General features: G+C 28.6%; 51 protein-coding genes and 2 riboswitches (2 of these 53 cut by a window edge). Of the genes, 10 read left to right on the forward strand and 41 right to left on the reverse strand.

The annotated features are described in order from the left end of the window. The 5 genes from larB to CRIB_RS12780 form a co-directional block, all read right to left on the reverse strand. Positions 1–197 carry the start of a nickel pincer cofactor biosynthesis protein LarB gene (gene larB / locus CRIB_RS10880; protein ID WP_180702386.1) on the reverse strand. The gene continues 547 nt to the left of window position 1, outside the view, so only the first 197 of its 744 coding nucleotides appear in the window; the start codon lies at positions 195–197; its stop codon lies beyond the left edge, outside the window. Between the two features lie 259 nt (positions 198–456). Next, a complete protein-coding gene (locus CRIB_RS10885; RefSeq protein ID WP_180702387.1) occupies positions 457–1,926 on the reverse strand; it encodes an MFS transporter in 1,470 nt (489 codons plus the stop codon). A gap of 250 nt (positions 1,927–2,176) precedes the next feature. Next, on the reverse strand, positions 2,177–3,067 hold the full coding sequence (locus CRIB_RS10890; RefSeq protein WP_180702388.1) for a sugar phosphate isomerase/epimerase family protein: 891 nt from the start codon (positions 3,065–3,067) through the stop codon (positions 2,177–2,179). Then, positions 3,049–4,071: a Gfo/Idh/MocA family protein gene (locus CRIB_RS10895; RefSeq protein WP_180702389.1), complete on the reverse strand. Its 1,023-nt coding sequence runs from the start codon at positions 4,069–4,071 to the stop codon at positions 3,049–3,051. The genes CRIB_RS10890 and CRIB_RS10895 overlap by 19 nt, the downstream gene beginning before the upstream one ends. A gap of 29 nt (positions 4,072–4,100) precedes the next feature. Then, positions 4,101–6,173 (reverse strand): Gfo/Idh/MocA family protein, encoded by a 2,073-nt coding sequence (locus tag CRIB_RS12780; RefSeq protein ID WP_330404871.1) that lies wholly within the window; start codon positions 6,171–6,173, stop codon positions 4,101–4,103. 183 nt (positions 6,174–6,356) lie between these two features. Here CRIB_RS12780 and CRIB_RS10910 point away from each other — a divergent pair, with 183 nt between their 5' ends. Beyond that, complete coding sequence (locus CRIB_RS10910; RefSeq protein ID WP_180701595.1) at positions 6,357–7,298, forward strand: IS982 family transposase; 942 nt, start codon at positions 6,357–6,359, stop codon at positions 7,296–7,298. A gap of 636 nt (positions 7,299–7,934) precedes the next feature. Here CRIB_RS10910 and CRIB_RS10915 read toward each other — a convergent pair. Then, positions 7,935–8,198, reverse strand: a complete 264-nt coding sequence (locus tag CRIB_RS10915; RefSeq protein ID WP_243633526.1) for a hypothetical protein — start codon at positions 8,196–8,198, stop codon at positions 7,935–7,937. Between the two features lie 66 nt (positions 8,199–8,264). Here CRIB_RS10915 and CRIB_RS10920 point away from each other — a divergent pair, with 66 nt between their 5' ends. Both CRIB_RS10920 and CRIB_RS10925 read left to right on the forward strand, forming a co-directional pair. Then, positions 8,265–8,648: an IS630 transposase-related protein gene (locus CRIB_RS10920; protein ID WP_207204143.1), complete on the forward strand. Its 384-nt coding sequence runs from the start codon at positions 8,265–8,267 to the stop codon at positions 8,646–8,648. A gap of 17 nt (positions 8,649–8,665) precedes the next feature. Continuing rightward, positions 8,666–9,151, forward strand: a complete 486-nt coding sequence (locus CRIB_RS10925) for an IS630 family transposase (protein WP_243633592.1) — start codon at positions 8,666–8,668, stop codon at positions 9,149–9,151. A 108-nt stretch (positions 9,152–9,259) separates the two neighbouring features. On the opposite strand, the gene groL is transcribed toward CRIB_RS10925, so the two are convergent. The 4 genes from groL to CRIB_RS10945 form a co-directional block, all read right to left on the reverse strand. Next, positions 9,260–10,885 (reverse strand): chaperonin GroEL, encoded by a 1,626-nt coding sequence (gene groL / locus CRIB_RS10930; RefSeq protein ID WP_180702390.1) that lies wholly within the window; start codon positions 10,883–10,885, stop codon positions 9,260–9,262. A 19-nt stretch (positions 10,886–10,904) separates the two neighbouring features. Then, the gene (gene groES, locus CRIB_RS10935; protein WP_180702391.1) at positions 10,905–11,189 is read right to left on the reverse strand and encodes a co-chaperone GroES; all 285 of its coding nucleotides are present in this window, start codon (positions 11,187–11,189) and stop codon (positions 10,905–10,907) included. Positions 11,190–11,443: 254 nt separating this feature from the next. After that, entirely contained in the window at positions 11,444–12,937 is a 1,494-nt protein-coding gene (cls, locus tag CRIB_RS10940; protein WP_180702392.1) for a cardiolipin synthase, read from the reverse strand. A 14-nt stretch (positions 12,938–12,951) separates the two neighbouring features. After that, the gene (locus CRIB_RS10945) at positions 12,952–13,827 is read right to left on the reverse strand and encodes a DNA-3-methyladenine glycosylase family protein (protein WP_180702393.1); all 876 of its coding nucleotides are present in this window, start codon (positions 13,825–13,827) and stop codon (positions 12,952–12,954) included. Between the two features lie 178 nt (positions 13,828–14,005). Here CRIB_RS10945 and CRIB_RS10950 point away from each other — a divergent pair, with 178 nt between their 5' ends. Next, positions 14,006–14,674, forward strand: a complete 669-nt coding sequence (locus tag CRIB_RS10950) for a deoxynucleoside kinase (protein WP_180702394.1) — start codon at positions 14,006–14,008, stop codon at positions 14,672–14,674. Continuing rightward, the gene (locus CRIB_RS10955; protein WP_180702395.1) at positions 14,662–15,315 is read left to right on the forward strand and encodes a deoxynucleoside kinase; all 654 of its coding nucleotides are present in this window, start codon (positions 14,662–14,664) and stop codon (positions 15,313–15,315) included. Before CRIB_RS10950 ends, CRIB_RS10955 begins: the two co-directional genes overlap by 13 nt. A gap of 85 nt (positions 15,316–15,400) precedes the next feature. Here the strand turns inward: CRIB_RS10955 and CRIB_RS10960 are convergent, their stop codons facing one another. Further along, the gene (locus CRIB_RS10960; protein ID WP_180702396.1) at positions 15,401–16,426 is read right to left on the reverse strand and encodes a YeiH family protein; all 1,026 of its coding nucleotides are present in this window, start codon (positions 16,424–16,426) and stop codon (positions 15,401–15,403) included. A gap of 210 nt (positions 16,427–16,636) precedes the next feature. On the opposite strand from CRIB_RS10960, the gene CRIB_RS10965 reads away from it, so the two are divergent. Further along, complete coding sequence (locus CRIB_RS10965; RefSeq protein ID WP_180702397.1) at positions 16,637–17,530, forward strand: LysR family transcriptional regulator; 894 nt, start codon at positions 16,637–16,639, stop codon at positions 17,528–17,530. A gap of 103 nt (positions 17,531–17,633) precedes the next feature. Here the strand turns inward: CRIB_RS10965 and pyrE are convergent, their stop codons facing one another. The 6 genes from pyrE to CRIB_RS10995 all read right to left on the reverse strand — a co-directional run bounded on the left by pyrE (position 17,634) and on the right by CRIB_RS10995 (position 24,145). Further along, complete coding sequence (pyrE, locus tag CRIB_RS10970) at positions 17,634–18,218, reverse strand: orotate phosphoribosyltransferase (RefSeq protein ID WP_180702398.1); 585 nt, start codon at positions 18,216–18,218, stop codon at positions 17,634–17,636. Positions 18,219–18,259: 41 nt separating this feature from the next. After that, entirely contained in the window at positions 18,260–19,162 is a 903-nt protein-coding gene (locus tag CRIB_RS10975; RefSeq protein WP_180702399.1) for a dihydroorotate dehydrogenase, read from the reverse strand. Then, entirely contained in the window at positions 19,155–19,847 is a 693-nt protein-coding gene (locus CRIB_RS10980; protein WP_180702400.1) for a dihydroorotate dehydrogenase electron transfer subunit, read from the reverse strand. Before CRIB_RS10980 ends, CRIB_RS10975 begins: the two co-directional genes overlap by 8 nt. Before the next feature lie 38 nt (positions 19,848–19,885). Continuing rightward, positions 19,886–20,851 carry an aspartate carbamoyltransferase gene (gene pyrB, locus CRIB_RS10985; RefSeq protein WP_180702401.1) on the reverse strand — a complete coding sequence of 322 codons (966 nt, stop codon included), beginning with the start codon at positions 20,849–20,851 and terminating at the stop codon, positions 19,886–19,888. A gap of 483 nt (positions 20,852–21,334) precedes the next feature. Then, positions 21,335–22,426, reverse strand: a complete 1,092-nt coding sequence (locus CRIB_RS10990; protein ID WP_180702402.1) for a C40 family peptidase — start codon at positions 22,424–22,426, stop codon at positions 21,335–21,337. 627 nt (positions 22,427–23,053) lie between these two features. Then, a complete protein-coding gene (locus CRIB_RS10995; RefSeq protein WP_180702403.1) occupies positions 23,054–24,145 on the reverse strand; it encodes a CapA family protein in 1,092 nt (363 codons plus the stop codon). Positions 24,146–24,314: 169 nt separating this feature from the next. On the opposite strand from CRIB_RS10995, the gene CRIB_RS11000 reads away from it, so the two are divergent. Then, positions 24,315–24,485, forward strand: a complete 171-nt coding sequence (locus CRIB_RS11000) for a DUF362 domain-containing protein (RefSeq protein WP_180702404.1) — start codon at positions 24,315–24,317, stop codon at positions 24,483–24,485. A gap of 52 nt (positions 24,486–24,537) precedes the next feature. Here the strand turns inward: CRIB_RS11000 and CRIB_RS11005 are convergent, their stop codons facing one another. Next, entirely contained in the window at positions 24,538–25,167 is a 630-nt protein-coding gene (locus CRIB_RS11005) for a redox-sensing transcriptional repressor Rex (protein ID WP_180702405.1), read from the reverse strand. A gap of 124 nt (positions 25,168–25,291) precedes the next feature. Between CRIB_RS11005 and CRIB_RS11010 the strand changes: the two genes are divergently transcribed. Together CRIB_RS11010 and CRIB_RS11015 are read left to right on the forward strand one after the other, a co-directional pair. Further along, the gene (locus CRIB_RS11010; protein ID WP_180702406.1) at positions 25,292–27,205 is read left to right on the forward strand and encodes an ABC-F family ATP-binding cassette domain-containing protein; all 1,914 of its coding nucleotides are present in this window, start codon (positions 25,292–25,294) and stop codon (positions 27,203–27,205) included. A 135-nt stretch (positions 27,206–27,340) separates the two neighbouring features. Next, positions 27,341–28,717 (forward strand): MATE family efflux transporter, encoded by a 1,377-nt coding sequence (locus CRIB_RS11015; RefSeq protein WP_180702407.1) that lies wholly within the window; start codon positions 27,341–27,343, stop codon positions 28,715–28,717. 88 nt (positions 28,718–28,805) lie between these two features. On the opposite strand, the gene tsaD is transcribed toward CRIB_RS11015, so the two are convergent. The 13 genes from tsaD to metK all read right to left on the reverse strand — a co-directional run bounded on the left by tsaD (position 28,806) and on the right by metK (position 46,013). Then, positions 28,806–29,822, reverse strand: coding sequence for a tRNA (adenosine(37)-N6)-threonylcarbamoyltransferase complex transferase subunit TsaD (tsaD, locus tag CRIB_RS11020; RefSeq protein ID WP_180702408.1), 1,017 nt, complete (start codon positions 29,820–29,822; stop codon positions 28,806–28,808). 2 nt (positions 29,823–29,824) lie between these two features. Next, positions 29,825–30,280, reverse strand: coding sequence for a ribosomal protein S18-alanine N-acetyltransferase (gene rimI / locus CRIB_RS11025; RefSeq protein WP_243633527.1), 456 nt, complete (start codon positions 30,278–30,280; stop codon positions 29,825–29,827). Next, positions 30,270–30,986: a tRNA (adenosine(37)-N6)-threonylcarbamoyltransferase complex dimerization subunit type 1 TsaB gene (tsaB, locus tag CRIB_RS11030; RefSeq protein WP_180702409.1), complete on the reverse strand. Its 717-nt coding sequence runs from the start codon at positions 30,984–30,986 to the stop codon at positions 30,270–30,272. Before tsaB ends, rimI begins: the two co-directional genes overlap by 11 nt. After that, entirely contained in the window at positions 30,986–31,438 is a 453-nt protein-coding gene (tsaE, locus tag CRIB_RS11035) for a tRNA (adenosine(37)-N6)-threonylcarbamoyltransferase complex ATPase subunit type 1 TsaE (RefSeq protein WP_180702410.1), read from the reverse strand. The genes tsaB and tsaE overlap by 1 nt, the downstream gene beginning before the upstream one ends. Positions 31,439–32,042: 604 nt before the next feature. After that, positions 32,043–32,660: an ECF transporter S component gene (locus CRIB_RS11040; RefSeq protein ID WP_180702411.1), complete on the reverse strand. Its 618-nt coding sequence runs from the start codon at positions 32,658–32,660 to the stop codon at positions 32,043–32,045. 133 nt (positions 32,661–32,793) lie between these two features. Beyond that, positions 32,794–32,912: riboswitch (FMN riboswitch) on the reverse strand. Positions 32,913–33,091: 179 nt separating this feature from the next. Continuing rightward, entirely contained in the window at positions 33,092–34,249 is a 1,158-nt protein-coding gene (locus CRIB_RS11045) for an amidohydrolase (protein WP_180702412.1), read from the reverse strand. Positions 34,250–34,269: 20 nt separating this feature from the next. Further along, positions 34,270–36,411 carry a Tex family protein gene (locus CRIB_RS11050; RefSeq protein ID WP_180702413.1) on the reverse strand — a complete coding sequence of 714 codons (2,142 nt, stop codon included), beginning with the start codon at positions 36,409–36,411 and terminating at the stop codon, positions 34,270–34,272. Positions 36,412–36,485: 74 nt separating this feature from the next. Further along, positions 36,486–37,599, reverse strand: a protein-coding gene (prfB, locus tag CRIB_RS11055) for a peptide chain release factor 2 (RefSeq protein WP_180702414.1) whose coding sequence is annotated in 2 segments (ribosomal slippage) — positions 36,486–37,535 and positions 37,537–37,599 — 1,113 coding nt in all. Because the reading frame shifts where the segments join, the coding sequence is not laid out codon by codon here. Positions 37,600–37,614: 15 nt separating this feature from the next. Further along, positions 37,615–40,284 carry a preprotein translocase subunit SecA gene (secA, locus tag CRIB_RS11060; RefSeq protein WP_180702415.1) on the reverse strand — a complete coding sequence of 890 codons (2,670 nt, stop codon included), beginning with the start codon at positions 40,282–40,284 and terminating at the stop codon, positions 37,615–37,617. 136 nt (positions 40,285–40,420) lie between these two features. After that, positions 40,421–40,969, reverse strand: coding sequence for a ribosome hibernation-promoting factor, HPF/YfiA family (gene hpf, locus CRIB_RS11065; RefSeq protein ID WP_180702416.1), 549 nt, complete (start codon positions 40,967–40,969; stop codon positions 40,421–40,423). Between the two features lie 727 nt (positions 40,970–41,696). Next, a complete protein-coding gene (locus CRIB_RS11070) occupies positions 41,697–42,461 on the reverse strand; it encodes a ComF family protein (protein ID WP_180702417.1) in 765 nt (254 codons plus the stop codon). Positions 42,462–42,463: 2 nt separating this feature from the next. Next, positions 42,464–44,686: an SF1B family DNA helicase RecD2 gene (recD2, locus tag CRIB_RS11075; protein ID WP_180702418.1), complete on the reverse strand. Its 2,223-nt coding sequence runs from the start codon at positions 44,684–44,686 to the stop codon at positions 42,464–42,466. 124 nt (positions 44,687–44,810) lie between these two features. Next, positions 44,811–46,013: a methionine adenosyltransferase gene (gene metK, locus CRIB_RS11080; protein ID WP_180702419.1), complete on the reverse strand. Its 1,203-nt coding sequence runs from the start codon at positions 46,011–46,013 to the stop codon at positions 44,811–44,813. Between the two features lie 132 nt (positions 46,014–46,145). Then, positions 46,146–46,250: riboswitch (SAM riboswitch) on the reverse strand. 254 nt (positions 46,251–46,504) lie between these two features. Here metK and yyaC point away from each other — a divergent pair. Then, entirely contained in the window at positions 46,505–47,014 is a 510-nt protein-coding gene (gene yyaC, locus CRIB_RS11085; protein WP_180702420.1) for a spore protease YyaC, read from the forward strand. Between the two features lie 73 nt (positions 47,015–47,087). Here the strand turns inward: yyaC and mreB are convergent, their stop codons facing one another. The 10 genes from mreB to cdaA form a co-directional block, all read right to left on the reverse strand. Further along, complete coding sequence (gene mreB, locus CRIB_RS11090; RefSeq protein ID WP_180702421.1) at positions 47,088–48,107, reverse strand: rod shape-determining protein; 1,020 nt, start codon at positions 48,105–48,107, stop codon at positions 47,088–47,090. A 97-nt stretch (positions 48,108–48,204) separates the two neighbouring features. Continuing rightward, entirely contained in the window at positions 48,205–48,471 is a 267-nt protein-coding gene (spoIIID, locus tag CRIB_RS11095; RefSeq protein ID WP_180702422.1) for a sporulation transcriptional regulator SpoIIID, read from the reverse strand. 140 nt (positions 48,472–48,611) lie between these two features. Continuing rightward, a complete protein-coding gene (locus CRIB_RS11100) occupies positions 48,612–49,289 on the reverse strand; it encodes a M23 family metallopeptidase (protein WP_180702423.1) in 678 nt (225 codons plus the stop codon). Between the two features lie 92 nt (positions 49,290–49,381). After that, the gene (spoIID, locus tag CRIB_RS11105) at positions 49,382–50,407 is read right to left on the reverse strand and encodes a stage II sporulation protein D (RefSeq protein ID WP_180702424.1); all 1,026 of its coding nucleotides are present in this window, start codon (positions 50,405–50,407) and stop codon (positions 49,382–49,384) included. 81 nt (positions 50,408–50,488) lie between these two features. Beyond that, positions 50,489–51,742 carry a UDP-N-acetylglucosamine 1-carboxyvinyltransferase gene (murA, locus tag CRIB_RS11110; protein ID WP_180702425.1) on the reverse strand — a complete coding sequence of 418 codons (1,254 nt, stop codon included), beginning with the start codon at positions 51,740–51,742 and terminating at the stop codon, positions 50,489–50,491. A 19-nt stretch (positions 51,743–51,761) separates the two neighbouring features. After that, positions 51,762–52,496, reverse strand: a complete 735-nt coding sequence (locus tag CRIB_RS11115; RefSeq protein ID WP_180702426.1) for a YwmB family TATA-box binding protein — start codon at positions 52,494–52,496, stop codon at positions 51,762–51,764. Between the two features lie 86 nt (positions 52,497–52,582). Continuing rightward, positions 52,583–54,412, reverse strand: coding sequence for a glutamine--fructose-6-phosphate transaminase (isomerizing) (gene glmS, locus CRIB_RS11120; protein ID WP_180702427.1), 1,830 nt, complete (start codon positions 54,410–54,412; stop codon positions 52,583–52,585). 269 nt (positions 54,413–54,681) lie between these two features. Continuing rightward, positions 54,682–56,028 (reverse strand): phosphoglucosamine mutase, encoded by a 1,347-nt coding sequence (glmM, locus tag CRIB_RS11125; RefSeq protein WP_180702428.1) that lies wholly within the window; start codon positions 56,026–56,028, stop codon positions 54,682–54,684. Positions 56,029–56,364: 336 nt separating this feature from the next. After that, entirely contained in the window at positions 56,365–57,558 is a 1,194-nt protein-coding gene (locus tag CRIB_RS11130) for a CdaR family protein (protein WP_180702429.1), read from the reverse strand. Continuing rightward, positions 57,555–57,671 carry the end of a diadenylate cyclase CdaA gene (gene cdaA, locus CRIB_RS11135; protein ID WP_180702430.1) on the reverse strand. Its footprint extends 726 nt past the window's final position, so the window shows 117 of its 843 coding nt (coding positions 727–843); its start codon lies beyond the right edge, outside the window; its stop codon occupies positions 57,555–57,557. Before cdaA ends, CRIB_RS11130 begins: the two co-directional genes overlap by 4 nt.

Consider the following 57,671-nt stretch of genomic DNA (forward strand, 5'->3'; position numbering starts at 1 on the left):
CCTATGATTCCTAATATATGTTCATCACTCTTACCTTCACAATAGATAACTTCTGGGTATCCATTTCTTATTTGTCTATGATGATCTATATTGGCATATCCAATATCTTCATATGGTAAGTTCTTAAGTGAATCTAAAGCATCATCTATATTAGTAGATCCACATTTAACATTTTCTAATAACTTCCTTAAGTCCATATACAATCCTCTCTTGTTTATATACTTCAATACATATTAATCATAATATATCTATTTAGCTCCAATAATTAATTTCAGATTTAAAAATATAATATATTAAAATTATAGCACTACTAGTAACTAAACGGTTTATAAGTTGAATTTTAATAAAATTTTATAGATGAATAATAAAAAAGAATAACTCCGTTTATCAGAGTTACTCTTTTTTATCCAATGACAATTTATTGACATTCTATATATGATTATACAAATATATTTTTTATGCGTTCTTAAGTTCTTGTATATGAGCTTGAACTTCTTCCATTTTAACTTTATCAAGTGGGTAAAATTTCATCGCTATTAAAGATGCTATCCATCCTAACATTGGCATTCCTATAAATAAAAACATTGTCATCCAGAATATTTGCGGATTAGCAGTATCAGTTACATCTGGCATTCTATCAGCAAATCCTATTGATGCAACACCAAATGCTACTATTGTTGTTGCAAAAGATGATATTAACTTATCTATAAATGAGAATAATGTTCCCATCATACCTGGTACAAAACGCCCACTTAAATAAGTTTCATAATCAGCACAATCTGATATCATCGGTATAACAAATGCTCCAGAAACAGATACTGATCCTCTTGCTAGTATGTATACTCCTATAAATGCTATTGTCATAAAACCAACATTTTTTAAACTTATTTGTGTTGGATCTCCAAATACTAATAATGCAAATAATGCAGTAAAAGAAATAATTGAAGCCCATGTTCCTAAAACTAAAGCTTTCTTTTGCCCTAGTTTTTGTGCATATTTTGTACCAAACATAGTTATTAATATATTTGGTATCAATACTATAGTACCTATAGTGCCTGCTAAAGAATAATCTCCCATTAATATACCAAATAACATTACTGTAACCGCTGCATTAGATGCAACATTTGAGGCTATTTTATCAGTACTTGCTGCTACTACAAGCATTTGTAAAGCTCTATTTCCTTTTAATACTGGCCAATAATCTTTGAATCCAACCTTTTTTGTTTTGCTGCCTAAACCAAAAAATTCACTTCTATCCTTAGTCCATATACCAACTATTGCTAATGACGTTAATATAGCTGAAACTATTATAGTAAATGTTATTAATTCATGATATAAACCGATTTCACCAAATCCACCATACTTAGGAACTAAGTAACTTGACATATATATTTGCATTCCATTGAAAAGTATTGCATTATATATCGCATCAAATAAACCAAATTTAGGTCTTTTAGAAGGGTTATTTGTCATACACGCTTGACCAGCCTTTGTACAAGCTGTTTGACAAGTATATCCAATTATATAAACTGCATAACATCCTATAAAGTATATTAATCTAATATTTTCAGGAACCTTATGTACAGTTGTATATATTATAAAAGTCATTATTCCTAATATAATATTACCTACAACTATAAATGGTCTAAACTTACCAAACTTACCATCTGTCTTATCTATTAAAAATCCAACTATTGGATCTGTAATCCCATCAAATATACGCATTGCTGTTAGTATAAAACCAACCACTGTAACTAATAACCCAGCTATACCACTTGCATACATTGATATATACCCCATAGCAAACATATACAGATTTGTAGCTATATTATTTAAAGCAAATAATCCTAATCTCCATGTTGGACAGTCATTATATATATCTAAATTGTCAGAAAACTTCTTTACTTTAGCTAAATTCCCTTCCATAGTTTATCCCCCTAATTTTTAATAACGTTTTCCCGGATTTCAAAATACTAATTTTTGTTTTAGTATTTACTAATTTGTATAATTTACTTATTTATTCTTTACTTTATAATTTAATAAATTATTTATATTAGTCCAAATCAACTTAAATATTTTTAACAATCACCAGTACAAAATTTATATATATTTTTAATTTAGCATTGTTAAAGCATATAAGTTTTAACAATGCTAAATAAGGTTATAATTTTCTATATTACATACTTAAATCACAACATATACTGTTATGATTAAATCTATCTTCATAACCTAAATTTCTTAAGTTTCTTGCACTTATTTCTAAGCTTTCATATGGATCTCTACCATATGTATTATCTTGCTCTATAAATATATGCTCTACTCCTGTTTCTCCAGCTAAATCTATTATCGCTTTCATGTCTAAGTTTCCTTCACCTATCTCAGCAAATTCAACTACATCAGCCATACTTCTCATTATACCTTCTACTCCACCAGATAAATCAAGAGTTTGACTTATTCTGTAGTCTTTTATGTGTATTATCTTAGTTCTTCCTTCTAATTTCTTTATCCATTCCAAAGGATTTACTCCTCCTCTTTGTAACCAGTGTACATCAAGTTCAAATCCTAAGTATTCTGGATCACTTTCTTCAACCATTATATCCATTAAGTATTTACCATCATATTTAGAAAATTCCATGTGATGGTTGTGATAATATAGTGATAAACCTTCTTCTTTTAATCTTCTTCCCATTTCATTTAATTCTTTAGTATATTCTATTATTTTTTCTTTTGATCCTAAACAATCAAATGATATCATACCTATTCTTATATATTTACAATTTAAAGCCTTAGTATCTGCTACTATTTTATCAAAATCATCTCTTAAGTTTTCCATTTTTATTCCTGGCATCATTGATTTTATAGATGCACTTGTAGCACAAACTTTCATATCAAATTCTTCTAAAGAACTTTTTATTTCAGCTACGTTTTCAGGTGACATTTCAACTTGTGATAATTCTACTGTAGAAAATCCTAATTCTTTAACTTTTTTAAATGTTTCTCTTATTCCATCTTTCGCTATTTTATCTTTTAGCATCATCATTTGAACGCCTATTGTAGGTTTTTGCATAATATATCCCCCCAAAGTATTGTTTTTCTTGATTCAGAAGACTCTCTTATTAAATCTATAATTTTTATAGATGGTATAGCATCTTTTATATGAATATAATCCTTAGAGTTATTCATTAAACAGTCATAGTATTTATTTATTAATTTACCATGACTAGCCCCATAATAATGCTTTAAACCACTAAGTCTTTCATCTTCCGCTATTTCAATTAGATCTCCGTCTATATGTCTATATAATTTACTGTCTTTAATACTAAATATTCCATTTTCTAATACAACTTCTATTTCTACACTAGAATTAGTTGCATTAGCTATTGTTGCAAAGAAAATTCCCCTTGCTCCATTTTCAAAATTTATAATTGCATTTACTGTATCTTCAACTTCTATGTCATAGTCTAAGAAATTATCTATATTTCCCTTTATAGATTCTATCTTCCCACCTAATAATTGCATTAAATCTAATGTATGTACTGCCTGGTTAATCATAACTCCACCACCAGCTAGTTCCATTTTGCCTCTCCATGGCTTTACTGTGTAATAGTCATTAGGTCTATTCCATGCAACTAAACCTTTCACTCCTATTACCTTTCCATAAACACCAGAATTAATTATTTCTTTAAGTTTTTCAACAGTATTGTTATATCTATTTTGTAAACATATACATATATTTTTATCTGTGCTATCACTTAACTCTATAAATTTTTCAGTTTCCTCTGTATTTAAGCAAAGTGGTTTTTCTAGGAGTACATTTACTCCTAGATTAGCCACTTCTTTAGTTACAGGGTAGTGAAGGTAATGTGGTAAACATATATGCACACAGTCTAAATTTTCTTTTTGAATCATTTCTATATAATCAGTATAGAAATTCACATTTTCAATTAAGCTACTCTTAGTTTCATCTATATCACATACTGCTACTAATTCTGCCTTCTCACTTAACTTGATAGAATGAAGATGAATCATAGAAACATCTCCTAGACCTATGATACCCACTCTTAGAGCCATACATTCCCCTTCTTTCTGCTTTATATCTCTTATACAAAAACTTCTTCTTTATTTTTAGCTTCTTCTTCTATTCTCTTATTTAGTTCTGATAAATATAAATCTTCATTGAATGGTAATTCAACATCTTTGCCTAACCAGCTAGATAAGTGCATTGCATTTGATAACATTACACCTTTTATACCTTCTGTTCCAGGAGCTAATAATGGAGTTCCTTCTAATATAGCTTCTGTAAAGTTTATCATAACGTTAATATGTTGAGTTCCCCATTGATCCGGTATTTCAAATTCTTCAACATCAAATATATCTGACATACCTTCGCCTCTAAATAAGTTAGCAACATCAGCAAATGTTAATCTCTTGTTTAATTCATTTTCACTTTCTTTCATTCTCTTAACTGTTACCTTCTTACTTCCTTCAACTAATATCTTTCCTTTATCACCGTGTATTTCAAATCTATCAGTTCCTAATATATCATGTGTACAAGTTATAAATGTTCCTGTAGCTCCATTTGGATATTCAACAAATGCAGTAACATCATCTTCAACTGCTATATTTCTGTGAGAACCAAATTGTAAGTTTGCTCTTACTTTAGATGGCATCCCACATATCCATTGCCATAAGTCTAATTGGTGAGGTGCTTGATTTGCTAAAACTCCTCCACCTTCTCCAGACCAAGTTGCTCTCCAGCTACTCATATCATAGTATGCTTGTGGTCTCCACCAAGTAGTTATTATCCAGTTAGTTCTTCTTATTTCCCCTATTTCTCCGTTTGATACTATTTCTTTTATTTTTTGATATAGCGGATTTGTTCTTTGGTTGAACATCATACCAAATGTTAAGTGTGGCTTAGATTCTGCTAATTCATTCATTTCTCTAACTTTTTTAGTGTAAACACCAGCTGGTTTTTCAACTAATGTATGTAAATCTCTATTTAATGCTTCTATAGCTATTACAGGGTGATCATAGTGAGGTGTTGCTATTAATACTGCATCTATTTCTTTACTATCTAACATATCTATGTAGTTATCAAAGAATTTAACATCTTTAGGTAATTTTTCTAAAGCCCATTCTTTTTTTTCTGGATTAACATCACATACAGCTGTAAGTCTAGCATTTTTAACTTTTCCTTCTGCTAACCAAGTTGCATGAGATCCTCCCATTTGCCCTATACCAACTATCCCAAATCTAACTTCTTTCATTTCTCTTCCCCCTATTGTTTTTAATCTAAAATCTATACTCTTTAGTATATCTACTAAAGATTTATACTGAAGTGCATATGCACTTTTACCATCTAACCCCTTGTCTGTCTTTATAATGTCATGAACATCTTCTAATTCTAAATCTTTTAATGAATCAAATATTACTAAATGTGGTTCCATAGTTAAGAAACCTTCGTATCCATTTCTTATAGCATCTGTTAAGATTTCCTCTATTTTACCTTCACCTGTACCACATACAACATTTTCTTTATCAGCTTGATTAGCATCTTTTATATGGTAGTATTCTATATAATCTTTTAAAAGTTTATAACACTCTTTAGTATCTTCTTTACATTGAACAAAGTTTGCAAAATCAAATATACCCTTAAAATTATCTGAATCAACTTCTTTAAATATAGTTAAACATCTACTAGCTATATCACCATATATATCTTTTTCATTTTCATGAAGAAGAATTACATTATATTTTTCTGCTATGCTAGCAAATATTTTTAATTTTTTTATTACTTCATCTCTATAATCTTCAGGATTTTTATCCTTTGGAATATAAAAACTAAACATTCTTATGTATTTACAATCTAATATATTAGCCATTTTGCAAAGCTTTTCTAATAAATCAACTTGCTTTTCAAAACCTTCATTATCATCTACAAATACTTTTCCTATAGGAGAACCTATAGAAGAAACTTTTATGTTATATTCAACCAACTTAGGTTTTATATACTCATTAAGTTCATCTATAGAGTATTCACTAAAATTCTTCTCATTTACCCCCCTTATAGATATATAATTCATTCCTAGATTTTTAACAGTTTCTAGTTGAGTAGTAAAATCACTACTTATTTCATCTGAGAAACCTGATATATGTATATTTTGTAACATACATTCCCCCCTATACTTTTGTTATTTTTTTAACTTTAATTAGTTTTATTATCTAACATAAAACTTAATTAAATATGTATTTTGTATAATTAACTCGTTGTGCTAGTTAAATTTTTCAATAATAAAACTCCAACAAATATAGTATCCTAAGATTATCTCTACTATTCTAAAGGAGGATTATATATGCTAGAGTTTAATAATTATTATATCCAAGATCAAAAAAATTTAACTGATTTATTTACAAATATATTTGTAATTATAGATGATATATATAATGAGATTATACCTATAACTGTAAGTAATAGACGTAATATAAAAGATAGCAAACTTTCTGATAGTGAGATAATCACTATTAGCATAGTTGGTGAACTTTTAACTATTGATTCTGAAAAAGCATTCTTTAGTTTGCTTAAAAGGGAATATAAAAATCTATTTCCAAAGATAGGAGATAGAACGAGATTCAACAGAACTAAAAGAAACTTATATTGGGTAATATCTAAAATAAGAGAGCATATTTCTTTATTTATGCAATCTTATTCTAACAATATAAGAATTGTAGATAGTATGCCTATTCCAGTATGTGAATTTGGTAGAGCACATTTTAGTAAATGCTTTAAAGGCGAAGCCTCTTATGGTAGATGTCCTTCAAAAAAACAAACTTATTTTGGATTTAAATTTCATGCTCTTACTACAATAGATGGATTTTTATCTGATTATATTATAACTCCAGCTAATGTAGATGATAGAAATGCAGTATGGGATTTATGTGATAAATATAAATCTATTTCTATTATTGGTGATAAAGGGTATGTAAATAAAAGGCTAACGCCTGAACTGAAAGTTGAAAAGGATATAAATCTATTATTTTTAAAGCGCGGAAATAGTAAAGATAATTATCCCAAAGATATAAGACAATTGATATTTAAAGCTAGAAGAAGGATAGAAACTAGTTTTTCTCAGTTGGCAGAACAATTAAATTTGAATAAAGTAAAAAGTAAATCAATGTTAGGATTTATAACTAGAACTTCAATAAAAGTTTTAGCTCATAATATATCATTTCTAATAAACAAATTAATGGGAAATGAAGATTCTATATCTAAAATAAAAAGATTAGTATTTGGATAAAAATTACAAATACTAATCTTTCATAGGATATTCTTTTTTGCACAATTTAAATTCCTTTATTTGGAAAAATAATTAACTAGCACAACAGATTAATTATTAAAAATATATATTATACTTATCTCAGGAATTCGTTTTCCCTTATATCATTATAGTATCAGAGGTATTTTTAACTTGCAATAAATACTCTTCTACATTATCTTACATACCCTAATTGCTATTATAGATTTTTTAACAATTTTAGAAATCATATTTTCATTTTTACTATGTTTTTTCTTATTACCTCTATAATAGACTCTTTTATTCTTACATCATACACGGTATATCATGATTATATTCTTATAAATATATCTTACTTATCCATATTTTAATAACAACTTTAATATAACTATATAGATTTATATCTATAAAAAATTCTCTTCGCTTGAGTGACGTGTCGGCGAAACACTTCATGTCGCCAACGACTTCGTTCGTTGCTTGAGCCACTGCGTGGGCGAAGTATTTCAAAATATTTTTTACGCTCAAAACCAATTTATTGATATTACTTACATTCAGAATTTATCCACATTTTTTTAAGTATTATAATATCCTTAAGCATAAAAAAGATGGTTCTACTGTTTGTATAACCATCTTCATTATTTATTCTTCGTGCTTCATCTGATGTTTTAATTCTTTTTCTAATTTCTTTTCTTCATGTCTTTCATGTCTTTCTTCTTTTTTCTCTTCATGATCTACTTTGCGACCTTGTTTAACTTTTTCATGTTCTTCATGCTTCATTTGGTGTTTTAACTCTCTAGCAAACTTCTTTTCTTCATGTTTTTCATGTCTTAACTCTTTATGTTGCTCATGACGAGCTTCCATGCCTTCTATATCTTTTTTCATTTCTTCAATAAATTTGCTCATTTATATACCTCCTAAAATGACCTTAATAAGATTCCTATTATAGTAACCTAACTTTTAAATAATAGTATGCAATATATCAAAAAAGTTAATAAAACTAATATGAGTTATGATATAAAATTTAAACAACGAGTAATTGAATATAGAGAAGAAGGACACACTTTCAAGGAAACTTGTAAAGTATTTAAAATATCTGAAACAACACTAATAAGATGGATAAACAAAAAAAAGGAAGGGAAATTAGGCGAAGTAAAAATAAGAGTTAGAAAACCAAAAAAGATTTGTCCAGAACAATTAGTTAAATATATAGAACAGTATCCAGATGCATACTTATATGAGATAGCAGAAGAATTCAATTGTAGTGATGTGGCTATATTTAAAGCACTTAAGAAACTAAATATAACACGAAAAAAAAGACAACTTTATACAAGGAGCAATGCAAAGAAAAAATAAAAAAATATTTAAATGAAATAAAATATTTTAAAGAAGAAGATATAGTATACATTGATGAAACAGGGATACAAGGATATATTTATAGAGAATATGCTAGAGCCGTAAGAGGTAAAAAGGTTTATGACAAAATACCTGGCAAAAAGTATAAAAGAATAAATATAGTAGCAGGAAAATGTGTAGATAAGATAATCTCTCCTTTAGTATACGATAAAATAATGGATAGTGAGTTTTTTGAAAAATGGTTCAAAGAAATGTTTTTAAAAGAAGTAGAAGAAAACAAAGTTATTGTAATGGATAATGCAACATTTCATTGTAAAAGTAGACTATATGAATTATGCAAGAATGCTAACAAAAATCTAAAATTAATATTTTTACCACCATATTCTCCAGATTTAAATCCAATAGAAAAGTACTGGGCAGTATTAAAAAAGAAGTTGAAAAAAATAGTTAAAAATAACATAAGTTTAGAAGAAACTATTTACCAACTTTTTAAAGTTAATTGACTATAATATATTTTACAAATTTTATTTTAGTATTCTCATTTTAAATTTAATAATAAAATATTAACTTATATATACAAAAAAAGAGTAGCAAAATTGCTACTCTTTTTATTACATCATTCCTGGCATTCCTCCGCCCATTCCTGGCATAGCAGGTTCAGATTCTGGTAAATCTGCAACTGCCGCCTCAGTAGTTAAGAATACTCCAGCTATAGATGCTGCATTTTGTAAAGCACTTCTAGTAACCTTAGTTGGGTCAACTATACCAACTTCTATCATGTTAACATATCTTTCATTTAATGCATCAAATCCTACCTCAGGTTCTGCATTAATTACTCTTTCTGTTATAACAGCACCCTCAAGACCTGCATTTATAGCTATTTGTCTTAATGGTTCTTCTAATGCTTTTCTTATTATCTTAGCACCTATTTGTACTTCACCTTCTAGTTCTAATACTAACTTATCTAAAGCTGGTATTACACTAACTAATGCAGTACCACCACCAGCAACTATACCTTCTTCAACAGCTGCTCTTGTTGCATTAAGTGCATCTTCTATTCTTAATTTTCTTTCTTTCATTTCAACTTCCGTAGCAGCTCCTACTTTTATAACAGCTACTCCACCAGCTAATTTAGCTAATCTTTCCATTAGTTTTTCTTTATCAAACTCTGAAGTAGTTTCTTCTACTTGATGCTTTATTTGATTAACTCTATTTTCTATAGCAACTTTATCTCCAAATCCATCTACTATTGTAGTAGCTTCTTTAGTTACTTTTACAGAACCTGCTCTACCTAACATAGTTACATCTGCTTCTTTTAGGTCATATCCTAATTCTTCAGATATTACAACTCCTCCAGTAAGTGTTGCTATATCTTCAAGCATTGCTTTTCTTCTATCTCCAAATCCTGGAGCTTTAACTGCAACAACTTCAAATGTTCCTCTTAATTTGTTAACTACTAATGTAGATAATGCTTCTCCATCTACATCTTCAGCTACTATTAATAATTTCTTACCTTGTTGAACTATTTGCTCTAATATAGGTAATATATCTTGTATGTTAGATATTTTTCTATCCGTTATTAATATATATGGATCATTTAATATTGCTTCCATCTTATCTACATCTGTAACCATGTATGCTGAAACGAACCCTCTGTCAAATTGCATCCCTTCAACAGCATCTAATTCAGTATTCATAGTTTTAGATTCTTCAACAGTTATAACACCATCTTTTCCTACTATTTCCATAGCTTCTGCTATTAATGCTCCTACTTCTTCATCCCCTGCAGATATAGAAGCAACTTGAGATATAGATTCCTTAGTTTCTATAGTTCTAGATTGAGATTTTAATTCTTCTACTGCAACTTCAACAGCTTTTTGTATACCTTTTCTTATTAAAACTGGATTAGCTCCTGCTGTTACATTTTTTAACCCTTCTCTTATTATAGCTTGAGCTAAAACTGTAGCAGTTGTAGTACCATCACCAGCTACATCATTAGTTTTAGTAGCAACTTCCTTAACTAATTGAGCTCCCATATTTTCAAATCTATCTTCTAACTCTATTTCTTTAGCTATTGTTACACCATCATTAGTTATAAGAGGTGCTCCAAATTTTTTATCTAATATAACATTTCTTCCTTTTGGTCCTAAAGTAACTTTTACTGTATCTGCTAATTTATTTACACCTGTTTCTAACGCTTTTCTAGTATCTTGAGCAAATTTAATTTCTTTAGCCATTATTAACCCCTCCTATAAATTATTCAACTACTGCTAATATATCACTTTGTCTTAGTATTGTGTATTCATTTCCTTCTATCTTAACCTCAGTACCTGCATACTTTTGGAATATAACTTTATCTCCTACTTTTAATTCCATAGTTATCTCTTTTCCGTCTACTATACCACCTGGGCCCACTTCTATAACTTCAGCCATTTGTGGTTGCTCCTTAGCTGTCCCTGGTAAAACTATACCACTTGCAGTTTTCTCTTCAGCCTCTATTTTTTTTATAACTACTCTATCAGCTAATGGTCTTATCTTCATATTTTTACCTCCTAGTAAATATTCATATGTAAAAATAAAAATTCGCTTTGCTCATTTCGCCAACGATATATCCTTGCTACCGCTATAGATACATCCGTTGCTCAAAATAATTGTTGAATTTCAAAATATATATTTTATAATACATTTGAATATAAAAATATACTATAATGAATTTATCACTCTCTAACCAAGAGTGCTAACAATTATTATAGTATATTAATTATATCCATTTTTCAATAGTTTTTAAAAATTTTTTATAATATAGGTGAAAATAGTCTCGCTATTGATTCTTTCACCTTTTTAACCATACTTCTATTATTAAAATCTTCTATTTTTAACTCCTCACTATTTTTCATATCTTCTAAAAAATCCTTAGTCATAATATCTATTACTTCTTTATCATATATAAATGCATTTATTTCAAAGTTTAGCATAAAACTTCTTAAATCCATATTAGCTGATCCAGTTGAAGTTATTTTATCATCTATAATTATAACTTTAGAGTGTATAAAACCTTTTGTATACAAATAAACCTTACCTCCAGATTTCAGTATATCACTAAAATATGAATAAGATGCTGTATTTACTATTTTATGATCAGCTATTTTCGGGAATATAATTCTAACATCTACTCCACTTAAAGCTGCACTATTTAAAGCTTTTAGCAAGCTTTCATCTGGTATAAAATATGGTGTTTCTATATATATGCTTTTTTTAGCCTGACATATAGCTGAAAAATAAGCATAATGTATAGCCTCCCAATCACTATCAGGCCCACTTGCTACAACTTGAACCATACTATTTCCGCAGTGACCTATTTTAGGGAAAAATCTTTTAGTTAAGAGAATCTCTTTTGTTGTATAATACCAATCTGTTAAAAAAATCATTTGAAGCATATATACTGAAGTACCTTCTACTCTTATATGAGTATCTCTCCAATAACCAAACTTCTTATTCCTTCCTAAATATTCATCACCTATATTTATTCCACCGGTATATCCTATAGAACCGTCTATTACTACTATCTTTCTATGATTCCTATAATTTAATTTACCTCCTAATATAGGGAATTTATTCGGTATAAATGGTTCAATTTGTATACTATACTTTCTCATTTCATTAAAGAAATTTCTATGAAACCAGAATCTCCAACATCCTACATCATCATACAAAATTCTAACCTTAACACCTTGTTTTGCTTTTTCAATTAATGCATTCTTTATCTTTGTTCCAATTTCACTTTCTTTTATTATAAAATATTCTAAGTGTATATATTCTTTAGCATTTTCTATATCTTTAAGAAGTCTTTCAAATTTTTGATTTCCATCAACATAGACTTCTATATTATTATTAGTTGTAAATGGAAATACTCCTGTATTTAATAATAAACTTATAACTCTTCGCTTAACAAAATCTTCATCTTCTAGGTCATTAAGTATTCTATTGTTCTTTATAGATTTTTGTTCTAATGTTACTAACTCTTCTATTTCATCTAAGTTCTCAAATAAATTTTTATCCTTTATATCTGTTGCTAGTTTTTGAGTTCTAAGCATTTTTATCTTTCGTATATTTCTACCAAATACCGCATATATCACAATTCCTAAACCTGGTAATAATATAAATATTAATAACCAAGTCATAGTCTTAGCAGGATCTCTATTTTCAAGTATTATAGTCATAGATATTAAAGCTCCAGCGATGTAAGATATAATTAAATAACTTAAAAACAAAATACCTCCAACACTCATAAAAAATCTCCTTTTTATCTTCCTATACCAAGCTCCCTTGCATAATAGAATAAATACTGTTGTGCAAAACCAGATAATCCCTTAAACTTATCTATAGCATATGCTCTTATTTTAGATAAACTCATATCCTCTTCTACATAAAATTCTTGCATAACTCTTTTAACCCACACGTCTACCGGGAAAGTATCATACTTTTGCATTCCAAATAATGCAATGCAGTCACCCACCTTAGGACCAACTCCATTAAATTTTAATAATTCCTTTAAGCACTCCTCTGTATTTAACTTAGTATATTCAGATATATTTTCATTATTTAAAATAACACTATCTGTTGTACTTTTTATATATTTATCTCTAAATCCTGTTTGGCATGCTCTTATTTGTTCTTGGCTAGCCTTACTTAATTGTTCTGGGGTAGGAAAAGCATAATACTCTTTACCATTATATTCACCAATATATGTCCCGAACTCTCTAGATAAATTATTTATAGCTTTTTGTATCATAGGTATTCTGTTGTTTGATGATATTATAAACGATATAAGCATTTCCCATCCATCTTGTTTAAGAATTCTTATGCCATCACCAAATTCTGTCGCTTTTTCTAAATGCTCATCCATATTTCTTAATATCTCTTTTATATTTCCATAATCTGTTCCTAAATCAAAATATTCAAACCAAATATTATTAAAATCATCTAAATTAGTATTCTTTAAAAAAACTTTATCTCCTTGTTTTGAAACATTTATTACTCTTCCTTTTGCTACACCAGTATATGACTCATCATCTTCTTTAATCCATCTAAAACACTGACCACATTCAAATATATGCTTCGGATTAAAATCTGATATATCTTCTAATATAACTGTGTTATCTTTTTCGTAAACTTTCATAAATTAATACTCCTCAACGTAAATTATTATAAAATTATTATATCTTTAATTTACCCATATTTTACATAAATTAAATAAGTTAATTTAAATTATGCTATAAAATAAAAAGTCTAGAGTAGTATTTTAAATTTTTTTCTGATAAAATACATAAGACATTATTTTTAGAGGGTGATTTTACATGAATAATAGAGGTATATTTATAGCTGTTGAAGGACCTATTGGTGTAGGAAAAACTACATTAGCTAATATACTTAACCAACATTTTGGTTATACTCTTTTAAGAGAAATAGTTGAAGAAAATCCTTTTTTATCAAAATTTTATACAGATATTAAAGAATATGCTTTACAAACAGAAGCATTTTTTCTATTTAATAGATTTAAACAATTAGAGGATATTGAAAAAAATGTATTAAGTCTATCTAAGGGTGTTGTAAGTGATTATCATATAATAAAAAATCTTATATTTGCAGGTATTACACTTGATAAAATGCAATTTCATAGATATAAACAAGTATATAACATATTCGTTAATGATTTACCTCAACCCGATATTATAATATATTTAAATTCTAATACAGATGTTCTGATGAAAAGAATAGCAATGAGGGATAGAAGTTTTGAAAGGCAAATGGATAGAAACTATATTGATGGATTAAGAACGGAATATAAATATTATTTCAATCCATTATCTATAAAACACAACTTTATGGGTAAAGAACCTATAATAATCGAGATTGATAATTCTAATTTAGACTTCTTAAATAAAGAAGAAGATAAAAAATTTATAATAAATAAAGTGGAAGAAGCAATTTCAACTTTAGGAGGAAATACGACATGTTCAAATTAGTAAATCAATGCAATAAACCTTTAAATAGAGATTTATTCATAACAGTAGCTGGTAATGTTGGTGCTGGTAAATCAACTTTAACTAAATTAGTTGCACAAAAACTAGGATTTGAAGCACATTATGAAAAGGTTGATGGTAACCCATATTTAGAAGATTTTTATAAAGATCAAGAAAAATGGGGGTTCCACTTACAATTATACTTCTTAGCTCAAAGATTTAAACAACAAAAAGAAATAGACAGCAATGGATTAAATAATATCCAAGATAGAAGTATATACGAAGATGTAGAAATATTCGCTAGAAATTTATATGATAATAAAAAAATGACTAAGAGAGATTATATAACTTATAGAGATTTATTTAATGATATGGTTCCTTATTTAAGAAGACCTGACTTAATGATATATCTTGATGGATCTTTAGATTCTATAATCCATAGAATAAATCTTAGAGGTCGTGATATGGAAAAAACAGTCGATATAGAATACTGGAAAAATCTTCATGATAGATATGAAAAATGGATTACTGAGTATGACCAATCACCAGTTTTATATGTTAATATAAATGAAGTTGATCTAATAAATAATCCAGAACATTTAGATATGTTATGTGATAAAATAAAAGAAATACTAGGGATGTAGATATATACACTCCTAGTATTTCTTTTTATACATATAGTTTCAATAAATACTTTATTTATTCTTTTTATTACATTATTTTTAATTATTATAAGAATATAGATATTAATATTATAGCAGTTACTACTTGTAATAAACCTACAAATAGAGCATATAATGATACAGATTTACCTTGTTTTATTAATTCTCTTAAATTAACTCTAAGTCCTATTGCACCTAATGCTATTATTTCAAGTTTATTACTTATAGCCTTAAATAAACTTGATACCTCTGGAGAGATTATATTTACTGTAAATAATGCACATGTTATAAAGAAACCTATAACATACCATGGTATTTTTATTTTACCTTTTTTAACATCTGATACTTCTTCTTCTATTATTTCATGGTTAGTTTTATGTTTTATATGACCAAGTGTAAATACTACTACAACTAATAGTATAACCCTTACTATTTTAAATATCATAGCCATTTCTTTAACATGCTCATTTACCATTTCTCCACTGGCAACAACTTGTCCTACTGATTGAAGTGTTCCACCTATCATAGCTGATGTTTTTACAACTTCATGGTTATATAACCGTCCACATAAAACAGGAAGTAAAAACATTAAAAATATACCAGTTATATTTACTATTGTGATAGTTATTCCTTTATCATCATCATTTGCATCTATAACTGGAGCTGTTGCAGCTATTGCAGATGAACCACATACTGCATTTCCACTTGCCATAAGCATTCTAAAATTCTGACTAAAACCTAATTTTTTACCTATATACATTGTTCCAACTATAGTAATTGCCATTTGTATAACAACAAAAATTATTCCGCTAAATCCTAATTCCATTAACTTTGTTACGCTTAAAGTACCTCCAAGCAATACTATTGAGTATGATAATAGATTAGTTTCAGAAAATTTATATCCACTTTGGAACACTTTTTGTCCTAAGAATAAGTTCCCTACTAACATACCTAAAAATATTGCTATAGTTCCTGCCCCTAAACTCGGCATAAACTTTGCTAATCCCATACTAATTAAAGATACTAATATAGCTACTATAAGTCCTGGTATTATATTTTTTATTTCACTTAATACTTTATTACTTTTACTCATAAATTCTGCCTCTCCTCTAAAATGTTATTTTTATTTGTATTATGCCCATATTCAATTCAAATAAATATATTTTCCAAAACTAATCATCTATTATTATATAAGCTTAATTTATATAAGTAAAATAAATAAAATATATAATATGTATTAATATTTTTAATTATTATGTGTATAATATATATAATAATTATATCAACTTTAGGAGGTATTGTATTGTTTGAAGAATTGAAAACTTTTATCGCTGTAGTAGAACATAAAAACTTTACAAAAGCCGGTGAATATTTAAATTTATCTCAACCAAGTGTCAGCACACATATAAAAAATTTAGAAAGTTATTATGGCGTTACTTTAATTAATAGATCTATAAAACATAAATCAATTGTTATAACTGAAAACGGCTATAAACTTTATAACAGGGCAAAAGAAATTCTACATATTTTAGATACTACATATATGGAAGTTAGAGATATTTCAGACTCGATCAAAGGAATTATAAAGATTGGTGCTAGTTTAACTATTGGGGAGTATATTTTACCTAAATTTCTTACTATTTTTCGTGAAAAATATCCAGATATAGAGGTTGATCTACTTATCGAAAATACCACTATAATTGCTGAAAATTTAAAGGATTTAACTTTAGATATCGGATTTATAGAAGGAATATCTTCATACCCTAATTTGAATCAAGAATATTTATCAGAAGATAAAATGGTTTTAGCAGTTCCTTATGATTCCCGCTGGATCAATAATAAATTTAACTTCGATTTATTACAAAATCAAAATTGGGTAGCTCGAGAAGAAGGGTCCGGTACTAGAGAATATTTAAATCTATATTTGAACTCAAATAAAATAATCGCAAAAAATTTAATGATTTTAGGTAGTAATTATGCAGTTAAAGAAGCTGTTAGAAATGGACTTGGAGTAACTATAATCTCTAATTTTGTAGCTGACCCAGCAGCTAAAAATAAAGAGTTAATCACCATAGAATTGGACAAATTTTACAATCGTAGTTTTTCTTATATTTTACCTAAAAATATGAATATTACAAAAGCTACTGAGGTATTTTTAGAAGAATTTAAAAATTACTTATTAACTATTACTAAGTAATTTTATTAATTATACAAGTATATTTTTATAATTAAACTATATTATTCTTTAATAAATATAAGGACTTAGCAATTCCTAAGTCCTTATATCAATTTATATTTAATTACATTCCTAGTTCTTTAAACTCTCTACTTCCAGGTTTAACCAACTCTATTTTTCCTTCTTTACATAAAGGACACTCATCAGCATCATGAACTTGTATATCTAACTTTATTGCACTATATATAGGCATACCTATATCTTTAGAAGTTCTATTTGCTATGCAAGCTACCCCTATAACTTCTCCACCTAATTTTTCTAAAGCCTCTTTAGTTTCTATCGTTGATTTTCCAGTAGTAACAACATCTTCAGCTATTATTATTTTGGCTCCAGGACTAACCTCAAATCCTCTTCTAAGCTCCATTACTCCATCTTTTCTTTCAGTGAATACAGTCTCCTTATTTAATTGTCTTCCTAATTCATAAGAAACTATAACTCCACCCATTGCAGGTCCTACTACTAAATCTATATCTAAATCTTTTATTTGATCAACTACTGTACTTAATACCTGCTCTGCATATTTAGGAAATCTTAATACTTTAGCACATTGTACATATCTATTGCTGTGCTTTCCTGAAGATAATAGGAAATGACCTTCTAATAATGCATCACTTTTCTTTAATATTTCTACTACGTCTACTTTACTCATAACTATGTCCTCCCAAATTTTCATATGTTTATTTTAAATTATTATATTATTCCTCTAATTTCGTCTAAACTTTTTATTCCTTCTTTTTTCATAAATTCTTCTATTCCGTCTATTATTTCAATACCAATTTTAGGATTTATGAAATTTGCAGTTCCAACCTGGATACACGTTGCTCCAGCCATTATAAACTCTATGGCATCTTGAGCTGTAGTTATTCCACCCATTCCCATAACTGGTATGCTTACATTTTTACATACCTCATGAACCATTCTAAGAGCTATTGGTTTTATGGCTGGACCAGATAAACCTGCATATATATTTTCAAATACTGGCTTTCTCTTATGTATATCTATAGCCATTGCTTTAAATGTATTCACTAAAGATATACCATCTGCACCTTCTTCTTCACAGACTTTAGCCATACCAACTATGTCTTCAGCATTAGGTGATAATTTAACTACAAGAGGTAAATCTGTAACTTTTCTAACTGCTCTTACTACTTCTCTTGCAACTTCATTTTTTATACCAAATGCCATTCCACCAGCTTTTACATTTGGACAAGATATGTTTAACTCTATCATATCTATAGATTGATTATTTAAAAGTTCAGCTCCCTTTACATAATCATCTAAAGTTCCTCCGCCTAAATTAGCTATCCTTACTAAGTTTAAACCTTTAAAAAACTTTAGTTCATTATCTATGAATCCTTGAACACTTGGATTTTCAAGTCCTACACTATTCATCATTCCAGATGGAGTTTCCCATACTCTCATCCCTTTATTTCCATCTCTTTTTTCTAAAGTAAGACCTTTACTACTTATCCCTCCTAATTTTTGTATGTCATAAATTTCATTATACTCTTTGCCGAATCCAAAGGTTCCTGAAGCCATAACAACTGGATTTTTAAAATCGATATTCCCGAATTTTACACCTAAATTAGCCATTGAATATCACATCCTCTCCCCAAAATACCGGTCCATCTTTACACGTTTTCTTATTTCCAAACTGTGTTTTACAAGTACATACTAAACATGCTCCAACTCCACATGCCATATGATTTTCTAGAGACACCATTATCTTCGTATTAGTTCCTTCTGTCATCTTAACTAGCTTTTCCATCATAGGAGTCGGTCCACAAGCTAGTATATAATCATATTTTTCAATATCTAAAATATCCGTTACAAATTTATCCCCTATAGCTATATGCACTTCATTACAAACTTCTTTGTATTCTTCTTCTAGTATGGCTTCTTTTCTAAAACCTAAATACGCATCACAATTTTCTATATTCTTAGCAACTAAGTAAAGTGGTGCTACTCCGATTCCTCCACCTACTAAAGCCACCTTACCTTGAACCTTTTCATAACCATTTCCATATGGACCTTCTAACTTTATAGTTTCGCTTACTTTTACTTTGCTTAAGATTTGAGTTCCTTCTCCTACAACTTTATATAAAAAACTTATACTATTCTCGTCTATATCGTGTATACTTATAGGTCTTGAAAGAAGTGGAAATTTATCCCATGCTCTTAACATATAAAATTGACCCATTTTTCCTTCAAACTTACCTTCAATTCTCAGAAGGTACATATCTTCCCCTACATATCTATTTTCAATTACTTTGTACATATTCATTCGCCCCTTGCCATCATATATTTTATCAAGATTTATATATAGTCTATTGCTGCTTCTTCCAAAGAATTTTGAGATTCTTTTGCACCTAAAAGTTTCATTATTAAAGCCATTCTTACAAACATTCCATATTTAGCTTGCTTGAAGTATACTGCTCTTTCATCAAAATCAACCTCTGCATCTATTTCATTTACCCTTGGTAATGGATGCATAACAAGCATATCTTCTCTAGCATTTTGCATTTTCGACTTATTTAATATATAGTAATTCTTTAATTTTTCATATTGTTCTTGATTTTCAAATCTTTCTCTTTGAACTCTTGTCATATATAAAATATCTAGACTACCTATAACTTCGTCTAAATTATTTGTTTCGTAATATGCATGTCCTTGTTCTTGTATAGCCTCTTTTATATATTTTGGCATCTTTAATTCATCTGGAGATATAAATATAAACTTAGTTCCTTTATATCTAGACATAGCCTTTACTAAAGAATGTACAGTTCTTCCATTTTTTAAATCTCCACATAATCCTATTGTATGATTATCTAAACTTCCTTTTAGGGATTTTATAGTAAGTAGATCGGTAAGTGTTTGTGTTGGATGTTGGTTTCCTCCATCTCCTGCATTTATAAAAGGTATTTCTGTATATTTTGCTGCTTCCTCAGCTGAACCTGCTACTGGATGTCTCATTACTATTACATCTGCATAACATGATACTGTTCTTATAGTATCTCCTAATGATTCTCCCTTTGATACAGATGATGAATTAGGTTCTGAAAATCCTACAACGCTTCCTCCTAATCTATACATAGCTGATTCAAAGCTTAACCTTGTTCTTGTTGATGGCTCATAAAACAATGTAGCCAGTAATTTACCTTCACATACACGAGAATATTTTGATGGGTTCTCAATTATATTTTGAGACAGTGATAATATTTGATTTATTTCTTCAACAGAAAAGTCTTCTGATTGGATTAAATTTCTTCCTTTTAATAACATATTATTTCCTCCCTTTTTAGCCTCTCTGGACTAAATTTAAAAGTTTTTTTTATAATATAATTTTATATTCTGATAGTAGCTTAACACCTTTTTTTTACAAAGTCAACATATTTTATGTTAATTTATTTAACTTAAAAATGCTTCTAGATTAAGATTTTAGATAAATATTCCTAGAAATATATTTATTAAATTATATCTATTAACATTTATATATCAATCCTTTATAAATATATATATTCTCTTATTTTCATATAAAAAATTCGCTTCGCTTGAGCGACGTGTCGGCGAAACATTTCATGTCGCCAACGACTTCGTCCGTTGCTTGAGCCACTGCGTGGGCGAAATATTTCAAAATCTTTTTTACGTTCAAAACCAATTTGTTGATATTGCTTACATTCAGAATTTATCCACATTTTTTTAAGTATTAGAATATCCTTAAGCGTAAAAAAGCCACCTATAAAAATAGGTGGCTATAATATCATATTATAAAACTCTCTTAGCTGTAACAAATCTTGAACTATAATAAGATGAGTTTATACTCGTTACACTAACTGTTTTTCCAGATGAAGGTGAATGTATCATATTTCCTCCACCTACATATATTCCAACATGGCTAACTCCTTTACCACTAGTATTGAAGAATACTAAATCTCCTGGTTGTAAGTTTGACTTACTTACAGTTGTTCCGTATCCTGACTGAGCACTAGATGTTCTTGGTAAGCTTACTCCAGCTGCATTTCTAAATACATAATATGTAAATCCAGAACAGTCAAATGAGTTTGGCCCTTCTGCTCCCCAAACATATGGAGATCCTATTTTAGAGTAAGCTAAATTTAAAACCGCTTGTACAGATGATGTACTTGATGCTGGTGGATTGTATGAACTATTGTTATTTTGTGCTGGTTTTTGAGTTTGTCCATTATTACTATTTGTAGAATTATTAGAACTTGATGAACTTGATGAATTCGATGAACTTGTTGAAGTTTGAGTTCTATTACTTTGAGTATTAGAAGTTTGAACTTCATTAACAACAACTGGTTCTTCTACTTCTATAACCGGAGCTTCTTCAGATACATAAAGTGATCTTATATATCCTTCATCTTCACCTTTTTTAACCTTTAGCCAGTTTTCATTAACTTCTAATACCTTTACTGTAGAACCTATCTCTAACTCTTTTATTACTTCAGAGTCAGTATTAGATTCTGCTCTTAAGTTCACCTTTTCTCCTGTAACGTATCCAATTGATTCTTTTATATCTACGTATCTAGAAGCTAACCATCCTTCTCCATCTTCTAAAGAAACTTTAACCCATTCTCCTTGAGTTCCTATAACTTTAAATTCATCTCCTGTATAAGCAACAGTTTTAACATCTCCACTATTTCTTATCTTTACAGCAACTCCATCTTTAACAACTGCTGTTTTATATGTAGTTTCTTGGTATTCACCTAAATCTAAAGTTCTATCTGAATTTTTATCATTTTCGTTGTTATTTTCTACTTGATCTGCGTTTGCTACCGTATTCATTGATAATGCCATTACTGATGCAAACATTGGTACTAATATTTTTCTCTTCATAATATTTCTCCCTCCAAAAATTAACCATAAATATAAATAATCTCATTATGTGTTATTTTTATAGATGCTCTTATCATTTAGGATAAAATACTAATACACAAGATTTTTGTAAATTTTTTAATATGTAATATATTTTGTAACTGTTTTGTAATCTATTCTTTTAATTTGTATAGTATTCTTATATTAATAAATTAACTAAGTATTTTTTAATAATAATTTTAAATTTACATCTTGTATAAATATAATATTCGTAATTAATTAAATTAATTATTTTATCCAATGTATCACCTAAAAATACATTCTTTAATAATTATTATATATCATTTATGCCTATAAGTAAAGATATTTATGGGTCTTGAGTCATTTAGTAACATAAATTCCACATTTATGTGTTTTTTATGTCTAAAATTAATTATTTTTTAAAATTAAAATTCATATTAATATTATAAATTATACAAAAGACGCCCTAACGATAATTTTTAAACGCTATTACTTATATCTTTTATAAGATTATTCATGTCCATAATTATATATACATATTTTTAATCAATTATAAGCAAATAGCATCTTTCATTTAGAAAAGATGCTATTTATTAACAGAATTAGAACGGCAAAACAACCCTTCTTTTATTTATTTAAATCTTCACTTATACCTTTTATTTTATTTAAAATTCTTTCACCTTCTGATCCTTGCAAAATAATTGGCTTATAATCATTTCTAGATTTTGTTGACGATATAGAACAAGGTATAACATTGGGAATATCTATACTTACTAATTTATTATTTTCAAAGTTGAATGTTTGTTGATATATCATAGAGTCCTTATCTCTTGGGTTTTTATTTCCACCAAAGCAAAAATTTCCTAGACTATATGCTATATATTTTCCCTTATATTCTTCAATACCCTGCAATACATGAGGATGTGAACCTACAACTAAATCGCTACCATAATCTATCGCATCATACGCAAAATCTTTTTGAGTTTGATTTGGAGTATATGATTTTTCTATTCCCCAATGAAAGTATACAGCTACCATATCTGCTTCTTTTTTCATTGATTCTATATCACTTTTCATAGCCCCTAAATTCTCTTTAGTATAATTTTCCAACCAACCATTATACCCTAAAAGTCCCACCTTAATTCCATTCGTTTCTATTATAGCTTTTTCTCCTAATCCAAAATATTTTATATTATTCTCATCTAATATAAATTTTGTATCCTCAATTCCTTCTTCAAAATAATCATCAGAGTGATTGTTAGCAAGAGTTACCGCTTCTATATTTCCACTCTTTAGTATGTTTACATAAGATGGATCACCTTTAAATGCAAATTTTTTCACTTTAGCATTTTGTGCAGTTGTTAGAGGCCCTTCTAAATTTACCACACTCAAATCATCATTAATAAATATATCTTTCACATTTTCAAAAAAGTAGTCAAAATCTCCATCCCTATTTTGGAATTCATTATCAAAAGTTCCATAGTATGAAGAACCTTTATAGTTACCCATTGTAACATCACCTGCAAAGCTTATAGTTATACTTTTTTTCTCCACAGTCTTTTCAATGTCTTGATTTACTTTTTCTATATTAGAATCTAATTCTACATGATCTTTTATTATATTGAAAATTTTACCTAATGATGTAAATAATAAAATTAATATAATTACTAATATGCTAGCAACTAAAAAAACCCTTTTTCTATTATATTTTCTTCTCATAATCTCCCCCCATTAATAACACTTATTAAGTATAATAATTTTTGTTTTTTTAGTAAAGCAATAACTCTATAATAAAAAATTATTCTATTATATGTTCAACAAATTAATTGTAAATAAATTCTTTTTTTGATATAATTATATTAAACTTATGATAAGGGGGAATTGTGTAATGGCTTACATGATAAACGATGCTTGTATAAGCTGTGGTGCTTGCGAAGCTGAATGTCCTGTTGAATGTATATCTGCAGGAGATGACAAATACGTTATAGATGCAAACACTTGTATAGAATGTGGTTCTTGTGCAGGAGTTTGTCCTGTTGACGCTCCTCAACCAGAATAATAAATAAAAAAGCTATCTTAATGTAGAAATCTACATGAAGATAGCTTTTTATTTATTCATTTTCTTTCATTAAGTATGATAATGTAAATAAACTTTCTGTTAAGTTTACATTTTCTACTATAACACCTTTAGGAACTTCTAAATCTACAGGTGCAAAATTCCAAATTCCTTTTATCCCTGCGTTTATTAATCTATCAACAACATCTTGTGCTCCATTTTTAGGTATACATAATATAGCTATATCAATATTATTCTCTTTCACAAAAGATTCTAAGTTTTCTGAGTCTAATACTTCAAAATCCCTTATTTTTAATCCGATCATTCTAGGGTTAGCATCAAATAATGCTTTAATTTCAAATCCCGCTTTTCTAAATCCAGCATAGTTAGCTATTGCTTGACCAAGATTTCCAGCTCCTACAAGTACTGCATTATATATTTTATTAAGCCCTAATATATTTCCAATCTCATTGTGTAGAGCTTCTACATTATATCCATATCCTTGTTGCCCAAACCCTCCAAAATTATTTAAATCTTGTCTGATTTGAGATGCTGTAAATCCTATTATATCACTTAATTCTTTAGAAGATATTCTATGAACCTCTTTATCTAATAAATCTCCTAAGTATCTATGATATTTAGGTAATCTTCTTATTACTGCCATAGATATATTTTTCTCTGCCATATTCTCACCTCCTAATGGTTAATTTTTACTATTTCTTTATGTTTCCCAAAACAAAAAATATATATCCTTGATTATATTATACCAAAACATTATAATTTTAGGTAGTTTAAGGAGGTAGAAATTTATGATTGTTTTGTCATGTAATAACTTAAATAAAAGTTTTGGAATAGATTCTATACTAGAAAACGTAAATTTCACAGTGAATGAGTACGATAAAATCGGTATAATTGGAGTTAATGGTACGGGAAAAACTACTCTATTTAAAATAATTTCTGGAATATATGGTTATGATAGTGGAGATATATATACTTCTAAAGATTGTGAAATTGGATATTTAGAGCAAAATACAAATTTCCATTCTGAAAATACAATCTTTGAAGAAGTTCTTGAAGTTTTTAAAGATGTAATAGAGATGGAGAAATATTTAAGAAATTTAGAGCACAAAATTTCTGAAGAAAGTTCTAATGCAAACTCTACTACTCTAGAAAAACTTATGAATGAATATTCTAATAAGTTAGAAGCATTTTCTGATATGAATGGATACGGATATAAATCAGAAGCAAAAGGCGTCTTAAAAGGATTAGGTTTTAGTGATGAAGATATGGATAAACCTATTAGCATTCTTTCTGGAGGAGAGAAAACTAGAGTTTTATTAGGTAAACTTCTTTTAAAGAAACCTACTTTACTTTTATTAGATGAACCTACTAACCACCTTGATTCGGAAGCTATAGAGTGGTTAGAGGTTTTCTTAAAGCAATATAAAGGTACTGTAATTTTAATTTCACATGATAGATATTTCTTAGATCAAGTTGTAAATAGAATTTTCGAAATTCATAATAAAAAATTAAAAACTTACAATGGTAATTATTCTGATTTTATTGAAGCTTCGGCTATAGAAAAAGAGTTAGAATTAAAGAAATTTGAAGACCAACAAAAGGATATAAAGAAACAAGAAGAATCAATAGAAAGACTTAAAGCTTTTGGTCGAGAAAAGCATTTAAAAAGAGCTCGAAGTAAAGAAAAAGCTTTAGCAAAAGTTGATGTATTAGATAAACCTGAAGCTTATAGAAAAAAAGCTAGAATCGAATTTAACCCTTCTGTTACTAGTGGAAATGATGTTTTACAATTAAGAAATGTATCTATGGGGTATGGAGAAAGAATTTTATTTAAAGATCTTAATTTAGATATATACCGAGGAGAAAAAGTTGCCCTTATAGGTGCTAATGGTATTGGAAAATCAACTTTATTTAAAATAATTATGAATGAGATTGTTCCTTTATCTGGGGATATAAAATTTGGAACTAATGTTAACGTATCTTATTTTCACCAAGAACAAAAAACGCTTAATCTAGATAATACTATCATTGATGAAATTTGGGAAGATAACAAACAATTAACACAAACTACTTTAAGAAGTATGTTAGGTGCATTTTTATTTGAAGGTGAAGATGTCTTTAAAAAAATATCAACTTTAAGTGGTGGTGAAAGAGCTAGAGTAGCTATACTTAAACTTATATTATCTAACGCAAACTTATTATTGCTAGACGAGCCTACAAATCACTTGGATATAGATTCTAAGGAAGTTCTTGAAGAAGCACTATCTGGCTATACAGGAACTATATTTACAATCTCTCATGATAGATATTTCTTAAATACCGTCGTAGATAAAGTATTAGTTTTAGATGAAAATGGAATTACTGAGTATCTTGGAAATTATGATTACTATATAGAAAAGAAAAAACAAATTCAAGAAATGAATACTATCGAAGTAATAGAAGAAAAAACAAAAACTCAACTTAAAGAAGAAAAAAGAAAAGAAAGAGAACAAAGAGAAGCCGAGAAAAAAAATAGGGTCAAACGTCAAAATATAGAAAAAGAAATAGAAGAAACTGAAGCTAAGATAGAAGAAATGGATGTACTTTTATGTCAAGAAGAAGTTTACTCTAATCCAGAAAAATCTAAAGATGTTAGTCAGCAAAAAGCTAGTTTAGAAGAAAAACTATCAGCACTTTATGAAGAATGGGAATCTCTGATGTAGTATAAAAGAATCTTGAAATAATAGTATAAAATTATTCCAAGATTCTTTTTATTATTACAATCTTTATATAGTTACACAATAGCATTATTATGTTATTATTTATATCATAAAAATTTTATACAAAGAGGTGAACAAATGGAGTGTTTATTTTCATTAAATGATAATAATAAAAGATTTTATAAATTACTTATTTCCTTATGTATCCCCATAATAATACAACAACTTATATCTACATCTGTAAATATAATAGATACTGTTATGATAAGTAGTTTAGGTGAAGTATCTGTAGCTTCAATAGGTGTTGCAAATCAATATTTCTTTTTATTTAATATGGCATTATCAGGAATAGTTGGTGGTGCAGGAGTATTTATATCTCAATTTTATGGGAAAAATGATATATATAATATAAAAAAGACTACTAGCTTCACTGTTTTATTATCAGTTGGACTTAGTGTTATATTTGTATTTCTAGCAACAATATTCCCAACTAATATTATAAATATTTTCTCTAAAGACTCTGAAGTTGTTAGGTTATGCAAAGAATATTTTAGTATAATAGTATTTTGCTATCCAATTATAGCAATTAGTACTGTATTTAGTATGGGCTCTAGAAGTGTCAGAAATCCAAAACTTGGTATGATATGTAGTTCTATAGCTTTAATAGTTAATATTGGATTAAACTATTGTTTAATCTTTGGTAACCTTGGATTTCCTACTTTAGGGGTCAAAGGTGCAGCATTAGCTACTGTAATAGCTAGAATTGTTGAATTTACTTTAATAGTTAGCTATGTATATTTTATAAAAAAGGATTATGTATTAAAGTTTACTTTCAAGGATTTTAAACTTATAGACAAAAATTTTATGAATACTTTTATATCTAAAAGTTTGCCTGTATTTATAAATGATACTACATGGGCAATTGGAACAATTTTATATTCTGTGGCTTATTCAAAGGCTGGTACTTCTGCAATAGCTGCTAGTCAAATAGCTACAAGCACAGGTAATTTCTTTATTATAACTTCTGTATGTATCGGTATTGGTGCATCTATTATGTTAGGTAATGAACTAGGTGCTGATAGAATAGATACTGCCCTAACTTATGCTAAAAAGTTCTCTCGATTAGTAGTTATAGTAGGACTACTTTGCGGTGGTTTGTTAATATTAAATATCCCACTTTTATTAAAAATGTTTAGTGTCTCAAGTGATTTAGCTCCTGATATGACAAAGATATTCTTTATAATGGGTGTAATGTTAGCTTTAAGAGCATTTAATACTCTTATTGTAATAGGTATATTAAGAAGCGGTGGGGATACAAAGTATTCTTTATACCTAGAATTAGGATGTATGTGGTTTGTTTCTATACCTCTTACTTTTTTAGCAGCTTTCAAAGGTGCTCCTATATATATTTTAGTACTTCTTAGCTATTCTGAAGAGATAGTTAAATTTATATTCGGTGTACCAAGAGCGTTATCTAAAAAATGGGCTAATAATATTGTTAAAGAAATGAATTAAAATAAAGCCTATATCTTAAGTTTAAGATATAGGCTTTTAAAATACTTCTAATATATTGATTTTGTCTTAATATTATCTCAACTTTATCTTACTTCTGCCCTATTCTTAAATTTGGAACAGCATTTAAACTCATATCATCTCTTCTTCCATTAATGTAACTATAATATCCTGCACAACCTATCATTGCTGCATTATCTGTGCATAAAACTGGAGATGGATATTTTATATCTATATTATTTTGTTTACCTAATTCAGTAAGTTTATCTCTAAGCGCTGAGTTACATGCAACTCCTCCAGCAAGCGTTATAGTATTATATCCCTTTTCCTTAGCTGCTTTTATAGCTTTTTTGGATAATACTTCAACAACAGCCTCTTGGAAAGATGCACAAACATCTTCAACAACTATTTCTTCATTTTTCATTTTCTTAGCATTTAAGTAATTTAAAACTGCTGATTTTAATCCACTAAAACTAAAATCATATCCTTCATCTAAATACGCTCTTGGAAAGTCTATCGCATTTTTATTACCTTCCTTAGCTAATCTATCTACTATAGGCCCACCTGGATATCCTAATCCCATAGATCTAGCTATCTTATCAAATGCTTCTCCAGATGCATCATCTCTTGTTCTACCTAATATTTCATACTCTCCATAATCTTTTACTTCTACTAAGTGCGTGTGACCTCCAGATACTATTAATGTTATAAATGGTGGTTTTAAATCTTTGTGTTCTATATAGTTTGCACTTACATGACCTTCTATATGATTAACTCCAACTAAAGGTTTATTTAAAGTAAATGCAAGTGCTTTTGCATGTGATAATCCAACTAATAATGCACCAACTAATCCCGGTCCATAAGTTACTGCAATATGATCTACGTCATTTAATGTGATATTAGCTTTATCTAAAGCTTCTTGTAATACAACATCTATATTTTCTATGTGTTTTCTTGATGCAACTTCTGGTACTACTCCTCCAAATTTTTTATGTAAATCGACTTGAGTATTTATTATATTTGATAAAACTTCTCTTCCATTTTTTAAAATTGCAACAGATGTTTCGTCGCAACTACTCTCTACAGCTAATGTTATTATATCTTTCATATTTACACCACCTTTATATCATTCCACATTATCATGGCATCCTCTTTATTGTCGCTATAATATTCTTTTCTTATTCCAGCCAGCTTAAATCCATATTTTTTATAAAGATTTTGTGCTACTATATTAGAAACTCTAACTTCTAATGTCATTGATACTATATTATTTTCTCTGCAAAGATTAACTAAAGCTTGTACTAATTTATCTCCGATTTTTCTTCCTCTATAATCACTGTGAACAGCTACATTAGTAATATGACCTTCATCCATTACGAACCATATACCAACATATCCAACAACTTTTCCATCTGTTTTTGCTACTAAGTATCTTGCTACTTCATTGTTCAGTTCTTTTTTAAACGCATCCTTAGACCAATGATGTTCAAAACAATTTTTTTCAACTTCAAAAACGCCATCAATATCTTTAGATGTCATTTGCTCTATTACTATATTATTTTCCATCATTTAACCTCTTCATTTTTTCATCATATTGAACTTCTGCTTGAGATTTTCTTATGTATAATGGATTTATGCTGTAACAATCATAAACATCTATATTGTTATTATATTTATCTATTGCTATTGAACATAAGCTACTAGCCCTACTTACATTATGAGATGGTGCTGGTATATGTATATTAGATATATCCTTAAGTTTATCTTCATATTTATATACAGCTTCTCCAACTATAATCCATTCTTCATTAGTATTTTTTAATTCTTCTATAAGTTCATCTATTTCAACTACATCTACACCTTTTAACTCAACTAACTTATTATTTTCAAATTTATATTGACCCATATAAACTTGAGTTCTTTGCGCATCTAATATAGAACATACCTTTTTATCACATAAGTTCATATTTCCTGATAATAACTCTACTGAGTTTACTCCTACTATAGGTAGATTGTTTACATGTGCTATAGCTTTAGCAGTAGCCATAGCTATTCTTAATCCTGTAAATGATCCAGGACCTTCACATACTGCTATTAAATCTATTTCATTTATATTTAAATCACTTATATTTAGCATATTCTCTATCATTGGCATAAGTTTTTGAGAATGAGTTTTTTTAGTGTTTATTGTATATTCACATATTAATTTATTATCTTCTATAACTGCTACACTTGTAGCTAGTGAAGATGTATCTATACCTAAAACCTTCATTATTTTGTCAGCTCCTCAACTATTTTTTCGTATTTTTCTCCAACTGGATTTAATATCATTTCTCTAGACATATCTTTATATTTTAACTCTATGTGTAAATATTCATCTGGAAGTATATCTTCTATTAAGTTTGCCCATTCTATGATGCATACACCTTCACCATTTATATACTCTTCATACCCTATATCATACATTTCATCACTACTACCAATTCTATATACATCGAAATGATATAAAGGCATTTTTCCTTCATATTCATTTACTATTGTAAATGTAGGGCTCGTTATATAATCATCTACCTCTAGTGCTTTAGCAAGGCTTTGAGTCATTGTAGTCTTTCCTGCACCTAAATCTCCAATTAGGCATATTACACTTCCTGGTCTTAGTAAATTTCCTAATTTATATCCGATTTCTTTAGTTTTACTTTCATCTTCTAAATATATTTTAACCATTATTTTCATCTCCATTAAATTACGAGTCTTCTTTAATATAATTATCAACTAGATATTATTATAGTATAACATTTTATTATTATAAAGTACTTCTAGTTTATGTTCATGTTATTGTTAACTTTTCGATATAAATTGACTACTATTTAATCAAAAATATAAGTTGAATAAAACCATAAAGATTTTTTAAGATATTGATATATATTTAAAGACCTTTTTTATTTTCTCTATATTCCTAAACCCTTTTTAAATAAATTTTTATGCCTATAGTATATATATGGGCTATTTCTTTTTTTAAATTATCTTGAGCTGCGTATCATTGAGAAAATTTATTTATTCAATAATATATACTTTCTGCTGTTAATTATATAATTTTAAAAATTTTTATTAAACTATGTATATAATTCCACTTATGTGACCATACTTAAGATACAAGGGATATTTACTCCCCCAAATTAAAATATTCCTTATTCCCCCTAAAGCACTTACTATCGGAAAGTAAGTGCTTTTAAATTTATATTTATAGATTATCCTTAAAAAATTCCATATCATAATTTCCTTGTACGTAAAAAAATACCAAGTACTTATAAAAGCACTTGGTATTTCATTACTTAACTCTATTTAAAATTTTTTCTGTTTTCTTATACATCGGTAATGTTAATAAAGACATTAACCCAGATTTTAATATATTAAATGGAGCTATCATCCATATTACAAAACTCATTTTACTATCTATAACGGGGTTTATAGCTGCTCCCATAGAAACTACTGCATCTATTGACCATCCTATTGTTGCATAGAAAGGTAATATTATAAAATAGTTTGCTACACATCCTACCACTGTCATTACTACCATTCCACTTACAAGACCTATAATAACTCCTTGTATATTTCTTTTTTTAGAATATATATATGAAACTGTAAAAACAAATGAACCTCCTATTAAGAAGTTAGCAAATTCTCCAACTCCACCTGTAGTTGACATACCTGTTATAAATTGAAGTAAATTTTTAAGAAATGCTATAGTAACCCCTGCCATAGGTCCTAATGATATTCCACCTAATAATGCTGTCAAATCTGATATATCTATTTTTAGAAATTCAGGAAATAACATAGGTAATGGCACTGATATAAACATAAGTATATATCCAATTGCCGATAATATTGATATTTTTACTAGTGTTGATACTGTTAAAAATTTAGTACTTTTCATAGTTTGTTGCATTTTCGCACTCCTCCTAATTTTAATTTATTAGGGAAAAATAAAAGCTCGAAGAGATCTATCTTCGAGCTTATTTTTTGAGCACAAGTTATATAATATACATAAAATGTATAGAAATATTCATTACAAAAAATTCACTATTCTTCTCTCATCCAGACTATACTGTCGGCTTTGGAATTTCACCAAATCATGCTACATAAGTAGCTCGCGGGCTATACCGCCGGTAGGGAATTACACCCTGCCCCGAAGATCTTTCTCGCTATTTAATTTTCCTTATATTTATATAGTAATAAAGTAATCGAAAATTTTCAATAAAAATTTTGCTTAACTTGAAATATTTGTTGGTAAATCACTTCATATAATCAAAATATATTCATAATCTCACTTTAATAAAATTTTAATAAAGTATCTCGTAACATTTATAATCTAAAAAACTATTTTTCGTATACAATTTTTCCATCTATTATAGTAAGTAATACGTTACTTTGTAATTCAAATGGGTCATTATCCCATATAACTATGTCTGCATCTTTACCAATTTCTATCGACCCAACTCTTTCATCTATACCTAAGGTTTTAGCTGGATTTATAGTTATTGCTTCTAATGCTTTCTCTTTTTTCATTCCATGCTTTACAGCTATCCCTGCGCATACAGGTAAATATTGTACCGGTATTACTGGGTGATCTGTCATTAAAGACACTTGTAATCCTTCATTTGAAAGTATACCTGGAGTATCGAAAGTTAAATTTCTTAACTCTATTTTAGATCTTTCTGATAAAGATGGTCCAACAATTACCGGATATCCTTCTTCTGCAAGTTCATCAGCTATTAAATGCCCTTCTGTACAGTGATCTAATGTAAGCTTTATATCAAATTCTTTTGCTATTCTTATAGCTGTAAAAATATCATCAGCTCTATGTGCATGAACTTTAAAAGGTATCTCTCCTCTTAAAACAGGTAATAAACATTCCATTTTCATATCATATTCTGGTTTGTCATGATCTTCATGTTCCATGTATAACTCAATTTGCTCTAGATACTCTTCAGCTTTCTTTAAATGCTCTCTTAAAAGGGCTGCTATTGCCATTCTCGTTTGTGGCATTTTTTCATCTCTACCATAACAAGATTTCGGATTTTCTCCAAAAGCTATTTTTGATGCAACAGGATTTTTTATAATCATTTTATCTATTCTTTTTCCATATGTTTTTATAGCTATACATTCTCCACCCATTACATTTGCACTTCCAGGTGTAGTACATACTGACGTAATTCCGCCTTCTCTAGCCTCTTTGAATGTATTATCCATAGGATTTATACCATCTATAGGATTAAGGTGCGGAGTTATAGGATCTGTTTCTTCATTTCCATCAGCACCTTCAAATCCCATACCATCTTCCCATAATCCTAAATGAGTATGTGCATCTATAAATCCAGGAAAAACTAAATTTCCCTCTGCATCTATTACTTTAGCATCTTGAGGTATTTCTAAATTTTCCCCTATTGCTTTTATTTTTTTATCTTCTATTAAAATATCACCTTTTATTATTCCATTGGTAATTGTATTAATTGTTCCATTTTTTATAAATATCATCTTAATCTCCTTTGCTTTAACTATATTTTCATAGATAAAGCTACTCTCTTTTTATTCATGTCAACTCCTATAACTTTTACGTCAACTATATCTCCCACTGTAACAATAGTCATAGGGTCTTTTACATATCCTTTACTCATTTCAGATTTATGTACTAATCCATCATTTTTTATCCCAATATCAACAAATGCACCAAAGTCAACAACATTTCTTATCGTTCCTTTTAATATCATTCCTTCTTTGATATCTTCTATCTTTAATACATCAGTTCTTAATATAGGCTTTATTCCTTCTTCTCTAGGGTCTCTTCCTGGCTTTTTTATTTCAGCTATTATGTCTTTTAAAGTAACCTCTCCAACTTGAAGTTTATTGCTTAATTCTTTCATACCTATAGCTTCAACTTTAGAATCAATATCTGTTATATTTTTATTTTCAACATCAGACAATGAGTATCCAAGTATATCTAACATATTTTTACATATATCATAGCTTTCTGGATGTACTCCAGTATTATCTAAAGGATTTTTAGCTCCTTCAATTCTCATAAATCCTGCACATTGAGTAAATGCTTGTGGTCCAAGTCTTTTTACTTTCTTAATTTGAGCTCTTGAAGTAAAGTCTCCATTTTCTTCTCTGTAAGCTACTATATTCTTAGCTATAGTTTTGCTTATACCTGCTATATGCTCTAATAAAGAATATGATGCTGTATTTAAGTCTACTCCAACACTATTTACCGAATCTTCTACAACTCCATCTAATACACCCTCTAATTTCTTTTGATTTAAGTCATGTTGATATTGACCTACACCTATACTTTTAGGGTCTATTTTTACAAGTTCAGCTAGTGGGTCTTGTAATCTTCTTGCTATAGATATAGCCCCTCTTAAAGATACATTTATATCCGGATGTTCTTCATTTGCAAGTTCTGATGCAGAGTAAACTGATGCACCTGCTTCACTAACTATTATGTATTGAACTTCTCTGTCTATCTCTTTTATCATATCTGACACAAACTTTTCTGATTCTCTTGAAGCTGTACCATTTCCTATAGCTATTATATCTATATTGTATTTTTCAATTAGTGCTTTTAATTCTTTTTTTGATTCTTCTACTTTATTTTGTGGCTCTGTTGGATAAACAGTTGTAGTATCTAATAATTTACCATTTTTATCAACTACAGCTATCTTACATCCTGTTCTAAATGCAGGGTCAAATCCCATAACAACCTTATCTTTTACTGGTGCTTGAAGTAATAAACTTTTTACATTTTTTCCAAATACACTTATCGCTCTTTCTTGTGCATTTTCAGTAAGGGTATTTCTTATTTCTCTTTCAATTGATGGGAAAATTAATCTCTTGTATGAATCTTCTATTGCACTAACTATTACTTCTTTATTTTTTAAATTCTTATCATTTACATATTCATTTATTATGTAGTTTATTACTTTTTCATTATTGATTTCTACTTTTACTTTTAAGAAATCCTCTTTTTCTCCTCTGTTTATTGCTAATACTCTATGTGGTGCTATAGTTCTTACTGACTCACTATAATCATAATACATATCATAAACTGATTTTTCTTCCTTTGAATTTTTAGTTACTATTACACCTTCTCTTAACGCAAGCTCTCTTATATATTTTCTTATTTTAGCATCATCAGAAACTATTTCAGCTATTATATCCATAGTTCCTTTTATAGCATCTTCTGTTGAATTAACTTCTTTTTCTTCATTTATGTATTTTGATGATTCTTCATTTATATTTTTTATATTTTGATTTAATAAATCTAAAGCTAATTGTTCTAAACCTCTCTCTTTCGCAATAGTTGCTCTAGTTCTTTTCTTTTGTTTATATGGCGCATATATATCTTCTACTTCTTGAAGTGTATTAGCCTTTTCTACATTTACTTTTATTTCAGGCGTAAGCTTTCCCTGTTCTTCTATTATTCTTATTACATCATCTTTTCTACTTTGAAGATTCCTTAAATATATTAATTTATCATAAAAAGCTCTCAAGGTAACGTCACTCATTTCCCCTGTCATTTCTTTTCTATATCTAGCTATAAACGGTATAGTATTTCCCTCATCTATAAGCTTTATTGTATTATTTATTTGTTCATCTCTAAGATTAAATTCCTTTTTTAGAATATCATTTATATTCATAAAACCCACTCTTCTTTCGTTTAAATTTATACTTTTTAAATAAGGCTTGAGAATTAAATTCTCAAGCCCCTATTTTAACTATTTTTAGACTTATTCATTTTTAAATACTCATTTATAAATAAATCTAAGTTTCCATCCATAACACTATCTACATTTCCAATTTCAGCATTTGTTCTATGATCTTTTACAAGCTTATATGGTTGGAATACATATGATCTTATTTGGCTTCCCCAAGTTATTTGAGAATACTTTCCTTGTATATCCTCAATTTTCTCTTTTTGTTCAAGCTCTTTTAATTCTATAAGTTTAGCCATAAGCATCTTCATAGCAGTATCTTTATTTTTATGTTGAGATCTTTCATTTTGACACTGTACAACTACACCTGTAGGGATATGAGTTATCCTTACAGCTGAGTCTGTAGTATTTACATGCTGACCTCCTGCTCCAGATGCCCTATAGGTATCTATTTTTAAATCTGCTGGATTTATATCTATGTTTATACTATCATCCAATTCTGGTATAACATCTATAGATGCAAAAGATGTATGTCTTTTTCCAGAAGGGTCAAAAGGAGATATCCTAACAATACGATGAACTCCTTTTTCACTTTTTAAGTATCCATAAGCATTAAGCCCTTCTATATGAAGTGTTGCACTTTTTATTCCTGCTTCTGGATCTGAAAGTAAATCTAATGTTTTAACTTTATATCCTTTAGCTTCTGCCCATCTTATATACATTCTAAGTAACATTTGGGCCCAATCTTGAGCATCAAGTCCACCTGTTCCTGCATTTATAGATAGTATCGCATTATTCTTGTCATAATCTCCACTTAAAAGAGTTTTTATTCTAACCATATCAATTTCTTTTTCAAGATTTGATATAGATTTTTCTATTTCTTTTTCTATTGAATCATCGCTTTCTTCTAAGCCTATTTCAATTAATACGTCTATCTCTTCTAAAGATTCCTTTAATTGGTTGTACTCTTCTATAGTTTCTTTTAAACCTTTGTTTTCTTGTAGAACTTTTTGAGCTAACTCATTATCATTCCAGAACTCTTGATGATTCATTTTCTCTTCATTTTCTTTTATCTTAATTAATAATGAAGCAATGTCAAAGAGAATCCCTCAATTCTTCTATATTTGAAGTCATATGCTCCATGCTATTTCTATATTCTTGTATATTTAACATTTTGGTCCTCCAAAATTATCTTCCACAACATTTTTTATACTTTTTACCACTACCACATGGACAATCATCATTTCGTCCGATGCTTTCTTCTTTTTTAACAGTTTTATTATCAGACTCTTCATCTACATTAGATGATAAATGGTCAACATCTATAACTTGCTTTCTTTCAACTGGTTCTTCTATAGTTATATTGAATAAGTATTTTATAGTGTCTTCTTTTATATGAGCATTCATTTCATTGAACATATTAAATCCTTCATCAGTATATGCTATTACAGGGTCTTGTTGACCTATTGCACGAAGACCTATACCTTGACGTAATTGATCCATAGCATCTATATGATCTATCCAATGGTTATCAACTGATTGAAGAAGTATAACTCTTTCTACTTCTCTCATTCTATCTGATCCTATTCTTTCTTCTTTTCCATTGTATATCTTCATAGTTATTTCATAAACTTTTTCTATAACTTCTTCTGTTTTAAGATTTTCTATATCAGAAGCTTCTATACTTCCTCTTGGCATAAATAAGTTATACATGTATTCTACGAATCTATCAGCATCAAAACTATCTTGAGAATATGACATAACACCTTCTTCTATTAAAGAATGAATCATATTTTCTATTTGCTCTTGTAAGTTTTCACCTTCAAGAACACGTCTTCTTTCAGCATATATTATTTCTCTTTGTTTATTCATAACATCATCATATTGAAGTACGTGCTTTCTTATTCCAAAGTTTCTACCTTCTACTTTCTTTTGAGCACCTTCAATAGACTTAGTTAACATTTTATGTTCTATAGGCATATCTTCCTCAAGACCTATTTTTTCTACTATACCAGATATTCTTTCACTTCCAAACAATCTCATAAGATCGTCCTCTAAAGATATATAGAATCTTGAACTACCTGGATCTCCTTGACGACCAGCACGTCCTCTTAACTGATTATCAATTCTTCTAGATTCATGTCTTTCTGTACCTATTATAGCAAGACCTCCAGCTTTCATAACTTCTTCTTGCTCAGCTTTTGTTTCTTCTTTATATTTTTTATATAATTCTTCATATTTTTCTCTAGCAGCAAATAATTCTTCATTACCTTCTCTATCCATTCCTTCTAAAGAAGAGTCTACTTTATTTATTACACTTTCATCATATCCTAACTTCTTCATTTCTTTTTTAGTTAAGAATGTTGGGTTCCCCCCTAGTACTATATCTGTACCACGACCTGCCATATTAGTTGCTATAGTAACGGCACCTAATCTACCAGCTTGAGCTATTATTTCAGCTTCTTTATCATGATACTTAGCATTTAATACTTCATGTTTTACTCCTCTTCTCTTTAATAATTGAGATATTAATTCAGAATTTTCTATTGATACAGTCCCTACAAGTATAGGTTGATTATTTTTATGTCTTTCTATTATATCTTCAACAACTGCATTAAATTTACCAACTACATTTTTATAAACTGCATCTGATAAATCTTCTCTTTGTACTCTTTTATTTGTAGGAATTTGAACTACATCCATTTTATATATAGCTTTGAACTCTTCTTCTTCAGTTTTAGCAGTACCAGTCATACCTGCAAGCTTATTGTACATTCTAAAATAATTTTGGAATGTTACAGTCGCTAAAGTTTTAGACTCTCTTTGTATTCTTAAACCTTCTTTAGCTTCAATAGCTTGATGTAATCCTTCTGAATATCTTCTACCAAACATAAGTCTTCCTGTAAATTCATCAACTATTACTATTTCTCCATCTTTAGTTACATAATCAACATCTTTCTTCATTATTGTATGAGCTTTTAATGCTTGATTTATATGATGGTATAACTCCATCTGAGATATATCTGTTATATTTTCAACATTAAAATAAACTTCTGCTTTTTGTATACCTGAATCAGTTAAAGAAACTGATTTTTGTTTTTCATCTATTTCATAATTATCTGGCTTTAATGTTAATATGAATGTATTAGCATCTGAGTATAAATGAGTAGATTTATCTCCAGGTCCAGATATTATAAGAGGAGTTCTTGCTTCATCAACAAGTATTGAGTCAACCTCATCTACTATCGCATAGTTTAATTCTCTTTGAACCATTTGTTCTTTATGAATTACCATGTTATCTTTTAAATAATCAAATCCGTATTCATTATTTGTACCATAAGTTATGTCACATTGATATTGTTCACGTCTTGTATGCGGATCTTGACCATGAACTATTACTCCAACAGTCATACCTAAGAACTCATATACTTTTCTCATTTGTTCTTTATCACGCTTTGCTAGGTAATCATTTACTGTAACGACATGTACACCTTTACCTGTAAGAGCATTTAAGTAAACTGGAGCTGTAGCAACTAATGTTTTCCCTTCCCCTGTTTTCATTTCAGCTATTCTACCTTGATGAAGAACTATACCACCTATAAGTTGAACTCTATAGTGTCTCATTCCTAATACTCTTTTAGATGCCTCCCTTACAACAGCGAAAGCTTCTGGTAAAATATCATCTAATGTTTCTCCATTTGCTAATCTATCTTTAAATACATTTGTCATATCTTTAAGATCTTTATCTGACATAGATTCAAATTTAGGCTCTAATGAATCTATACTATCAACTATTCTGTTGAATTTTTTTAGCTCTTTTTTATCTGCCATATTAAATAAATTATCTAAAAAACCCATGTTTAAAATCTCTCCTCGCGCATTTGTATAATATCTATATATTTTACCATAAAAATACTCTATGTAATATTATTTGCTCAAAAAAAGCTATCGACAATTAAATTTATCAATAGCTCTTATAATTATTTATACTTTATTATTCAGATTCTATTAATCCATATCCACCATTTTTACGTCTATATACTATAGATATACCATCTGAGTTTGAATTCTTAAACATATAAAAATCATGCTCTGATAAATCCATTTGTAAAACAGCTTCTTCCGGGCTCATTGGTTTTACACCAAATCTCTTAGTTCTTTCTATTACTATATCTAAGTTATCTTCGTTTAAAGAATAATCACTTTCTTCTATATCTTCTATTGCATCAAATCTTATACTTTCATTTGATTGATGTCTATCTTGTAGTCTCTTTTTATATTTTCTTAACTGCTTATTTAATTTATCATATACCACATCTATAGCTGCATATAAATTTTCTTCTATATCTTCTGCTCTTATTATCGGTCCACTTATAGGTATTATTGTAACTTCTACTTTTTGTCTTGATTTTTTAGCGCTTACTGTAACCTTTACATCTGTTGCTGGATGAAGGTAGAAATCCAATCTTCCTAATTTCTCTTCTATGGCATTTTTTATTCCATCTGTTAAATCCATTTGTTTTCCAGATATTATTATATTCATAAGAACATCTCCCTTCAGTTATACCAGTATAAATATTTATACTTTATTTTTTATATTCTATATATCTGTTATAAAACCTTTTATTTTATTGTTAGCTTTTATAATTTAATATATTCAACTAAATAAATATTTATTTAATTTAATAATAACTGTTAACAATGTGGATTATTATTCACTAATATATATGTTGATAATGTGGATAAAATTGTTAATAAGTCTTGTTTTTGTGTATTTTTAGCTATTTTTAACATTCTATCTATCCACACATTTCAACTTGAATTGTTATTAATTTGTGTATTTATGTCAAAATTTAATATTAAAAATAAAATTATTTACACTAATGTCGTGAAGGATATACTCTTATGCACACATTAAGTGAATTTATTGTTCAAAATATTTCTATAACTAAAACTCTACTAATATTATTTATAAAATCCAATTTTTGCAAAAAAAAAGCACCCATAAAAGGTACTTTTGAATATTTAGCTGACCTGGTTTTTGACCCCACACTCGCCTACTGGAGGGTTCGCTTGGGTTTGCCGCACTACTAGCTCTCTCGATTTTGTATCGGTAGGTCTTACTTCTAAGCCGCACCATGATCATCAACCCAATTTTTAGTGTTGACTTACGTGGATCCCTTTGCCTGCGACTGGCTTGGACTTTCAACCACAGACCTAAATATTACTAATCTATTTTAATATTTTAAATAAAATATGTCAATAGTAAATTACATAGTAGTATAAGATGTATCTGCTCTAGTTAAAAAAGTAGCCACAACAATTTTATTTACACCATTTATTTTTAAAACCTTTGATATTTCATTAACCGTTGAACCTGTTGTAAATATATCATCTACAAGCAATACATTTTTATTTTTTAAATTCATTATATTATTTTTTATTATAAATGCATTTTTTAGTTCATTAACTCTATCTTCTTTACCTAGTTTATATAATCTTCTTGTATTATATCTTCTCCCTATGCAGTCTATAACAGGTATATTTATTATCTTACTTAGATTATCAGCTATCTTTTCAGCTTGATTAAATCCTCTTTTTCTTAATCTTTTTTTATGTAATGGAACAAATAATATATAATCAAATTTAACATTTTCTAACTCTAATTTCTCTTTCATTATAATTGATATATATTTACTTAAATAAGTTTTATTGTTATACTTCAATCCAAAAATTATTTTTTTACTAATTTCTGTATACTCCACACAAGATATTACTTTATCAAAATAAAATCCTTTGTTTAAACAATAACTACAACCATCTATACTTTGTTCCTCTAAAGAATAATTGATTATAGGCTTTCCACATTTAATACATCCATCTAATATGAAATTTATATTATTAAAGCAACTTTTACACATAGAGTATACAGTATTTTTACTTATTGGACTATTGCATAATATACAGCTTATATTTTCTGGATATAAGAAGTCTAAAAATACATTAATCAAATCATTAAAAATATTTGGTATCATATTTATTTTATCAATAATCCTTCTTCTCTAAATTTATTTAATTTATATGATAAGTTAGAATATCTATCATTAATTCTATTGTTTTTTATCATATATTCTAAGTACTTTACATCTCCAACTAATACAACTAGTTTTTTAGCTCTTGTTACAGCTGTATATAGTAAATTTCTACTAAGTAACATTGGGGGAGCCCATGTTATAGGTATAACTACTACAGGAAACTCACTTCCTTGACTTTTATGTATAGTAGTACAAAAACTATGATCTAGCTCATCTAATTCATCATATCCATAATCTACAATTTTTATTTGATCAAATAAAACATAAATTTTTTTATTATCTTTATCAATATGATAAATATATCCTATATCTCCATTGTATATACCTTCACCACTATCACTTTTATCTTCATTTTCCCATTTTTTCGTATAGTTATTTTTTATCTGCATAACTTTATCGCCTACTCTAAATATACGCTTTTGAAAATTTTCCTCTACTTTAAATTTCTGAGGTGGATTTAAATATTTTTGTAATTCATTATTTAAGTTTGTCACACCTAAATCACCTTTTCTCATAGATGAAAGTATTTGTATATCTTTTAATTTATCTAGTTTATAAAATTTTGGAAGCCTCTCATTTACTAGTCCTATAATTTCTTGCATAACTTCTTCGTTAGTACCTTTTCTTAAAAAGAAAAAGTCTTTACCTTTGCTATTTAAAAACAATGGTTCTCCTTTGTTTATTTTATGAGCATTTACTACTATCATGCTCTCTCTAGCTTGTCTAAATATCTCATTTAATCTAACTACATTTATTACATTTGACTCAATCATATCTTTTAAAACATTTCCTGCACCTACTGATGGTAGCTGGTCGCTATCTCCAACTAATATAACTCTGGTTCCTGGTTTTATAGCTCTAAGTAAACTATACATAAGTAAGATATCTACCATAGATACTTCATCTATAATTATTACATCTGCAGCTATAGGATCTTCCTCATTTTTCATAAACTGTAATTCTTCACTGTCTGTTGCATATCCCATTTCCAGTAATCTATGTATAGTTTTTGCTTCCTTTCCTGATGTCTCACTCATCCTTTTAGCAGCTCTTCCTGTTGGAGCTGCTAGTATGACTTCTTTTTTATTATTTTCAAATATTTTGATTATTGTATTTATAGTAGTAGTCTTACCAGTCCCAGGTCCACCTGTAATTATAACTACTCCATTTTCTATAGCTTCTTTTACTGCTAATGATTGATTTTGTGCTAACTTTATATTATTTTCTTCCTCTACATACTTAATTTCTTCTTCTATATCTATATTTAAGTTTTCAAATTCAAACTGTGCTAATTTTATTATTTGTTTACAAACTCCATTTTCAGATAAATAATATGGTATTAGATAAACTAGTTGCTCTCCATTAACTTTTTCTATATGAACTTTTTGATCATATGCTAATGATATTATACATTCTTCTATTATTGTAAATTCTACTTCTAGTAATTTTGATGCTTCTTGCAAAAGAATATTCTTTGGAAGATAGGTGTGTCCATTTCCTAATGATTGATTTAGCGTGTATAAGATTCCTTGTGATACTCTATCTTTAGAGTCTTTTTCGATACCTATCTTATTAGCAATATTATCTGCTATTTTGAATCCAATTCCTCTTATATCCTCTGCTAACTTATATGGATTTTCATTTATTATTTTAATTGCTTTATTTTTATATTTTTTATATATTCTCATACAGTAGTTTGGAGAAATTCCATATGGTGATAGCTCGATTATAATATTTCTAAGTTCTCTATTTTCCTCGTAACTCTTTACTATTTGGTTTATTTTCTTACTTCCAATGCCATCTACTTCCTTTAGCCTTTCAGGAGCATTTTGTATTATGTTTAAAGTGTCTACTCCAAACTTATCTACTATCCTTTTAGCCATTTTCTCTCCTATACCATGTATCATTCCTGATGATAGGTATACATATATTCCCTCTAGAGAAGATGGAGTTACAGGCATAAATTTATTTACTTCAAATTGTGTTCCATACGTTTTATGATTTACCCACTTACCTTCTACTTCAATACTCTCTCCTACTGATAAAGTGGGCATACATCCTACTATAACAATCTCATTGTCCGAGTTAGCTAAGTGAGCTATAGTATATCCATTATCTTCATTTTTAAATACTATGTCACTTATCATTCCTTCTATTCTTTCCATATTTATTCTCCTACAATAATTACTATTTCTATGCTTCACTTAAGTCGTAATTATTATACCTTTTATAATAAATAAAATCACCCCTTAAAGTAAATTTACTCTAAGGGGTTTATATAAATTATAATTAATAAGTTAATTCTTCTATTGCTTCTTTCTTTAATATTTCTGCTTTATCAGTTCTTTCCCATGGTAGGTCTATATCACATCTTCCAAAGTGTCCATAAGCAGCTACTTGCTTGTATATTGGCTTTCTTAAGTCTAAGTCTCTTATTATTGCACCTGGTCTTAAATCAAAGTTTTTATTAACTAATTCAACTAGTTTATCTTCTGAAACTTTTCCTGTTCCAAAAGTATCTATGAATATTGATAATGGTTTAGCAACACCTATCGCGTAAGCTAGTTCTATCTCACACTTATCTGCAAGTCCTGCAGCAACTATATTTTTAGCTACATATCTTGCAGCATATGCAGCTGATCTATCAACTTTTGTAGGGTCTTTTCCTGAGAATGCTCCTCCACCATGTCTAGAGTATCCTCCGTAAGTATCTATTATTATTTTTCTTCCTGTAAGACCTGTATCTCCTTGAGGACCTCCTATAACGAATCTCCCTGTTGGGTTTATGTATATTATAGTTTCTTCATCAAGTAATTCTGAAGGTATAACGGCTTTTATTACATGTTCAATTAAATCTCTTCTTATTGTTTCATTATCAACCTCTTCTCCATGTTGAGTTGATATAAGTATAGTATGAACTCTAACTACTTTATCTCCATCATACTCAACTGTTACTTGAGTTTTTCCATCAGGTCTTAAGTACTCTAAAGTTCCATTTTTTCTAACTTCTGTTAATCTTCTAGATAACTTATGAGCTAACGATATTGGCATTGGCATTAATTCTTCTGTTTCGTTACAAGCAAAACCAAACATTATACCTTGATCTCCAGCTCCTATTTTTTCTATTTCATCTTCAGTTACTTCACCTTTTTTATTCTCTAAAGCTTCATCAACACCCATTGCTATATCTCCTGATTGCTCATCTATAGAAGTTATAACAGCACAAGTATCGCAGTCAAATCCATACTTAGCTCTATCATATCCAATATCTTTTACTGTTTTTCTTACTAATTTTGGTATATCAACATAAGTGTTAGTACTTATTTCTCCTGCTACTAATACTAACCCTGTTGTTACTGTTGTCTCACAAGCAACTCTAGCATGCGGGTCTTTTTCTAATAATGCATCTAGTATTGAATCTGATATTTGATCACATATTTTATCTGGGTGTCCTTCTGTTACTGATTCTGATGTAAATAAATGTCTTGCCATAATTAATCCTCCTTAAAATTTCTCATGTATATATCAATATAAGGCGGTTAGTCTCATACGTATCTTAAAATAAAAAAACCTCTTCTTAATAAGAAGAGGTTAATTTTCGTATATAAATACATTAATTAACTAACCTCATCTCTCAAGATATAAAATCTTGTAGGACTTAGCACCTTTTCCCTAATGGGTGGTTGCTGGGCTTCACAGGGCCTATCCCTCCGCCTCTCTTGATAAGGTAATCAAGAAATATTGAATTTTTATATTAACACAATAAATATTACTACCTTTTTATTCTAATGTCAATATATTATATCGTAATTTATTTTATAGTATTATATGTTTTAGTTTAATACTATAAAATCCAGTAAGTTCTTAATCTAACATAAATTAATTATATATAAATTTCTCACATCGAATTTACCTGGTTAAACCTAAGATATAGGTATTTTTTCTATAAGTTTTTCATATATTTTTTGTGAAAGGGGGGACTTATGTATTTAGCCAAAATAAATTATAAAAAAGAAAATGTAGTACAGGTATTAAGCTCAATTATCAAAGATGTAATCGATGAAAATACAGTTATAGTTTGTATAGGAACAGACAGGGCTATAGGTGATGCACTTGGACCTTTAGTTGGAACAATGTTAAAAAATAGTGACTTTAGATACCCTGTCTACGGTACATTAGATAACCCTATCCATGCTTTAAATATATATGAATCTATTGAATATATAAAAAAATCCCATCCAAAAGGTAACTTTCTAGCTATAGATGCGTGTTTAGGCTCAAAAAACAGTATAGGCAATATACAAATAAGAGAAGGCCCGATCTTACCCGGAAAAGGCGTAGGTAAAAAATTACCTCAAATAGGACACTATTCAATAGTAGGTATAGTAGATAAAATAGATGAAAATAATAGATTTTCATTTAATAGTGTTAGGCTTAGCTTTATTCTAGAATTAGCTGAAATTATATCTTTATCACTTTTGCTCTCAACATAAAGTAAATATAAAAAATAAAAAATCCTACTTTAAATAAAGTATTCTATTTAGAGCAGGATTTTTTATTTATATTTTATTTCTTATTAAATGTTCCACTCGATTTTAATAAATCAATTGAACTGAGAGCCTTTCCTGTTCCAGCAGCTACGCAAGATAATGGGTCATTAGCAATAATTACATTTATACCTGTTCTTTCCTCAATTCTTTTATCTAAACCGTATAATAATGATCCTCCACCTGTCATGATTATCCCTCTATCACTTATATCTGCAGCTAATTCTGGTGGTGTTTTTTCCAATACCATATGTGCTGTAACCACAATCTGCTCAGCACATTCATCTAAAGCTTCTAACATTTCTGAAGACGCTACTTCTATGGCATGTGGTAATCCAGTAATTAAGTTTCTACCGGTTATTTTCATAGTTTTCTCTTCTTCTCTTTTATATGCACAACCTATTTCTATTTTTATTTTTTCTGCAGTTCTTTCTCCTATCAAAAGGTTATGTTGTTTTTTCATATATCTTACTATTGCTTCATCAAATTTATCTCCGCCTATTTTTATAGACTCACTTACTACAGCTCCACCTAGAGATATTACAGCTATATCTGCTGTACCTCCTCCAATATCTATTACCATATTCCCATGAGGTTGAGATATATCTATACCTGCCCCTATTGCAGCCGCTATAGGCTCTTCTATTATATATACATCTCTTGCGCCAGCCTGTCTCGTTGCTTCTTCTACAGCTCTTTTTTCAACTTCTGTAACTCCTGTAGGAACACATACCATTATTCTAGGCATAAAGAATCTATTAAATCCTTTTTTATCTACAACTTTATTTATAAAGTATTTTAACATTTTTTCAGTTACATCATAATCAGATATAACACCATCTCTTAAAGGTCTTATTGCAACTATATTCCCTGGTGTTCTTCCTATCATTCTTCTAGCTTCTTCACCTACTGCTAATACAGAATTAGCTTTCTTATCTATTGCTACCACAGAAGGCTCTTCTAGAACAATTCCTTTTCCACTAACATATACAAGTACATTCGCCGTACCTAAATCTATACCTATATCTGCCCTAGACATTTCTTCAACTCCTTTTTATTCTTATCGCTTCATTTTTTAACTCCTCTTATACAAAATATACAAAAACTTTATTTAAGTCAAGAAAAAGATGTAGGTATCACCCTACATCTTTTTGTGTTTCTTTTTCATATTTAAGTTTTGTTGCCATTCCACCTCTGATATGTCTCTCAGATTTATTTTTTTCTAAAACCATTTTAACCTCTTTTGCAAGAGTTGGATTTATTTCCTCTAATCGTTCAGTAACATCCTTGTGAATAGTACTTTTACTCACACCAAATGTTTTAGCGGTTTGTCTTACTGTAGTATTTTTTTCTAGTATATATTTTGCCACAACGATTGCTCGTTCCTCTATATGAGACCTCACTACATTCCCTCCTCACATACTAACCTTAATGATATATATGTGAATTAAAGCAAAAATATAACAGACTCAATCATTTTTGATTAAAGTCTGTTATATTTTTTAGTAACGAACATATCGTTGTCAATATAAGCTAACTATTTTTATTTAATAAGAGTCATTGGGTCTATAGATTCTTCTCCATTAAAAGCTTCTACATGTACATGTATTCCATCTTCACTTTCAACTGAAGTAGTGTTTCCAACTGTACCTAATACTTGACCTTCAGTGACTTCTTGTCCTTTTTTAACATTAGTTTTTTCATCTAAGTTAGAATATATAACTACTACATTATCAGTACTTTCTACTTTTACTGATATTCCATGTTTATCATCTTTAAATACATTAACTACTTTTCCATCTAATAGAGATTTTACTTCATAACCTTTATCTGCACTTATATCTAAACCTTTATGTATTTCCCATAAATCTAATGTTTTTGAATAACTTGGTTCTTTTTCAGAGTATTCTCTAACAACTTTAGTCCCTAAGAAACTTAACTTTGAACTTTTATTTTCTTGTTTTTCTTTGGCTTTTTCTAAGTTTTCCTTTGACCCAGTTGAAGTAGGTATAGAGTCGTCTTTTTCTGCTTCTTTTTCTATTAAATGTACTTCATCTTCGTCTCTTTTGCTATTTTCGTTAGTCTTATTTACAAATAAATCATTTGAAGTTAACTCATCTACATTATTTTTTGTAAACCAAACCCCACCAATAGCTACTAAACATATACATACAAATAAAGCCAAGTAAAAACCATCTTTTTCTAATAGTTTTTTCTTCATACAGCACCTCCAAATATATTATGTATCTGTATTGTTGGCCTTATTTCCTAATTTTATACAATTTAATCATTTTTTTACATTTTTTTGTTGTCTTAATATAAATCCTTTATTATAGTATCTTTATAGTAGTGAGATAGTATTTCATAGTATTTATATCCCTCTTCTGCCATTCCTTGAGCTCCCCATTGACTCATTCCTACTCCATGCCCATATCCTTTTACTACAAAGTCTAGAGAGTTAGTATCAAATTTTATTTCAAAGTTTGCTGAATTTAAATTTAATATGTTCCTTATATCTCTACCTGTAACTTCTTTATTCCCTAATTTTATTTTTTCAACAGATCCTCCATCGCTTCTACTTAGTATTTTAATTTGAGAGCTAAGATTATCCTCAATTATATTTATATCACTATATGTATTTTTCAACTTCCTTACAAAGTCCTTATTACTTATTTTTAATGTAGATGCATATTTAGGTGCATATTTATCATATGGGCTGTCCACCGATCTTAAATATGGATATTCTGTTGAAAATACCTCTTCGCTATTTTCAGTCTTTCCTGATGATGTGGAGAAATATAATGGTAATATAGGTTCACCATCATAGGTTATAATATGTCCTTTTGTTTCATCTACAGCTTGCTTTATTATAGGATAAGAGTCCTTTATCCAATCTTCACCTTTTGATTCTTTTAACTCCTCATAGCTTTTGTATTCTTGACAGTGAGTATAATCAGTACATACAGCTGCACCTTTATGTTTAGATGTTTTATTTTCTTGATTGTACATAACATAAGTTCTAGCTGCAACAGCTTGTGCCTTTAATGCTTCTATATCAAAATCAGACGGCATTTCTCCTGAAAGTACCCCATACAAATATTCTTCTATATCCATTTGTTCTGTTTTATTAGTTTTATGATTATATATATTAATTCCAGGTGATTCTTTATCTATCGTTTCATAATTTATATACTTTTGTGATGATTTGGTTTCTATTAATTGTTCTTGTTTTTGCGAAGTATTAGTTTCTATATTATCATAAGATACTACACTTAAAAATATTGGTAGTGTAACTGAACATACTATTACTCCTGCTAAAATTCCTAAAGGATTATTCATATACTTTTCCTCCTTAGATTAATTATCTTTAAAGTATATGAATAACCCTTTATATTATATTACTATAAAATTTTTACTTATTTAATCTTCTATTATTTTTATATTTCCACCTAATGCAGTTATTTTCTTATCTATATCTACATATCCTCTTTGTATATGGTATATTTCACCTATTTGAGTTTCACCTTCAGCTATAAGGCCACATAATATTAAAGCAGCACCTGCTCTTAAATCTGTAGCATTTACATTAGCGCCGTATAGTTGATCAACTCCTTTAACAATTGCACTTCTGCCTTCTATTTTTATATCTGCACCCATTCTATTGAACTCTGCAACGTGCATAAATCTATTTTCAAATACAGTTTCTATTACAGTTCCACTTCCATTTGCAACAGTAAGCATAGCCATAAATTGAGCTTGAACATCTGTTGGGAATCCCGGATGTGGTAAAGTTTTTATATCAATAGGTTTTAAAACTTCTGGTCCTATTACTCTAACTGCATTATCCATTTCGATTATTTCACAACCTGCTTCTCTTAATTTAGCTGTTACAGGCTTTAAATGTTCCATCATTACATTTTCTATAGTTATATCTCCTTTAGTCATAGCTGCTGCTACCATATAAGTTGCTGCTTCTATTCTATCAGGAATTACATTATGCTCTGTTCCTATTAATTCTTTTACACCTTTTATCTTTATAGTGTTTGTTCCAGCACCTTTTATATCAGCACCCATCTCATTTAAGAAGTTTGCTAAATCTACTATTTCTGGTTCCTCTGCTGCATTTTCTATTATAGTCGTTCCTTCTGCAAGTGTAGCTGCCATCATGATATTTTCAGTTGCTCCAACTGATGGAAAGTCTAGATATAACTTATTCCCTACTAGTTTTTCAGTCGTAGCTTCTACAAATCCATGATCCATATCAACTTTGGCACCCAGATGCTTAAATCCTTTTAGATGTAAATCTATTGGTCTAGTTCCTATAGCACATCCACCTGGCATAGATATCTTTGTATGATTAAATCTTGCAAGTAATGGTCCCATTACTAAGAAAGATGCTCTCATCTTTCTTACAAGCTCATATGGAGCTTCACATGTTGTTATATTAGTAGCATCTACAGTTAAAGTATTGTCAGTATACTCTACCTCTGCTCCTAAATGTCTTAATAAATCAGATATAACATGTACATCCTTTAAATTTGGAACCCCTCTTAATGTAGATTTTCCTTTTGCTAATAATGTTGCTGCTATTATCGGTAATACTGCATTTTTTGCTCCATCTATTTTAACGCTTCCTTTAAGCGGATTACTCTTTTTAACTAATATCTTAGGCATATTATTTCTCTCCTCATTATTAATAATCTAATTTTATAATAGGTGTAGCTATGTATATTAATGTTTTGTCGTCATCTTCGCTATACCTAATTCCTATATTTAAATTTATCTTATTTCCTAAATACTCTAAATAATTTTCTTCTAACAATTTGCTATATGCTGTAATAGATATCATATTCTCATTTTCAACTCTATCTATTTCTTCAGCACACATATTATATAATATTTCTTGTAAAATATCATCATATTTGTCAAATTGTAATTTTTTGTAAAATTCTCCTGATATACATGTACTTATATCGACAATATTTGAATATTTATATAATGACTTCTCAAGAATTGTATAAATATCCACTATATCTTTATATACTTTATTGTCCAATATGTCAACAATTATATACGATTCATTACTACTTTTTTTTATCCCGATTATAGAAATGCTTTTATCTAAAGTATTCGATTGAATATATACTTGTTTTTCCTTTTCATCCCATTTTTCTCCCCACTTTATATCACTTTCTTCTAAACCCAAGTCATTAATTATATCTATGCATATATCCTTTATTTCATTCTTAGTTATATCATAATTTATTAATCCGTTAGCTTTTATATTATAAAATTTGAAATCTGCTTGTGTATTGTTAAATGTTTCTAAAAGTTTATCATATCCACTGTTATCAGTGTCTCCATACGAAATAAATATGCCTATTAACATTAGTATAAAAAAGCTAGCTATAATCTTAACTATTTTCATTTAAAAATCCCCCTTAAAATTATCATTTTATACTTAAATTATTGACAATTTTAAGGAGGATATACTTTTATAAATTGTTTTTATATCTATTCAACTGTTACTGATTTAGCTAAGTTTCTTGGTTTGTCTACGTCACAGCCTCTTTCAACTGCAACATAATAAGATAATAATTGAAGTGGTAAAACTGTTAATATACTAGATACTATATCATCTACGTTTGGTATATATATTACCTTATCAGCAGCTTTTTCAACTTCTTTGTTTTTTTCTTGAGCTATAGCTATAACATATGCACCTCTAGCTCTAACTTCTTCCATGTTAGATACCATTTTTTCAAATAATTCTTCTTGAGTTGCTATCGCTATTACTGGAGTTCCTTTTTCTATTAATGCTATTGTACCATGCTTTAATTCACCAGCAGCAAAAGCTTCTGCATGTATATAAGATATTTCTTTTATCTTTAAAGCACCTTCCATAGCTAAGTTGTAATCTAATCCTCTACCTAAGTAGAAAGCACTGCTTGCATCTTTTAATGTTTTTGCAACATCATTTTTTATATATTCTTCTTGCTCTAAAGCTTTTGATACCTTTTCTGGCATTTCTTTTAATTTTTCTATCATCTCATTGTAGAATTCTCTTGTTATAGTACCTTTCTTTATAGCGAAGTCTAATGCTATCATATAGAATGATACTAATTGAGTTGTATAAGCTTTAGTAGATGCAACAGATATTTCTGGACCAGCCCAAGTATAGAATACATCATCTGATTCTCTAGCTATAGAAGACCCTACAACGTTAGTTACTGATAATATTCTAGCCCCTCTTGCCTTAGCATATCTTAAAGATGCTAAAGTATCTGCTGTTTCACCTGATTGACTTACTAATATTAATAAAGTATTTTCATCAACAAATGGATCTCTGTATCTAAATTCAGATGCTATATCTGTTATTACTGGTATTTTTGCAAACTTTTCTATAGCAAATTTACCAACAAGACCTGCATGATATGCAGTACCACATGCAACTATATAAACTTTATTTATTTTATCTAAATCTTCCTTAGTCATTTTTATATCATCTAATTGGATTTCTCCATTATTATTTAATCTTCTTATTAATGTTTCTTTAACACCATTTGGTTGTTCATATATTTCTTTTAACATGAAGTGCTCATATCCACCTTTAGATGCAGCCTCTACATCCCATGTTATTTCTGTAACTTCTTTTTCAACAACGTTTCTATTTTCATCTAATATAGTTAACTTATCTCCAACTATATGAACAAATTCACCATTTTCTAAGAAGTATACATTTCTTGTATATTTTAATATAGCAGGTATATCTGATGCTATGAAATTTTCACCTTCTCCAAGACCTACAACTAATGGGCTATCTTTTCTAACTGCAACTAATTCATTGTTGTTATCTTTACATATAACACCTAAAGCATATGCTCCTCTTAATCTTTCAGTTGCCTTGTAAACAGCATCTAATAAGTTTCCTTCATAATACTTATCTACTAAATGAGCTACAACTTCTGTATCTGTTTGAGATAAGAATACAACACCTTCAGCTTGTAGTTCTTCTTTTAATTCCATGTAGTTTTCTATTATACCGTTGTGTACAACAGCTATTGTTCTATCCATATTAAAATGAGGATGAGAGTTCACATCAGATGGTTCTCCATGAGTTGCCCATCTAGTATGTCCTATTCCTAATCCACCTAATATTGGAGATTTTTCTAAATCTTTTGCAAGTATTGCTAATCTTCCTTTAAACTTTCTTATTTCTAATTCATTTCCAGTATTAACTGCAACTCCTGCAGAATCATATCCTCTGTACTCTAATTTAGAAAGTCCTTCTACTAAAACTTCTGTTGCTTGTCTGTGTCCTAAATATCCAACTATTCCACACATATTAAATTCCTCCTAAAAATATTATTATTATTTATATTTTTAGAGTTAGGTCATATATTATTCACTTAAGCTTCCCTTTGTGTATAGAATTACTCCTATATTTTAAGAAAGTTCTTACGATGGTGAATTCACCGCAGAGCATCCGCCGACAATTCGATAAACTCCGACCTCGTCAACTTAGTTTTTATAATATTAATTCATTGTCGCTAGTAACTAAGTTCTGGCGCTTATTGATGAGCAAAAATTTTATTTTGTGCTCATCTTAAAAATTATGATAATTTTTCTTGGATAAGATTAGCTAAGTTTGTTGCTAATTCTCTTATTTGACCTTCCTCTTTACCTTCTAACATAACTCTTACTAATGGCTCTGTTCCTGATGGTCTAATTAAGACTCTTCCACATCCATCTAGTAATTTTTCTATTCTTTCTATCTCAGATTTTATTTCTGGATATTCCATGTATCTATTCTTATTTTCATTTTTTATTCTAGCATTAACTAATACTTGTGGGTATTGAGTCATTACAGCTGCAAGTTCTGATAATTTTTTATCTTCTTCTAGTACTATTTGAGCTAATACTAAAGAACTTAAAACTCCATCTCCAGTTGTATTATAATCTAAGAATGTCATATGCCCTGATTGCTCTCCACCAAGGTTATATCCACTGTTTTTCATTTCTTCTAATACATATCTATCTCCTACAGCAGTAGTAGCTAGATTTATACCATGCTCTTTTGCTGCTATAGTAAGTCCTATATTACTCATAACTGTAACTACTAAAGTGTCTTGTGCCAATTTACCTTTATTTTTTAAATGTATAGCACTTAATACCATTATATGATCTCCATCTACAATGTTTCCATTTTCGTCAACAGCAATTAATCTATCTGCATCTCCATCATATGCAAGACCTAAGTTAGCTTCGTTCTCTACAACAGCTTTTTGTAATTTTTCTGGATGTGTAGATCCGCACTTATCATTTATATTATTTCCATCTGGTTCACTATTTATAGTTACTACATTTGCTCCTAATTCGCTAAATATTGTTGGTGCAACTTTGTATGCTGCTCCATTAGCACAATCTAGCACTACCTTTAATCCTTTAAAGTCAACATTTACTATAGATTTTAAATAGTCTATATAATCTCTTTGAGCGTTATGAACAAATATTTTTCTTCCAACTTTTTCCCCGACTGGATGATAATCTACCTTTTCTATATTATCTATATATCCTTCTATTTCTAACTCAACTGCATCATCTAGTTTATATCCATCTTTATTAAAGAACTTTATACCATTATATTCAACTGGGTTATGAGATGCTGATATAACAACACCACAATCAGCTTCATATTTTTTAGTTAAGTATGCAACACCTGGAGTTGGTATTACTCCAACAGTAACTACATCACATCCTACAGACATAAGCCCTGCTATTAAAGCAGCTTCTAACATATCCCCTGAAACTCTAGTATCTTTACCAACTATTACTTTAACTTTATCTTTGCCTTGAGCTAATACATAACCACCAGCTCTCCCTAATTTATATGCTAAATCACAATTAAGTTCTGTATTAGCTACTCCTCTTACTCCATCTGTTCCAAAATATTTTCTCATTAAAGATCTCCTTTCAAAAAGAAAAAATATATAAGTATATTATTATATATATTTAAATTGCATTATTCTCTCAGTTTAATCCATAAACACATTTTAATACAGATAAACGAAAAGGACAATATAATAATTTAAAATATACACTATGGAATAATTCATATACTTTAAATTATTAACTTTTATTATCTTCATGCGTTGTTCTGGCTAATTTTAATTTTTAAAATGCTAAAGTTTATTATATATTACTTTCAAAAATAAAAAACTAGATACAGTACTTTAAATATATAAAATAAATAAGATGCAGCAATATTTATTTATGATTATTGTTGCATCTTATTATTAAACCTCTGATTTTTCTATAGTTACTGTATCTGGATCTATACTTATTTTTTTTATTTCATATGTAGATTCATATTTTATCTTGCAAGTATTATCTTTTAAAGATACTTCATTTAAATCTATATATAATTTTATGTCATCTTTATTTATTGAACCTATACTTTGTAAATATTCTATACTAACCTTAATATTGTCAGGAATATTTATTTTAGTTTTATCTATATTTTCTGTATTATTTCTTATTTCTACATCTTGAGCTGTATAAGTATATTCCGCTAATATATCATCTTCAGAATTTCTCTTTATTGTAATATACTTTGCATCTATAGTTACTCCACTTGGAACTTGTAAATATACATCTTTACTTATTCCAGGCAATATTTCAGATAAATTTACCGGTTGAGTTTCTATGTTGTTTATAGAGTCTACAATATCTTTTTTCCCTTTTATAGTTACTGTATTTTGACTCATTGTATAATTTATATCTGACTCAGCATTATCAGATAACTTTAATGTTATTGGAACAGTCTTTTGAGTTAATAAAGTTATATGAGCATTAACTGAATTTGTTTCCAATTCTACTCCTTCTACAACCTTACCATTAGCATCTACTGGCTCTAACTTTATACTCTGTGAAAAGTCATTAAGTTTTCCATCTACCTCAATAGTTCCTACAACCTTTTTTACTTCATTAACTAAACTTCGTGGCCCAAATACGCTAACTTTATCTATATTATCTTCTAGTAGGATATTATCTACATTATTTTTTCCACTACCAGTTATATCTACTTTTATACTTTTTTCTTCATTAATAATTTTTTCTAATGTTACAATCATAACTGGATTTTTAAAATCATAGTTTACTCTTTGAGAAGTAGATACTTTTAAATATATCTCATTGCTTCCTTCTATTGGATTATCTATTTGACCATATACATCTATATCATCTTTTGTTATCTTTTTTAAATTTGATAATTTTCCAGTAACATATATATTAGTTGTAAGATCTTTTTCCGGGTAAATAATAAGATCTTTTTCATTTAATTCATTTTTATTAGTTATTGTAACAGGTATATTTTCAAACAATTTAGTTTCTTCTGGATCAACAATTGCCATAACATACATCCATACTACAATAGCACTTAATAGGGATATAATCTTTATTTTAGAATTATTTTTCAATTTATTTATCATTTAAATATCCCACCTTTAAAAAAGCTTTTTTCTTGAACAGTAACTTTTAGATTACTTCTTAATATATTCGTCATTCTTTCCTTTGATATATTTCTATATAATTTGCCTGCTTT

The organism is Romboutsia ilealis, from assembly GCF_900015215.1.
Classification (GTDB): domain Bacteria; phylum Bacillota; class Clostridia; order Peptostreptococcales; family Peptostreptococcaceae; genus Romboutsia; species Romboutsia ilealis.

Coding starts and splice junctions, on each gene's coding strand:
- CRIB_RS10885 (WP_180702387.1), bottom strand. CDS start 1,926: ATGGAAGGGAATTTAGCTAAAGTAAAGAAGTTTTCTGACAATTTAGAT.
- CRIB_RS10890 (WP_180702388.1), bottom strand. CDS start 3,067: ATGCAAAAACCTACAATAGGCGTTCAAATGATGATGCTAAAAGATAAA.
- CRIB_RS10895 (WP_180702389.1), bottom strand. CDS start 4,071: ATGGCTCTAAGAGTGGGTATCATAGGTCTAGGAGATGTTTCTATGATT.
- CRIB_RS12780 (WP_330404871.1), bottom strand. CDS start 6,173: ATGTTACAAAATATACATATATCAGGTTTCTCAGATGAAATAAGTAGT.
- CRIB_RS10910 (WP_180701595.1), top strand. CDS start 6,357: ATGCTAGAGTTTAATAATTATTATATCCAAGATCAAAAAAATTTAACT.
- CRIB_RS10915 (WP_243633526.1), bottom strand. CDS start 8,198: ATGAGCAAATTTATTGAAGAAATGAAAAAAGATATAGAAGGCATGGAA.
- CRIB_RS10920 (WP_207204143.1), top strand. CDS start 8,265: ATGCAATATATCAAAAAAGTTAATAAAACTAATATGAGTTATGATATA.
- groL (WP_180702390.1), bottom strand. CDS start 10,885: ATGGCTAAAGAAATTAAATTTGCTCAAGATACTAGAAAAGCGTTAGAA.
- groES (WP_180702391.1), bottom strand. CDS start 11,189: ATGAAGATAAGACCATTAGCTGATAGAGTAGTTATAAAAAAAATAGAG.
- cls (WP_180702392.1), bottom strand. CDS start 12,937: ATGAGTGTTGGAGGTATTTTGTTTTTAAGTTATTTAATTATATCTTAC.
- CRIB_RS10945 (WP_180702393.1), bottom strand. CDS start 13,827: ATGAAAGTTTACGAAAAAGATAACACAGTTATATTAGAAGATATATCA.
- CRIB_RS10950 (WP_180702394.1), top strand. CDS start 14,006: ATGAATAATAGAGGTATATTTATAGCTGTTGAAGGACCTATTGGTGTA.
- CRIB_RS10955 (WP_180702395.1), top strand. CDS start 14,662: ATGTTCAAATTAGTAAATCAATGCAATAAACCTTTAAATAGAGATTTA.
- CRIB_RS10960 (WP_180702396.1), bottom strand. CDS start 16,426: ATGAGTAAAAGTAATAAAGTATTAAGTGAAATAAAAAATATAATACCA.
- pyrE (WP_180702398.1), bottom strand. CDS start 18,218: ATGAGTAAAGTAGACGTAGTAGAAATATTAAAGAAAAGTGATGCATTA.
- CRIB_RS10975 (WP_180702399.1), bottom strand. CDS start 19,162: ATGGCTAATTTAGGTGTAAAATTCGGGAATATCGATTTTAAAAATCCA.
- CRIB_RS10980 (WP_180702400.1), bottom strand. CDS start 19,847: ATGTACAAAGTAATTGAAAATAGATATGTAGGGGAAGATATGTACCTT.
- pyrB (WP_180702401.1), bottom strand. CDS start 20,851: ATGTTATTAAAAGGAAGAAATTTAATCCAATCAGAAGACTTTTCTGTT.
- CRIB_RS10990 (WP_180702402.1), bottom strand. CDS start 22,426: ATGAAGAGAAAAATATTAGTACCAATGTTTGCATCAGTAATGGCATTA.
- CRIB_RS10995 (WP_180702403.1), bottom strand. CDS start 24,145: ATGAGAAGAAAATATAATAGAAAAAGGGTTTTTTTAGTTGCTAGCATA.
- CRIB_RS11000 (WP_180702404.1), top strand. CDS start 24,315: ATGGCTTACATGATAAACGATGCTTGTATAAGCTGTGGTGCTTGCGAA.
- CRIB_RS11005 (WP_180702405.1), bottom strand. CDS start 25,167: ATGGCAGAGAAAAATATATCTATGGCAGTAATAAGAAGATTACCTAAA.
- CRIB_RS11010 (WP_180702406.1), top strand. CDS start 25,292: ATGATTGTTTTGTCATGTAATAACTTAAATAAAAGTTTTGGAATAGAT.
- CRIB_RS11015 (WP_180702407.1), top strand. CDS start 27,341: ATGGAGTGTTTATTTTCATTAAATGATAATAATAAAAGATTTTATAAA.
- tsaD (WP_180702408.1), bottom strand. CDS start 29,822: ATGAAAGATATAATAACATTAGCTGTAGAGAGTAGTTGCGACGAAACA.
- rimI (WP_243633527.1), bottom strand. CDS start 30,280: ATGGAAAATAATATAGTAATAGAGCAAATGACATCTAAAGATATTGAT.
- tsaB (WP_180702409.1), bottom strand. CDS start 30,986: ATGAAGGTTTTAGGTATAGATACATCTTCACTAGCTACAAGTGTAGCA.
- tsaE (WP_180702410.1), bottom strand. CDS start 31,438: ATGGTTAAAATATATTTAGAAGATGAAAGTAAAACTAAAGAAATCGGA.
- CRIB_RS11040 (WP_180702411.1), bottom strand. CDS start 32,660: ATGCAACAAACTATGAAAAGTACTAAATTTTTAACAGTATCAACACTA.
- CRIB_RS11045 (WP_180702412.1), bottom strand. CDS start 34,249: ATGATATTTATAAAAAATGGAACAATTAATACAATTACCAATGGAATA.
- CRIB_RS11050 (WP_180702413.1), bottom strand. CDS start 36,411: ATGAATATAAATGATATTCTAAAAAAGGAATTTAATCTTAGAGATGAA.
- secA (WP_180702415.1), bottom strand. CDS start 40,284: ATGGGTTTTTTAGATAATTTATTTAATATGGCAGATAAAAAAGAGCTA.
- hpf (WP_180702416.1), bottom strand. CDS start 40,969: ATGAATATAATAATATCTGGAAAACAAATGGATTTAACAGATGGAATA.
- CRIB_RS11070 (WP_180702417.1), bottom strand. CDS start 42,461: ATGATACCAAATATTTTTAATGATTTGATTAATGTATTTTTAGACTTC.
- recD2 (WP_180702418.1), bottom strand. CDS start 44,686: ATGGAAAGAATAGAAGGAATGATAAGTGACATAGTATTTAAAAATGAA.
- metK (WP_180702419.1), bottom strand. CDS start 46,013: ATGGCAAGACATTTATTTACATCAGAATCAGTAACAGAAGGACACCCA.
- yyaC (WP_180702420.1), top strand. CDS start 46,505: ATGTATTTAGCCAAAATAAATTATAAAAAAGAAAATGTAGTACAGGTA.
- mreB (WP_180702421.1), bottom strand. CDS start 48,107: ATGTCTAGGGCAGATATAGGTATAGATTTAGGTACGGCGAATGTACTT.
- CRIB_RS11100 (WP_180702423.1), bottom strand. CDS start 49,289: ATGAAGAAAAAACTATTAGAAAAAGATGGTTTTTACTTGGCTTTATTT.
- spoIID (WP_180702424.1), bottom strand. CDS start 50,407: ATGAATAATCCTTTAGGAATTTTAGCAGGAGTAATAGTATGTTCAGTT.
- murA (WP_180702425.1), bottom strand. CDS start 51,742: ATGCCTAAGATATTAGTTAAAAAGAGTAATCCGCTTAAAGGAAGCGTT.
- CRIB_RS11115 (WP_180702426.1), bottom strand. CDS start 52,496: ATGAAAATAGTTAAGATTATAGCTAGCTTTTTTATACTAATGTTAATA.
- glmS (WP_180702427.1), bottom strand. CDS start 54,412: ATGTGTGGAATAGTTGGATATTTAGGACACAGACAAGCAACAGAAGTT.
- glmM (WP_180702428.1), bottom strand. CDS start 56,028: ATGAGAAAATATTTTGGAACAGATGGAGTAAGAGGAGTAGCTAATACA.
- CRIB_RS11130 (WP_180702429.1), bottom strand. CDS start 57,558: ATGATAAATAAATTGAAAAATAATTCTAAAATAAAGATTATATCCCTA.